The organism is Lentzea sp. NBRC 102530 (assembly GCF_030269365.1).
GTDB lineage: Bacteria > Actinomycetota > Actinomycetes > Mycobacteriales > Pseudonocardiaceae > Lentzea.
In genome coordinates, this window is the sequence record NZ_BSTF01000024.1 from 1 (window position 1) to 57,671 (window position 57,671).

42 protein-coding genes and 2 pseudogenes (1 of these 44 running past the window's edge) are annotated in these 57,671 nt (G+C 67.9%); 27 read left to right on the top strand and 17 right to left on the bottom strand.

Features of this window, described 5'->3' with window-relative positions:
* The 6 genes from QSK25_RS40650 to QSK25_RS40675 form a co-directional block, all read right to left on the bottom strand.
* A partial coding sequence (locus QSK25_RS40650) for a DUF6355 family natural product biosynthesis protein (RefSeq protein ID WP_285646557.1) occupies positions 1-277 on the bottom strand: 277 nt, incomplete at its 3' end.
* Between the two features lie 180 nt (positions 278-457).
* Complete coding sequence (locus QSK25_RS40655; protein ID WP_285646558.1) at positions 458-1,120, bottom strand: SAM-dependent methyltransferase; 663 nt, start codon at positions 1,118-1,120, stop codon at positions 458-460.
* A gap of 234 nt (positions 1,121-1,354) precedes the next feature.
* Positions 1,355-1,927, bottom strand: a complete 573-nt coding sequence (locus tag QSK25_RS40660) for a DUF4232 domain-containing protein (RefSeq protein WP_285646560.1) — start codon at positions 1,925-1,927, stop codon at positions 1,355-1,357.
* A 276-nt stretch (positions 1,928-2,203) separates the two neighbouring features.
* Positions 2,204-3,340, bottom strand: a complete 1,137-nt coding sequence (locus QSK25_RS40665; RefSeq protein ID WP_285646562.1) for a GDSL-type esterase/lipase family protein — start codon at positions 3,338-3,340, stop codon at positions 2,204-2,206.
* Positions 3,337-3,921, bottom strand: coding sequence for a TetR-like C-terminal domain-containing protein (locus tag QSK25_RS40670; RefSeq protein ID WP_285646564.1), 585 nt, complete (start codon positions 3,919-3,921; stop codon positions 3,337-3,339). The genes QSK25_RS40665 and QSK25_RS40670 overlap by 4 nt, the downstream gene beginning before the upstream one ends.
* 99 nt (positions 3,922-4,020) lie before the next feature.
* Entirely contained in the window at positions 4,021-4,593 is a 573-nt protein-coding gene (locus tag QSK25_RS40675; protein ID WP_285646565.1) for a hypothetical protein, read from the bottom strand.
* Between the two features lie 343 nt (positions 4,594-4,936).
* Between QSK25_RS40675 and QSK25_RS40680 the strand changes: the two genes are divergently transcribed.
* The 9 genes from QSK25_RS40680 to QSK25_RS40720 all read left to right on the top strand — a co-directional run bounded on the left by QSK25_RS40680 (position 4,937) and on the right by QSK25_RS40720 (position 17,917).
* Positions 4,937-6,043, top strand: a complete 1,107-nt coding sequence (locus QSK25_RS40680) for a radical SAM protein (protein ID WP_285646567.1) — start codon at positions 4,937-4,939, stop codon at positions 6,041-6,043.
* A 136-nt stretch (positions 6,044-6,179) separates the two neighbouring features.
* Entirely contained in the window at positions 6,180-7,481 is a 1,302-nt protein-coding gene (locus QSK25_RS40685; RefSeq protein WP_285646569.1) for a M16 family metallopeptidase, read from the top strand.
* The gene (locus QSK25_RS40690; protein WP_285646572.1) at positions 7,478-8,806 is read left to right on the top strand and encodes a M16 family metallopeptidase; all 1,329 of its coding nucleotides are present in this window, start codon (positions 7,478-7,480) and stop codon (positions 8,804-8,806) included. Before QSK25_RS40685 ends, QSK25_RS40690 begins: the two co-directional genes overlap by 4 nt.
* Positions 8,807-8,989: 183 nt before the next feature.
* Complete coding sequence (locus QSK25_RS40695) at positions 8,990-9,958, top strand: hypothetical protein (RefSeq protein WP_285646574.1); 969 nt, start codon at positions 8,990-8,992, stop codon at positions 9,956-9,958.
* Positions 9,959-10,335: 377 nt separating this feature from the next.
* Entirely contained in the window at positions 10,336-12,831 is a 2,496-nt protein-coding gene (lanKC, locus tag QSK25_RS40700) for a class III lanthionine synthetase LanKC (protein WP_285646576.1), read from the top strand.
* A 416-nt stretch (positions 12,832-13,247) separates the two neighbouring features.
* Entirely contained in the window at positions 13,248-14,492 is a 1,245-nt protein-coding gene (locus QSK25_RS40705; RefSeq protein WP_285646578.1) for an MFS transporter, read from the top strand.
* Entirely contained in the window at positions 14,489-16,165 is a 1,677-nt protein-coding gene (locus tag QSK25_RS40710) for an FAD/NAD(P)-binding protein (protein ID WP_285646580.1), read from the top strand. The genes QSK25_RS40705 and QSK25_RS40710 overlap by 4 nt, the downstream gene beginning before the upstream one ends.
* A 181-nt stretch (positions 16,166-16,346) precedes the next feature.
* Complete coding sequence (locus QSK25_RS40715) at positions 16,347-17,390, top strand: DUF1996 domain-containing protein (protein WP_285646585.1); 1,044 nt, start codon at positions 16,347-16,349, stop codon at positions 17,388-17,390.
* Positions 17,390-17,917 (top strand): DUF305 domain-containing protein, encoded by a 528-nt coding sequence (locus QSK25_RS40720; RefSeq protein WP_285646587.1) that lies wholly within the window; start codon positions 17,390-17,392, stop codon positions 17,915-17,917. Before QSK25_RS40715 ends, QSK25_RS40720 begins: the two co-directional genes overlap by 1 nt.
* Positions 17,918-17,993: 76 nt before the next feature.
* On the opposite strand, the gene QSK25_RS40725 is transcribed toward QSK25_RS40720, so the two are convergent.
* Positions 17,994-18,161 carry a hypothetical protein gene (locus tag QSK25_RS40725; RefSeq protein ID WP_285646589.1) on the bottom strand — a complete coding sequence of 56 codons (168 nt, stop codon included), beginning with the start codon at positions 18,159-18,161 and terminating at the stop codon, positions 17,994-17,996.
* Between the two features lie 342 nt (positions 18,162-18,503).
* On the opposite strand from QSK25_RS40725, the gene QSK25_RS40730 reads away from it, so the two are divergent.
* From QSK25_RS40730 to QSK25_RS40740, 3 genes are read left to right on the top strand one after another with little or no spacing between them, the layout of a single operon-like run.
* Positions 18,504-19,094: a Panacea domain-containing protein gene (locus tag QSK25_RS40730; protein ID WP_285646590.1), complete on the top strand. Its 591-nt coding sequence runs from the start codon at positions 18,504-18,506 to the stop codon at positions 19,092-19,094.
* Complete coding sequence (locus tag QSK25_RS40735) at positions 19,091-19,669, top strand: Fic/DOC family protein (RefSeq protein WP_285646591.1); 579 nt, start codon at positions 19,091-19,093, stop codon at positions 19,667-19,669. Before QSK25_RS40730 ends, QSK25_RS40735 begins: the two co-directional genes overlap by 4 nt.
* Before the next feature lie 39 nt (positions 19,670-19,708).
* Positions 19,709-19,843, top strand: a complete 135-nt coding sequence (locus QSK25_RS40740; protein WP_285646593.1) for a hypothetical protein — start codon at positions 19,709-19,711, stop codon at positions 19,841-19,843.
* Positions 19,844-20,253: 410 nt separating this feature from the next.
* Here the strand turns inward: QSK25_RS40740 and QSK25_RS40745 are convergent, their stop codons facing one another.
* The gene (locus QSK25_RS40745) at positions 20,254-21,063 is read right to left on the bottom strand and encodes an SDR family NAD(P)-dependent oxidoreductase (protein ID WP_285646595.1); all 810 of its coding nucleotides are present in this window, start codon (positions 21,061-21,063) and stop codon (positions 20,254-20,256) included.
* A 77-nt stretch (positions 21,064-21,140) separates the two neighbouring features.
* Here QSK25_RS40745 and QSK25_RS40750 point away from each other — a divergent pair, with 77 nt between their 5' ends.
* The 3 genes from QSK25_RS40750 to QSK25_RS40760 all read left to right on the top strand — a co-directional run bounded on the left by QSK25_RS40750 (position 21,141) and on the right by QSK25_RS40760 (position 22,669).
* Positions 21,141-21,560, top strand: coding sequence for a MarR family winged helix-turn-helix transcriptional regulator (locus QSK25_RS40750; RefSeq protein ID WP_285646596.1), 420 nt, complete (start codon positions 21,141-21,143; stop codon positions 21,558-21,560).
* Between the two features lie 180 nt (positions 21,561-21,740).
* On the top strand, positions 21,741-22,397 hold the full coding sequence (locus QSK25_RS40755) for a helix-turn-helix transcriptional regulator (RefSeq protein ID WP_285646597.1): 657 nt from the start codon (positions 21,741-21,743) through the stop codon (positions 22,395-22,397).
* Positions 22,394-22,669, top strand: a complete 276-nt coding sequence (locus QSK25_RS40760) for a hypothetical protein (protein WP_285646598.1) — start codon at positions 22,394-22,396, stop codon at positions 22,667-22,669. The genes QSK25_RS40755 and QSK25_RS40760 overlap by 4 nt, the downstream gene beginning before the upstream one ends.
* Positions 22,670-23,268: 599 nt before the next feature.
* Here QSK25_RS40760 and QSK25_RS40765 read toward each other — a convergent pair.
* Together QSK25_RS40765 and QSK25_RS45515 are read right to left on the bottom strand one after the other, a co-directional pair.
* Positions 23,269-23,529 carry a hypothetical protein gene (locus QSK25_RS40765; RefSeq protein ID WP_285646599.1) on the bottom strand — a complete coding sequence of 87 codons (261 nt, stop codon included), beginning with the start codon at positions 23,527-23,529 and terminating at the stop codon, positions 23,269-23,271.
* Positions 23,530-24,251: 722 nt separating this feature from the next.
* Positions 24,252-24,860: a DUF6283 family protein gene (locus QSK25_RS45515; RefSeq protein ID WP_352236967.1), complete on the bottom strand. Its 609-nt coding sequence runs from the start codon at positions 24,858-24,860 to the stop codon at positions 24,252-24,254.
* A gap of 2,727 nt (positions 24,861-27,587) precedes the next feature.
* On the opposite strand from QSK25_RS45515, the pseudogene QSK25_RS40770 reads away from it, so the two are divergent.
* The 3 genes and pseudogenes from QSK25_RS40770 to QSK25_RS40780 all read left to right on the top strand — a co-directional run bounded on the left by QSK25_RS40770 (position 27,588) and on the right by QSK25_RS40780 (position 32,860).
* Positions 27,588-28,330 (top strand): annotated as a pseudogene (locus QSK25_RS40770) (transposase).
* 572 nt (positions 28,331-28,902) lie between these two features.
* Entirely contained in the window at positions 28,903-29,304 is a 402-nt protein-coding gene (locus QSK25_RS40775; RefSeq protein ID WP_285646600.1) for an SsgA family sporulation/cell division regulator, read from the top strand.
* A gap of 301 nt (positions 29,305-29,605) precedes the next feature.
* Positions 29,606-32,860, top strand: coding sequence for an ATP-binding protein (locus QSK25_RS40780; protein WP_285646601.1), 3,255 nt, complete (start codon positions 29,606-29,608; stop codon positions 32,858-32,860).
* A 9-nt stretch (positions 32,861-32,869) separates the two neighbouring features.
* Here QSK25_RS40780 and QSK25_RS40785 read toward each other — a convergent pair whose 3' ends face one another.
* Positions 32,870-36,295: an ATP-binding protein gene (locus tag QSK25_RS40785; protein WP_502881948.1), complete on the bottom strand. Its 3,426-nt coding sequence runs from the start codon at positions 36,293-36,295 to the stop codon at positions 32,870-32,872.
* Positions 36,296-36,882: 587 nt separating this feature from the next.
* Positions 36,883-37,512 (bottom strand): helix-turn-helix transcriptional regulator, encoded by a 630-nt coding sequence (locus tag QSK25_RS40790; RefSeq protein WP_285646602.1) that lies wholly within the window; start codon positions 37,510-37,512, stop codon positions 36,883-36,885.
* A 746-nt stretch (positions 37,513-38,258) separates the two neighbouring features.
* On the opposite strand from QSK25_RS40790, the gene QSK25_RS40795 reads away from it, so the two are divergent.
* From QSK25_RS40795 to QSK25_RS40805, 3 genes are all read left to right on the top strand, one after another.
* The gene (locus QSK25_RS40795; protein ID WP_285646604.1) at positions 38,259-39,149 is read left to right on the top strand and encodes an aromatic prenyltransferase; all 891 of its coding nucleotides are present in this window, start codon (positions 38,259-38,261) and stop codon (positions 39,147-39,149) included.
* 34 nt (positions 39,150-39,183) lie between these two features.
* A complete protein-coding gene (locus tag QSK25_RS40800; RefSeq protein WP_285646605.1) occupies positions 39,184-39,972 on the top strand; it encodes a class II aldolase/adducin family protein in 789 nt (262 codons plus the stop codon).
* Positions 39,973-40,088: 116 nt separating this feature from the next.
* Positions 40,089-41,201 carry a cytochrome P450 gene (locus tag QSK25_RS40805; RefSeq protein ID WP_285646606.1) on the top strand — a complete coding sequence of 371 codons (1,113 nt, stop codon included), beginning with the start codon at positions 40,089-40,091 and terminating at the stop codon, positions 41,199-41,201.
* 2 nt (positions 41,202-41,203) lie between these two features.
* On the opposite strand, the gene QSK25_RS40810 is transcribed toward QSK25_RS40805, so the two are convergent.
* Complete coding sequence (locus QSK25_RS40810; RefSeq protein ID WP_285646613.1) at positions 41,204-42,367, bottom strand: FAD-dependent monooxygenase; 1,164 nt, start codon at positions 42,365-42,367, stop codon at positions 41,204-41,206.
* Positions 42,368-42,893: 526 nt separating this feature from the next.
* Between QSK25_RS40810 and QSK25_RS40815 the strand changes: the two genes are divergently transcribed.
* From QSK25_RS40815 to QSK25_RS40835, 6 genes and pseudogenes are all read left to right on the top strand, one after another.
* Positions 42,894-43,751: a carbohydrate ABC transporter permease gene (locus tag QSK25_RS40815; protein WP_285646614.1), complete on the top strand. Its 858-nt coding sequence runs from the start codon at positions 42,894-42,896 to the stop codon at positions 43,749-43,751.
* A 2-nt stretch (positions 43,752-43,753) separates the two neighbouring features.
* Positions 43,754-44,575: a carbohydrate ABC transporter permease gene (locus tag QSK25_RS40820; protein ID WP_285646616.1), complete on the top strand. Its 822-nt coding sequence runs from the start codon at positions 43,754-43,756 to the stop codon at positions 44,573-44,575.
* A 544-nt stretch (positions 44,576-45,119) separates the two neighbouring features.
* The gene (locus QSK25_RS40825; RefSeq protein ID WP_285646618.1) at positions 45,120-45,494 is read left to right on the top strand and encodes a hypothetical protein; all 375 of its coding nucleotides are present in this window, start codon (positions 45,120-45,122) and stop codon (positions 45,492-45,494) included.
* A 229-nt stretch (positions 45,495-45,723) separates the two neighbouring features.
* Positions 45,724-45,942, top strand: a pseudogene (locus tag QSK25_RS45520) (helix-turn-helix domain-containing protein); the annotation flags it as partial.
* 69 nt (positions 45,943-46,011) lie between these two features.
* Positions 46,012-47,988, top strand: a complete 1,977-nt coding sequence (locus tag QSK25_RS40830; protein WP_285646619.1) for an NB-ARC domain-containing protein — start codon at positions 46,012-46,014, stop codon at positions 47,986-47,988.
* A 332-nt stretch (positions 47,989-48,320) separates the two neighbouring features.
* A complete protein-coding gene (locus QSK25_RS40835; protein WP_285646620.1) occupies positions 48,321-48,878 on the top strand; it encodes an RICIN domain-containing protein in 558 nt (185 codons plus the stop codon).
* A 172-nt stretch (positions 48,879-49,050) separates the two neighbouring features.
* Here the strand turns inward: QSK25_RS40835 and QSK25_RS40840 are convergent, their stop codons facing one another.
* The 4 genes in view from QSK25_RS40840 to eccD are tightly spaced (at most 6 nt apart) and all read right to left on the bottom strand, a layout consistent with a single transcriptional unit that may run on beyond the window.
* Positions 49,051-52,383 carry a right-handed parallel beta-helix repeat-containing protein gene (locus QSK25_RS40840; protein ID WP_285646622.1) on the bottom strand — a complete coding sequence of 1,111 codons (3,333 nt, stop codon included), beginning with the start codon at positions 52,381-52,383 and terminating at the stop codon, positions 49,051-49,053.
* On the bottom strand, positions 52,380-54,983 hold the full coding sequence (locus tag QSK25_RS40845; protein ID WP_285646624.1) for a hypothetical protein: 2,604 nt from the start codon (positions 54,981-54,983) through the stop codon (positions 52,380-52,382). The genes QSK25_RS40840 and QSK25_RS40845 overlap by 4 nt, the downstream gene beginning before the upstream one ends.
* Positions 54,976-56,337, bottom strand: a complete 1,362-nt coding sequence (gene eccB, locus QSK25_RS40850; RefSeq protein WP_285646625.1) for a type VII secretion protein EccB — start codon at positions 56,335-56,337, stop codon at positions 54,976-54,978. Before eccB ends, QSK25_RS40845 begins: the two co-directional genes overlap by 8 nt.
* A 6-nt stretch (positions 56,338-56,343) precedes the next feature.
* Positions 56,344-57,671: the 3' portion of a type VII secretion integral membrane protein EccD gene (gene eccD, locus QSK25_RS40855; RefSeq protein ID WP_285646626.1), read on the bottom strand. Its footprint extends 88 nt past the window's final position; only the last 1,328 of its 1,416 coding nucleotides appear in the window; the start codon falls outside the window, past its right edge — the gene reads right to left on this strand; its stop codon occupies positions 56,344-56,346.

The window sequence follows — 57,671 nt, forward strand, 5'->3', positions numbered from 1 at the left end:
CGTCTTTGTAGAAGGGGATCTGGCCGTGCGGTGGCACGCACGCGGTTCCGGTGGTGCCGGTGCTCCAGTGGAACTTGATGAGGATGAAGCTGTTGCCGCAGTGGAAGTAGCGGGCCGTGAGCTCACCCGCCGCTTGCGGCAGGGCGATGAACCCGCACCTCGGCGGCGGCATGATCTTGGCTGACCGCGTGTCTTGATCGTCGATCATGCCCAACGCGGTGGTGGCGAGCAGCATGCCCGCCGCGCTGATCGTTCGCGCGACATTGCTCTTCTGCATGAGCCAAGACGGACTCTAGTTCTGATCTGCCTGGGAAACCGCGTTTCTGACCTAACGCGCGCCGAACCGTGGACGAACGTCCGGTAGCACTTCCAGGTCCGGACGCCGGTTCCTGCTCCAGCGTCGTCGAGAAGCCGGCCCGGTCACGTCGCGGGACTCATCGCGGGAGTCGCGGCCGACTCACCCCATCGCGGATCGGACGACGCGCGGCCTACCTGGTTTGAACGCGATCCCCGCCAGCACTCCCTGACCGCGCGCCGTGTCGCCGGCACGGTTCCGGCTGCTGGATCCCGGCCAGAAGTGCGGTAGCCGCACCAGTCCCGGCTTCACCAGGACGAGTCCGTCGAACATCTCCGACAGCTCCTCGACGACGGTGGGGCCGGCAGCACCCGTTCCCGGAAGGCCGGGCACGCGACGGGTCACCGCGACCATGCTGTCGGCACGCAGCAAAGCGTTGCAGCGGGCCATCATCGACGCCGGAGAGCACCACGGGTCGTTCCTGTCGGCCGCTCCCACGGCGACCACGCCCACCGGTCGTTCCCGATCCAGCAGACGGGCCGCGAAGCACTCCGCGAGCACTTCGTCCACTTCGGTCTCATCTGCGCGCGGCAGGCGCGCGGTGCTGTCGCGCTCGTCCTGCGGCTCCCCGCTCCTGCCACCGGGGACCAGGTCGTCGCCGACGCGGACGACCACCGAACCGGGGTGGAGGTACGAGGCGAGGCCGTGCACGTCGTTCTCCCCCGGCGAGCGGGGCCCCACGTCGACGAACTGGCGAATTCCTCGCCGGAGCATCATCAGCACCGCGTTCTCGATGAAATCGACCTCGAGTGACGAGAGAGGCACAGCGACCGAACTCCCCGGCATCCTCCGTGATGAAACGCCCATTCCCTCTCCGCCCTCCGATTCCTCCCGGGCACGACCACTTCCCACCGCGTCCGAAAGCGAACGTACGACGGCAAATGAGCCGCATCCAGCAAGATGCGCGTTCGGTCAACGACATCGGCACGGATCAGCCCGAGCAGGCCGTCTGAGCGGCGAGAGCCACCTGCGCGATCCTCGCGCGGCGGCGAAGTCCTGTCACAGGCCCGCGAACACGCCTCGCTCCGTCCGTTGCAGCGTGCCGATCCTGGCCTCACGCGTCTTGAGCCTGCTCGTGTCCGCGAGCGGCTCCCCGGTGGTGGCGACGATCGTGGCAGGCACCGCGAGGTCGTCACCGAAGCGGACGTCGACCGACCTGATCGCAACGATGCGTTCCCTGTCGTCCAGCAGGAGCCTCACGCCCGCGTAGGCCGTCTGACCAGGTGGCAACTCGACCGGGCGCGGCGCCTGGGGCAGCGGCATCTGCTGAACGACCACTTCCGCCACGGCACCGGTCGTGGTGGCGAAGCTCAGCCTCGGCCAGGCGGGCAGGATGACCGAGGCGTGACCGGAGTTGGTGGCGGCCAGCAACGCGAGCCCGGGCCTGCCGGGTTGCAGGCGCAGGGCGACCGTCAGCTGTGCCCCTGCCGTTCGCAGCGACGTCGTGCCGCCCACCCCTGAGGACACCGCAGCGCTGCCGGATGGCGTACCCACCACCGGTTCCGGAGTGCCCGCGCAGGCGGAACCGAGCAGCAGCAGAGCCAGGCAGGCGGACGTCCGTCCAGCAGGCACGGGCTGTCCTCCGTTCGCTCGAAACGGCCGCAGCTCAGGAAACCAGCAAAGCTCAGCGACAGACCCGTCAGCAGGACAACGCGGTTCGATCAGGAAGATTCGTCTGCACTTCGGTCCGCGACGACGGCGGCGGCGTCATGGACACGGCCTCACGCGGTGACGGCTCCGGTGACGGAGCACGTCGTCGGAGCGTAGACGCCTTTCCATTGTGGACAGCGCGGAGTCCGCCCGGTCCTCCGTGTGCCGCGATCGCCGACAGGACTTCCGGCCAAGGGCCTAGTGCGCGAACGGGCCGCCCGCTGCGAAGGCGTATCGGGCGAAGCGCTCACCGATCACCGCGTGCGTGGCCGTGTCCGGGTGCAGTGCGTCCGGCAACGGATGCGTGACGGCATCCTGTTCCCCGTACAGCAGGGTGCCGTCGAGGTGGTGCAGGTTCGGGTCGTCCTGCCGCCGTTCCGCGAGCGATGCCAACGCCTCGCGGATGATCCGCAGTGTCAGCTGGGGTGCCGGTCCGTGCGGACCGGTGGCCGCGAAGGTGACGCCTCCCCTCTCGTCGGTGCGCATCTCCCCCGGCCCCGGGGTGTCCTCGTGGATTCCGCAGAACAGGGGCGACACCAGCACCAGCGGCGTGTTCGGGAGACCGTCGCGGATCGTGTCCAGGAAGCCGTGGACGGCCGGCACGAAGGCGCGCAACCTCATCGCGTCGAAGTTCACCACGTTGATGCCGAGCTTCACGCTGATGAGGTCGGCGGGCCGGTCGCGGATCACGCGGGCGACGAACTGGTCCGCGTGCGCGCTGCCGCTGAAGCCGAGGTTGTGCAGGTCGACGCCGCCCAGGCGAGCGGCGACGGCGGGCCAGGTCGCGGTCGGCGTGGCCGCGTTCGAGCCGTGGCTGATCGAACTGCCGTGGTGCAGCCAGAGCCGCCGCCCGGTGCTCGCCGGACGCACCGGCGCGTCCGTGCGCAGCGCGACGATCTCCAGCCCTTCGTTGTGGGGCAACCAGATCTCGACCAGCTTGGCACCGCCGCCGAGACCGTCGAACCGGATCGTGCTCGCCGGTCCTGTGTGGACCTGCGAGGCACCCGTGGCCAGGTCGACCTCGACGCGGTCGCCGCCGTCGAGCTGGGCGGTGGCGACCACCTCGCCGTCGACGGACAGGTCGACGCTGCCGCGGGGCCTCTCGATGCCGCGGTAGGCGACGCGGGTGGGGTGCAGGACCAGTTCGATGACGCGTGCGGCGGTTTCCACCACCACGCGCACGCCGGAGGGCTGGCTCTGCGCGCCCATCAGCTGCGGGTCGGGAAACCGGTCGCGCACCCACGCGGGCAGGCGGTGCGGCCGCACGCCGCGCCCGGTCTCCTCCAGCTCGGCGACGCCGTGCACGAGCGCGCCGGTCAACGGTGTGGTGATCATGCCTCGTCCCCTCGGGAGTTCTCGGGCCAGGCCCGCAGGAGCGCGTCGAGAGCGACCACGGTCCGGTCCCAGCTCACCTCGGGGGCCGGGGAGCTGTGGTCGAAGTTGCCGGTGCGTTCGAGCGCCAGGAAACCGTTGATCGTGCTGCCCAGCAGCCGCACCGCGTGCACGTGCTCCTCCTGCGGCACCGGATACCCCCTGAGCACCGCGCCCGCCTGCGCGCTGACGGCCCGCGCGGCCGCCGAGCGGACGACGGCCTCACCCGCCCGGCGCTGCAACGACTGCCAGCGCCCCGGCCACCGGCGCGCGAAGGTCCGGTGAGCCGCGCTGTAGGCCTGCAGGGCGGGCAGGCCGGCCCGCCCCGCGATGCCCGCCGCGACGAGGTCCGCCAACTCGCCGAGCGCGAGCGCCGTGATGCCGTCCCGCACCGCCTCCAGGTCGCGGACGTGCGAGTACAGGCTGGGCGCCTGCACGCCGAGGCGCCGGGCGACGGCGGACAGGGACACGCTCTCGAAGCCCGCCTCGTCCGCGAGGGCCGCCGCGTCGGCGATGACGGCCTCGGCGCTCAGGGGAACACGCATGAACCCGAGCCTACAGGTAGTAGGCGAGTACCTATTGACCATAGGGCACGGCGAGGAGTCAGGACGAGCTGCCGTCTCACGCCGCCGGACGCGAAGGCCTCACCGGATGCCGGTGCGGTTCTGCAACGCCCCGACCTTCGTGCCGTAGAGGAAGAACACCGCCATGAACACCTCGATCCGCTGCTGCGAGGTCAGTTCGTGGACGTCCACCGCGATCTCCGCGGCACTCACGTCCGCCATCCGCGCGAGTCGCCGGTTGAACACCGCCCGGGCGATGTCCTGGCTCCGTTCGTCGACGTCGGCGTGGAACAACCGGCGGAGGTCGCAGTCGCTCGGCAACGGGCGGTGCACCGGCTCGGCGGGGTACCGGGCGTTCATGACGCGGGCGGCGGTGTTGAGGGTGTGGGCGATGAGTGCCGGGCCCTGCTCGAAGTGGTCGACCAGCGCGACCAGTTCCTCGATGGACGCGACGTCCTCGTCGATGCTGACCGGTGTGCTGGTGTCGAGGTCGAGTCGCTCCATCGCCAGGGCGACGTTCGCGAGGACCTGGTCCGGGTCGACGATCAGCTGGTCGCCGACGTGAATGCTCGCGCGGTGGTGGTGCGGGTCGAGTAACTCCCGCGTGTCACGGTCGAGGTCCGCGTGCCTCGTCCCATCGTGGTCGATCGTCACCCGCGTCAGATTCCCACTCGCGGGTGAGCGCAACCGTCCGTTCACGAACGGGGGACGGCGGCCAGGTCACCAACCTGCCATCCCCAGGTCCCCTACCTGACGTGTGACTCGCTGTCGCCCGCCTCCGCGCCGGGCGAGAGTTGAGTCATTCACGAGCGGAAGGAGGTGGATCAGATGCTCAAGACTCCGGACTTCGGTGACGAGTACGGCGACCAGGACGTGCGTTGCGTCGGCACCAGTGGCTACCACGACCTCGGCGACTACTACGGGATCTGATTCACCGCTGGCGGCCTGGCCCACTGCCCAGGCCGCTCACCGGAGACCGCGGCGGGAGGTGCGGGACGTGCGACTGGTGCGAGGCGAGCACGGCTGGTGGTGCATCGGCCGGACGGCCACGGCGTTGCTGCCGGACGGGCTGGTCGTGGACGGTGCGCTCACGGCGGAGGGCCGCAGGCAGGTGCGCGCGGCCGGGGTCGACGGCGTGCCGGAGCCCGACCACTACAGCCTGACCGTCGTGACGGCCACGGGCTGCAACCTCGGGTGCTCCTACTGCTTCCAGAACACCCCGGACGGCAGGCGGCGCATCTCGCCCGCCCGGCTCGACGCGGCGAACATCGCCAGGTGCCGGGAGTTCGTCGAGCAGCGCATGGCCGCGCTGGGCGTGGACCGGCTCGAACTGGTGTTGTTCGGCGGTGAACCCCTGCTCAACCCCGCCGGGTGTCTGCAGGTGCTGCGGGCGTTCGGTGCGCGGACGCGGGTCACCGCCGGCCTGGTCAGCAACGGGGTGCTGCTCACGCGGCGCACGGCTGTCAGGCTCGCCGAGGCGGGGCTCGGGCACGTCCAGGTCACGCTGGACGGGCCGCGGGCACGGCACGACGCGTCCCGGATCCCGCTCAACGGGCGGCCCACGTTCGACCTCATCCTGGCCAACGTGGCGGCCGCGCAGGAACACACCGCGATCCGCTTCACCTTGCGCCTCAACGTGACCCCGGACGTGCTGCCGCGCCTCACCGAACTCCTCGACCAGGTGGCCGGCGTGCTCGACGCGCGCCGGACGAGCCTCGCGATCGCACCCGTGCTCGACTACGGCGCCGGCGTCCCGGCACCGCGGGCACGGGCCGCGCGGCGGGCGCTCGACGCGTGCGCGAAGGCCGTCGAGATGGGCTTCCGGCTCGTGCGGCCGCGCGACGAGCACTGCGACTTCTGCTCCGAGGCCGACGGACGGCTGGGCGCGGTGGTCAGCGCGGACGGCACGTTGTTCAGCTGCTGGGACGCGGTCGGCGAGGAGGACCTCGCGGTGGGCGGGCTCGACTCCGGCTACCACGGGCGGTCCCGCGAACGGTGGCGGCGCTGCGGCGGCGAGACGCCTGGCGCCCAGGCGTTCTCCGACGCACTCGACGCCGGGGTGCTCGACCTCATCCGGGCCGGCGCGCGCAAGGAGGTGACATGACCGCTCCCGAACCGCAGGACGACGAGACGCCCTCGGCGCCCAACTTCATCGAACTGCTCGAAGCCGACGAGGACCTGACCACTCCGGGCCTCTGCGTTCCGTTCCGCTAGAAACCGTGCACCGGAAGGAGACGGCCGTGCATCGACCTCATCACCTGGTCCGCACCCGGCTGGCCAACGGGTTGCGAGTGCTGCTCGCACCCGATCGCACCGTGCCGGTGGTCGCCGTCGCGGTGCACTACGACGTGGGCATGCGTTCCGAACCCGAGGGGCGCACGGGGTTCGCGCACCTCTTCGAGCACCTGATGTTCCAGGGTTCGGAGCTGCTGCCGAAACTCGAGCACGCGCACTACGTCCAGGCGTCGGGCGGGGTGTTCAACGGCAGCACCCACCTCGACTACACGCAGTACCACAACGTGTTGCCCAGCAACGCCTTGGAGCGCGCGCTGTTCCTCGAAGCCGACCGCATGCGGGCGCCCGACCTGAACGCGGAGAACCTGCGCGTGCAGATCGACGTCGTCAAGGAGGAGATCCGCGTCAACGTCACCAACAAGCCGTACGGCTGCTTCCCGTGGGTGACGCTGCCGGGGGTGTTGTTCGACAGCTTCGCGAACTCGCACGACGGGTACGGGTCGTTCGACGACCTGGACTCGGCGACGGTCGAGGACGCGCGGCAGTTCTTCGACCGGTACTACGCGCCGGCGAACGCGTTGCTGACCTTGTGCGGCGACTTCGACGCGGACGAGGCGCTCACGATGGTCGAACGCCACTTCGGGCCGATCCCGTTCCGCCCCAGGCCTTCACGGCCGGACTTCGCGGAACCGGAGTTCGTCGGCGAGCGACGTGCCGTCCGCTACGACCCGCACGCACCGCTGCCCGCCGTGGCCGCGGGGTGGCGGGTGCCCGACCCGGTCGCCGAGTTCGACGCGTACCTGCCGCACCTGCTGCTCGCCGACGTGATGTCGGACGACGGTCCCGCGTGCAGGCTGCACCGCAGGCTGGTGCGCCAGGACGGCCTCGCCACGAGCCACCGCTGCTACCTCGGCATGCTCGGCGACCCGCTCGACACCGGCCACCCGACCGCACTGGTGTCCAGCGCCCGGCTTACTCCCGGCGCGAGCGCCCAGCAGGTGCTGGACGCGATCGCCGAGGAGTTCGCGGTGGTCGCACGGGAAGGTCCTGCCGAACGGGAGCTGAGCAGGATCGCGACGAGGCTGAGCACGCGGCTGCTGGTCGAGACGGACGGGGTGCTGGCGCGCACGCAGGCACTGGCGTCGCTGGAGCTCCGGCACGGCCGTGCCGAACTGCTCGGTGAACTGCCCGGCCTGCTCACCGCCGTCACGGCCGAGCAGGTGGCCGCGGCGGCCGCGCGGATCACCCCGGACCGCCGGGCAGTGGTGGAGCTGCTGCCCGCCTCGTACCAGGAGAAGGCGGCATGACGGCGAGCGTGGTGCCGGGGTTGCGGCCGTGGCAGGAGATCGTCTCCCCGGACGTCACGGAACAGCGCTGCGCCAACGGGTTGCGGCTGCTCGCGTTGCACCGTCCGGGGGCGCCGCTGACCGAGATCCGGCTGAGCATCCCGTTCGGGTCGATGGCGCCGGGGCACCTGGCCCGCGCATGGCTGCTCTCGGAGACGGTGCTGGCGGGCACCAGGGCGACCGGCCGGATCGGGCTCGCCGAGCGCATCGGCGAGCTGGGAGCGAGCCTGCGCGCCGAGGTCGACCACGACCGGTTGCTGTTCAGCGGCACGGTCCTGGCAGACCGGTACGAGGACCTCCTGGCCGTGCTGGCCGAGCTCGTGCGGGACGCGACGTTCCCGGACCGCGAGGTGCTGGCCGAACGCAAGCGGCTCGCGTCGCGGCTGACGGCGGCACGGTCGCAGGCCGCCGTGCGGGCACGGGAGATCCTGCACCGGCACCTGTACGGCGACCACCCGTACGGCGCGAGCATGCCGACGGGTGCCGAGGTCGACGCGATCTCCGCCGAGCAGTTGCGCGCGCTGCACGCCGAACGGGTCGTGCCGGACCACGCGGTGCTGGTCGTCGTGGGCCTGATCGACCCCGATCAGGCGGTCGGGGCGATGCACCGGCACTTCGCGGACTGGCGGCCGGGCGGGCTGCCGGTGCCGGACCTGCCGCCGTTGCCCGACGAGGCCCCCGCGGGCGCGTCGAGGCTCTTCCACCGGCCCGGTTCGGTGCAGTCGTCGATCCGGATCGGCGGACCGGCCCTGCGCCGCGACGACCCGCTGTTCCCCGCGTTGCACCTCGCGAACCTCATCTACGGCGGGTACTTCTCGTCTCGACTGGTGGCGAACATCCGCGAGGACAAGGGGTACACCTACACCCCGCGCAGCCGGATCATGCACAGCGCCGCCGGGTCGACGCTCGTGATCGAGGCGGACGTCGCCACCGACGTGACCGCGCCCGCGTTGCTGGAGATGTGGTACGAGCTGGGCAGGCTGTCGACGTTGCGGCCGAGCGTCCAGGAACTGCGGGACGTGCGCCAGTACGCGGCGGGCAACCTCGCGATGTCGATCGCCACCCGCTCCGGCCTCGCCACGACCCTGGTGACGCTGCTGGGGGTAGGCCTCGACCTCGACTGGATACGACGCAGCCCCGACCTGCTGGCAGAGGTGACCGCGTCCGACATCTACCACGTGGGGGTGCACCTGCTGGCCCCCAAACTGCTCGCCGCCGTCGTCATCGGTGACGCGACGCGGTGCGAGGAACCGTTGCAGGCCTTCGGTCCCTGGGTCGTCGAGTAGTCCACCACGCGTGGAGAAGCCCGGTCCCGCGCACGTGCGGGGCCGGGCTTTCGCGCGTGCACCCCCACCCCCCACCCCCACCCGCACACCCGGACGCGAATATGGGGACCCACTACCCATGTGAGGACGCAACCAGGTGGCGCAGAGTCTCTGGCAGCGACGGAAACTGATCGGGGTGGTGACATGTCGCTGAGTGACCTCGGCTTCGACGCGGTCCAGGAGAGCGTTTACCGCAGCCTGCTCGCCGACCCCTCGCGGGACACGGGCACCCTCGCCTCGCTCACCCTCACCGACACCGGGACCGTCCGGGACGCGCTGGCCGGGCTGCTCGCCCTGGGCGTGCTGGAGCTGGCCGCGGACGCGCCGTGCGGGTACGCCCCCGGCGACCCCCAGGTCGTGATCGGGGACCTGATCGAACGGCTGGAGCAGGAGACGTTGCGCCGCCAGCAGAGGATCGGCGGCACGCGGGCGGAGCTGGCGGGACTCGCGGCGGGGTTCCGGCACGACGCCCGCACCGTCGAGGTCGAGCACATCACGGAGCCGGAACGGATCCGCGAGCGGCTGGCCGAGCTGTGCTTCTTCACCCGCTCCAGCGTGTTCGCGGTGCAGCCGGCGCGGGCGTCGAGCGAGGCGGCCCGCGCGGAGGCGTCGCGGCTCGACAACCGCAGCCTGGGGCGCGGGGTGATGATGAGGATCATCTACGACGAGCGGGTGCTGCGCGGCGAACGCACGCGCGCCCGGCTCGGCGAGCGTTCGGCGTCCGGTGCGCAGATCCGCTTCCTGCCTGGCCCGCTCACCCGGCTGATCGTGCTGGACGAGCGGATCGCGATCGTCGCGTCCGACCCGGCCGACACCAGCTCGGGCGCGCTGGTGGTGCACCAGCCGGGGATCGTGAACGAGCTCGTCGCCCGGTTCCGGCAGCTCTGGGACGGCGCCAGGGACTTCGTCGCCGAACCCGCCGACGTGGTGTCCGACGACGACCGGTCCGTGCTGCGGATGCTCGCCTCGGGGCTCACCGACGAGCTGGTCGCCCGGCAGACCGGTGTGTCCGTGCGGCACCTGCGTCGCCGGATCGCGCGGCTGATGGACTCCCTCGGCGCCGACAGCCGGTTCCAGGCCGGCATGGCGGCCGCCCGGCGCGGCTGGATCTGAGACTTCCCCGGCACTGAGACTCACCCGGACCTGACCACAGCAGGTGACACTGTTCAGGAGGAATGATGTTTCGCAAGGGCGGCAACGGAATCGAAGAGGACGACGTGATCGGCGCGTTCGGCTGGGACTAGTGGCTTGATGGTGTCGCCCGGAACGTGACCGCCACGTTCCAGACCACACCACCAGGCGGCGGACGGAAAGGGCGGGCACCTGCGCGGGTGCCCGCCCTTTTCGTTACCCCGCAACGGGGTCATCTTGTTGCCCGCGCGCCGTCCGGAAGCTGACGCTCGACGCGCTTCCGGACGGCGTTGCGGAACAGCAGAATTGTTTCCAGAGCAAGGGAAAAGCCCAATAGACTCCGGAAAGGGGATCGAGGAATGAGCATCTCACTCGTGCACGCCGATCCGGACTTCTACGCACCGCTGGGCCGCACCACCCGGCGCGGCACCGAGTACGCGGCATCGGGCCTGCCCTCCGACTGGACCGAGCACCACCAGGACGTGTGGACGGCCTGGTACCCGCCGCAGAAGCTGGGCGGCGTCACCGACGGCTGGAAGATCCACCTGTCGGCCCGCGCCGACCGCGCGCAACACGTGCTGGACGTCGCCGCGCCGATCTTCGCGGCGCACGGCGTGGGGTTCAAGCACCTGAGCTGCTCGCTGTACTTCGTGGTCACGCACCACAAGCACGCCGAACGCAGCCAGTCGGGCAAGTTCTGCGCCGCCTACCCGCCGGACGCCGCGACCGCCGAGGCGCTGATGCGCGACCTCGCCGCCGCGTTCGACGGCGAGGAGGGCCCGTTCGTGCTGAGCGACCGCAGGTTCGGCGACTCGCGGGTCGTGCACTACCGCTACGGCGCGTTCGTCGCCCGGCGCAGGCTCACCGCGCAGGGCGGGCACGAGCTGCTGGTGCTGGACGCCGCCGGCCGGAGCGTGCCGGACGTGCGCGGCACGAGGTTCAGCACGCCGGAGGGGATCACCGACCCGTTCCTCGTGTCCTCTGTGGACGCACCGGCTCGTTCCGGTGCGCCGGAGTTCGGCGGGGTGCGGTTCGACAAGGCGTTGCGCCACAGCAACGGCGGGGGTGCCTACCGGGGCACCGACGTCGAGACCGGGCGCACGGTGTTCGTCAAGGAGAGCCGGGGCCACCACGGCCTGGTGAGCCCCACCAGCGCGAGCCAGGACCGGCTGCGCAACGAGTACCAGGTGCTGCGGGAGTTGCACCGCGTCGGTTCCGGCTTCGCCCCCGAGCCGCTGCGGTACTTCCGCCACCTGGAGAACGAGTTCCTGGTCACCGAGTTCGTGCCGGGACGCTCGCTGCGCTCGTGGTGGGTCGAGCACAACCCGATCATCTGGTCCACGGCGTCCGACGCCGACTTCGAGTCCTACTACGCACGGGCCCTGAAGATCGTCGACGAGCTGACCGCGCAGCTGGAACGCTTGCACGGCTTCGGCTACGCGTTCATCGACCTGAGCCCGGACAACGTGCTCGTCGACTTCGACGACAGCGTCAGGCTCATCGACTTCGAGACCGCCGCGCGGCTGGGCGGGCCGCTGACGCCCATCGGCACGCCGGGGTTCTTCCCCGCCGAGCCGCTGGCGTTCGCCGACGACCCGGTGCGCTACGACGACTACGCGCTCTCCTCGATCGCGCTGGCGTTGATCGCGCCGATCAACACGACGGCCGACCTGAACCACGGTGTGCTCACGCACCTCAAGGCGCAGCTCGACCCCCGCGGCCTGGTGCCGCAACGGTTGTGGGAGCTGGCGACGCGGGTGCGCCGTGCCACCGGCGAGACTTCCGCTTGCCTGCAAGGGTTGTACGACGGCCTCGTCGCAGGCCTGCGCTCCACCGAGCACCCCGACGGTGTCGTGCCGCTGGGCCCGCGCTCCTACGCCACCAACGAGCTCGGCTTCGGTCACGGCCTGGCCGGTGTCGTGCACGCCCTGCACGTCGCCGGCGCGCCGTCCGGCGAGCTGCTGGACCGCCTGCGCACCCGTGCTCTCGCGAAAGCCGACGACCTGCCTCCCGGCCTGCTCGCGGGCCAGGCGGGAATCGCCCGGGTCCTCGCGGAACACGGCGAGATCGCCGCGGCCCAGGAGCTGCTGGCACGGGCGGACGACCACCCGCTGCTGCACGGGTCCGCGACGCTCGGCTTCGGTTCGGCCGGTGTCGGACTCGCCCACCTCGCGCTGCACCGGCACACCGGCGACAGCGCGCACCTCGACCGGGCGCGCCGTCACGCGGAGGGCATCCCGCACGGCGCCGCGCTGATCGAACGACTCGGCTGGAGCAACGCCGTCGGCCTCGTCGACGGACGGGCAGGGCTCGCCCTGTTCCTGCACGAACTGGGCGACCACGACCGGGGCCTGGACCTGCTGACGGCCGAACTGGACCGCGCCGAGCTGTCCGAGGGCGGGCTGCTGTTCCCCGTCTCGGACCGCGACCGCCGGCTGATGCCGTACCTGAGCACCGGCACCGCGGGCGTGCTGGTGGTGGCGAGCCGTTACCTGGCCACCACCGGTGACGACCGCGTCGCCGCCGCGATCCCCGGTCTGCTGACGGGCCTCCACTGCTCGTTCACCCACTACGGCGGCCTGTTAGACGGCATGGCGGGGATCAGCCTCGCCCTGCACGACCACGGCCGCAGGCACGGCGACCAGGCCTCCCTGGACCGCGCGAAGACGTTGGCACAGCGGCTGTTCCTCTACGCCGTGCCGCACCGGACCGGGACGTACGTGCCCGGCGAGCACGCCCTGAGGCTCAGCGGCGACCTGTGGTTCGGGTCCGCCGGGGTGCTGACGGCGCTCGCCGCTGTGCTCGGCGACCACCCGGACCCCCTGTTCGCCCTCGGCCACCCGGCCGAGCGGTAAGCACGACCGAAGGAGACAGCAATGTCGGACATCAACGAGCTCCAGAACCTCGCGGACGACGAGAACACCGAGGCCGGCTTCACCAACCCGGTCGAGATCGCGCCGGACAAGAGCACCGCCAGCATCGTCTGCTGATCTCGCTCCACCAGCTCTTACTCCAGCACACCAGGCACTTCCCGACACCGAAGGAGACCGTCATGTCTGACGTCAACGAGCTGCAGAACCTCGCCGACGACGAGAAGTCGGAGCCGGGCTACACCGAGCACGGCGTCGTCGCCCCCGACAAGAGCACCGCCAGCATCGTCTGCTGATCCGGCCCTCACGGGTCACGCCATGCCACGGGGCGGGAGCGGGGATTTCCCCGCTCTCCGCCCCGATGCCTTTTCCGCACTGGACCTTCCTGCAGGGGGTGCCGCATGAGCCGCGATTTCCGCTACTACTGGTCGGCCGAGGTCAGTTCGACGTTCGGGTCGACGTTCACCACGATGGCGATCGCCACGATGGGCGTCATCGTGTTCAACGCGTCGCCGAGCGAGCTCGGCTTCGTCAGCGCGGCCGCGGTGCTGCCCGCCTGCGTGTTCGGCCTGCTGGCCGGCGTCATCGGCGACCGCCTGCGCAGGCCCCGCCGCGTGCTGATCGGCTGCAACGCCGCAGCCGCCGCGCTGGTGCTGTGCGTGGCGCTGGGCGTCGGGACCGGTGTCGCGACGATCTGGTGGCTCGCCGGGCTGTGCTTCGTGCTCGGCTGCATCGCCACCGTCGTCGAGACCGTCTACTTCACGCACCTGCGCAGCCTCGTCCCGCCCGACCGGTTGACCTCCGGCCGCGCCCGTCTGCAGACGGGCGAGTACGGCGCCCGCACGGCCGGGCAGGCGCTCGCGGGCGTGCTGATCGCCGTGCTGGGCGGTGCCGTCGCGCTGGTGGTCGACGCGATGACCTACCTCGTGAGTCTGGTGCTGCTGACCAGGATCACCGCGCCCGACCAGGGCGCGCCGCCCCCGCCCGCGGACGCACCGCGCTCGGTGCGGCGCGAGATCGGCGAGGGCTTCCGCCAGGTGGCGAAGTACCCGTTCCTGCGGACGTTCGGCGTGTTCACGGCCGTGCGGTCGATGAGCGTCGGCGCGCTCGCGACCGTCGCGGCACCGTTCCTGCTCCGCGAACTCTCGGTGCCGCTGGGGCTTTACGGCGCGTTGTTCGCGATCAGCGGTCTGGCCGGACTCGCCGGGTCGCTCGCGGCGGGACGGCTGGCGGAGCGGATGAGCCTGGACTCCCTGGCCGTGCTGGGCAGTGTGGGCACGGTCTGCGCCGCGTTCGTGCTGCCGTCGGCGAGCGGCCCGTTGCCCGTCGCGCTCGCGATCGCCGTGCTGGGCCTCGCGCTGCCGACCGTGTTCGGCGCGATCGCCAACGTCGGCCTGAGCGGCGCGCTGACCGAACTGGTGCCCGAGAACGCGCTGGGCCGTGCCATCGCGAGCCTGCGCACGATCGCCACGGCGGCGCAGATCCTCGGCGCGCTCGGAGGTGGCGTCGTCGCCGACGCGATCGGTCTGCGTCCGACCGTGTGGGCGTGTGCGGGTCTGGCGCTGGTCGGCTGCGTGCCGTTGCTGCGCGCGGTGACGACCACCCGCCGGCCGGTCCCCGCGGAGGAGCCGGCGGTGCTCGTATGACGGCCGTGCTCGCCATCATCGGCGCCGGGCCGCGGGGCACGGGGTTGCTGGAACGCCTGTCCGCCAACGCCGGCCTGCTCCCGTCCGGGTTCGAGGTCCACGTGATCGACCCGCACCCCGCCGGGGCGGGCCGGGTGTGGCGGCCGGAGCAGTCGCCGTTGATGCTGATGAACTCGCGCGCGGGCGACGTCACGATGTTCCCCGACTCGAGCGTGCGCTGCGCCGGTCCGATCACGCCGGGCCCGACGCTCGCGGAGTGGGCAGGCCTGCACGGGGACGACTTCCCGACGCGCCGGCTGGGCGGCGCCTACCTGAGCTGGTGCTTCGACCGGGCGGTGCGCGCTTTTCCCTCCCACGCCAAGGTTGTCGTGCACCGGACGAGTGCGGTGGAGCTCTCCGGCGACACCGTGGCGCTGGCCGACGGCTCACGCGTGGTCGCCGATGTGGTCGTGATGGCGCAAGGGAACGTGGGCGGTCATCGCACCGAGGAACAGCGGGCGCACGAGGAGTTCGCCGCCCGCATCGGTGGCACGTACCTGGGCCCGGCGTGCCCCGGCGACGAGGACCTGGACGTGCTTCCCGCGGGCGAGCCGGTGCTGGTGTCCGGTCTGGGCCTGGCGTTCGTCGACCTCGCCGTGCTCCTCACCGAGGGCCGCGGCGGGCGGTTCACCCGCGAGGACGGCACGCTGACCTACCACCCGAGCGGCCGGGAACCGGTGCTGCACGCGGGTTCCCGCCGCGGTGTGCCCTATCTGCCGAAGCCGCTGCTCCCCCCGCTGGCGGACCCGGCACCCAGGTTCTTCACGCCGGACCTGCTCGCGCGGTCCGACCGTGCGGGCGAACTGGTCGGCGCCGCGTGCCAGGAGATGCTGTGGGCGCACTACCGCGAGTTGTTCGCCGCCCACCCCGGCCGCACCCGCCTGCCCTGGGCCGACTTCGCGCCCCGGTTCGCCTCGCTGCCGGTGACCGACCCGGCCCTGGAAGACCTCGTCTCCCAGGCCGTGCCGGCCGAGGAGGACCGCGCGGACCTGAGCTTCCTGCGCGCTCCCCTGACGGCCGGGTTCGCCGGCCAGCACGCACTGGACACGTGGATGCTCGACCACCTCGGCCGAGCCGTGGCCCGCGCGACCAGCCCCCGGCACAGCGCGCACGCCGCGGTGCTGCACGGCCTGCTGACCGTGAGCGACGTGCTCGCACAGGCACCCGCGACCCCGGCGACCGCGAGGACGTCCGCCGTGCTGTCGCGTTTCGCCGCCTACGTGGGCTCCGGTCCTCCCCCGCACCGCGTGGAGCAACTCCGAGCGCTGGCGCGAGCGGGCGTGCTGCACTTCCTGGGCGCCGGGATGCACGTCACCCGCACGTCCGACTCGTTCAGCGCGAGGACGGACTCGCTCCCGGCCGAGGTGACGGCACGCCACTTCGTCGAGGCCCGCCTGCCCGATCCCGACGCGCGGACCCACGCGTTGCTCACCCCGCTGGCGCAGGACCGTCCCCGCGTGCCCGTCGACCCGGACACCTTCCAGGTCCCCGGCCACCCGCGCCGGCTGGCGATGGGCCTGTTCGCGGACGGAGGGGCGTTGGGCGCGCTGTCCCGGCCGAACCGCAACGCCCCGTTCTTCCGCCAGAACGACGACACGGCCCGTCGCGTCCTCACCGAGCTCGCACCGCGGTGACGGGACCTCGCTGCGCTCCGAACTGCAGGCACAGCCGCTTTGGTCGTCGTCGGCGGCCAAGGAGGTGAAGGGCGTTCCGAAAAGTCGGGAAGTTTCCGTTATCCGCCGGTGACCTGGGCATCTCCTGAGCAGAAGACACCGGACCGGCCCGTGCCGGTCTCCCCTGCCCGGAAGGATGTCAATGCCCCTCGTCCCCAGTTCACGGGTGCGGCGTCGCGTGTGGATCGCCGCGCTCGCCGTGGCCGGTGTCGCGGCCTCCGCCGTGACCGCGAACGCGATGTTCTTCACCCCGCCCGCGATTCCGCACGCCGACCAGGCCCTCCCGACCACCGTTGTGCCGCCCTCGCTGGCGGGCACGACGACCACCACCAGCGCTGCGGCCGCGCCGGCCGTGACGTCCTCGGCGCCGGCCGAGACCACGAAGGCCGCCGTTCCGGTGAGGCCGCAGGAGCCGATTCCGCCGAACGCCGTGCGCGTGGCGGAGTTCATCGCGGAGTGTCCTTTCACGCACCGGCTCCCCGACGACCCGATCGTGCTGCCCAACCTTCCGGGCGCCTCGCACCTGCACAGCTTCTTCGGCAACGATTCGACGAACGCGCGTTCGGACGTCACGAGCCTGGAGAAGGGGCGCAGCAGCTGCAACCCGAAGATCGACCTCTCGTCGTACTGGGTGCCCACGCTGCTGGTCGACGGCCAGCCGGTCGAGCCGACGGGCACCACGTTCTACTACCTCGGCGAAGGTGTGCGCGATGACGTGACGGCGCGCATCCAGCCGTTGCCGCACGGGTTGCGCATCGTCGCGGGCAACGCCAAGGCGACCGCGCCGGACGGCTCGACGATGTCGCGGTGGTCGTGCCTGCACGCCGGTCACGTCGGTGCGTCGAAGGACTTCGTGAACTGCCCCGCCGGCACGATGATGGAGTCCTACTTGGACTTCCCGCAGTGCTGGAACGGCAAGGACCTCGACTCGGCCGACCACAAGAGCCACATGGCGTACCCGGTCAACGCCGAGTGCCCGGCCACGCACCCGGTGCCCGTGCCGAAGCTGCGGCAGGTGCTGCGGTACCCGGTCAACGGGGACCCGGCGCGGTTCAAGCTGTCGTCCGGGCCCGGGTTCACCATGCACGGCGACTTCTTCAACGTGTGGCCGGAAGCCGAGATGGCGCAACGGGTGCGCGACTGCATCAACCGGATCGTCAAGTGTGGGCCGGACGGGCGCCCGTAGTGCGAGCACTCCTCATCGCGGTGCTCCTCGCGGTGACGGCCTGTGGTGTCCCGGCCGAAGTTCCGGCCGGGACACCACAGGTCACGTTGTCCGCCACCGACCTGGCGTTCGCGGACCTGCTGATCCCGCAGAACGAGTCGGCGCTCGCCGCGCTCGCGCTCACCGCGAGCCGTCCGGACTCGGCGTTGCGGCCGTTGGCGGAGCAGGTCGAGGCCCGCTACCGGGACGAACTCGCGCAGGTGCGGGCGGTGCTCGCCGAGGCGGGCAAGCCGGAGAGCGACCAGCACGAGGGCCACGACATGCCCGGCATGATCACGGCCGCCGAACTGGCCGCCGCCGCGCACGCGGACCCGGCCGCTTTCGACGGGCAGCTCGCGACGTTGCTGCGCGGCCAGTTCGAGGAGGCCCGCACGGTGGCCCGTGCGGAACGGGAGGCGGGCACGAGTGCGGCGTTGCTGGAACTGAGCACGCGCATCGACAGCACTCGGGCGGAGTTCCTGGCCCTGTTGAAAGACGCACAGCGGTAGAGCAGCCGTGAGGGCCGCGAGTCGCAGGTGCGACGCGGTCGACCTGGTCCAGCTGCGCGGCGGTACGTCGTGGTTCTCAGCTGCGTACCGCCACAAAGTTGTCGTCGACCTTCCTCTTGACGGGTGAGGGATCGTTTCGCTGCGCGAGAAGGTCGCCGATGAATCGGCCGAGCAGGTCGGGCGTCATGAACTCGACGAACTTCACCGAGCGCGGTATCGCGAGCTTCATGGTGTGCCGCCCCATGCCCTGGACTGCGCGAACAACTCGGCGGAGACCTCGACGAGGCAGCGCGGTCCTGCGCGGGAGGCGTCGCCCGGAACAGCTGGTGTGAGGCCGACGCTCTGGGGCTGGTTCTGCACAAAGAGCCAACGACTCGCGGAGCCGCCGCGACCGACTGCCGGGACACTCAAAGTTTTGGTGAACTCCGGCAGAACCAAGCACGGTAGGCCAGATTGCACTCTGCGCAAGACGCACAGCACCCAGCACTCGAAGATCGCTGCTCAGGGTGTGCCGATACCGGTAACGTCAGCTGGAGGCGGTATTGTTACAGGACGGCGAAGCTCGGGCGAGAGGAGTGGTGTGGCTGTGGCCAAAGTACACGATGTGGCGGCTGCACTACTGGCCGAGGTTGGCCCGGTGACGACGATGAAGCTGCAGAAGCTGGTCTACTACTCGCAGGCGTGGCACCTGGTTTTCCACGACACCGTGTTGTTCGGTGATGCGATCGAGGCGTGGCCACAAGGACCGGTGACACCGTCGCTATATGACAAGCACCGCAGACAACGCCAGGTCACGCAGTGGCCTTACGGCGACAAGTCAGTTCTGACCGCTGCTGAAAAGCAGACCGTTCGATGGGTCGCAGAGAAGTACGGATCGTTCTCCGCAGAGTCGCTGTCGCAGATGACGCACATGGAGGCTCCTTGGCGGATTGCCCGAGGGCTTCTCGATCCCGACGAACGTTGCACCACGCCGATCGATCGGCAGCAGATGAAGCACTTCTACGCTCGTCAGCGTGCCGCCGTCGATGTCGCGGTTTCTCAGGCGGCAGCGAGCGCGGCGATCGAGGGTGTCGAACTCGACGACGAGTGGCAGGAGACCCTGAGGTCTGTTGCAAGTGGAACGCGGTCTGCCGATGAAGTGGTGGCGGAGGAGATCCGGCGGGCCACTCGCACGTGAGCGATCCATACCTCATTCCAGGCACGGACTGTCTTGCCAACAAGCTCGGACTTGCTGATCCTGACAAGCTTCGCGAAATCGAGGCGCGGCTTGTAAGTATTCGTGATGTGCAGCTGGCTCGAGAGACACTGCCGGGCGAATACAACCTGACCCACTTGCAAGCCTTTCACAGGGCCCTGTTTCAAGACGTGTACCACTGGGCTGGCGAGATCCGCACGGTCAACATCAGCAAACAAAGATCGATGTTCGCGGCATGGCAGTTCGTCGAAGACCAGACGTCGGCGGTCCTGGCCAGACTGGAAGACGACAACTGGCTGATAGGTGCGAGCCGGGAGCACTTCATCGAGCGGCTGGCCTACTACTACGGCGAGCTGAACGTGTGCCACCCGTTCAGGGAGGGCAACGGCCGCGCTCAGCGCGCGTTTCTCAGGCAGTTGTCAGCTGCTGCAGGCTGGCGACTGGATTGGTCTGCGCTGAACAAGGCCGGCAACGTTGCCGCATCAGAACAAGCACTGCTGGCAGCGGATTTCGCGCTCATGCAGCACGTGCTGGAGCCCGTAGTGGTCCGCATGTAGATCATCGCGTGGCCGTACGGATGTCTCCATGGTGACACCGTGGTGCGACCGCACGAGTGCGGGCAGGCTTTGGAGTTCGCGGCAACCATCAACCCTCGCGCGGTCGCAACGCTGCCCGCCGAACGTCAGGTCACCTACCTGATCGGCGTCACCAAAGCTCGGGCAGGTAGGTGACTACCGCCAGGCGGTGCGGCCCCTCAAGCGCGCCTAAACGGCCGCGCCCGAAGAGGTTCGCTGCCGCCCTTGACTGATGGCCTGCTGCGGTCGCCACTGAACAACACCACGAGCAAAACTGGACGGCTTGTCCATCAAGTGGCCGTACGAGCGGAGAATCTCGAGGTGAACGCACCCGCTCCGTACTTGATCGGCTGTGGGGCAGGGCCCACGGATCACATCAGTCGCTTGGTGAGGCTCCCGGCAGGTGTTCAGGCACGGATGGCGAGCAACACGAACCGCCCCGGGGAGGCGGGACTCAGCAAGTTCGAGAACAACGCCGCGTCGTTGACCAACGTCAATGCGGAAGCGGCGACCCCTGATCACCCTTACCAAGGACGATCCTGGACTTCGGCTACCAGGACGGTCGCTCACGGCAGGTCGGTGACCGCGTCGAGGCCGAGCTTGCGGTTCAGGGCGGCCACCGCGCCGGTGACCGCGCGCCGCGGCATCACCCGCGCCACGAGCGTGGCCAGGCGGTTCGCCGGGCGGCCGGGATAGGAGGCGACCCGGCCGCGAGCGAAGTCGTCGAGCGTGCGGACGGCGACCGACTCCGGTGAGTCCGTGGCGCGCGGGTCCATCGTGGCCGTGGTGCCGTCGAAGAAGCCGGTGTCGGTCGCGCCGGGGTGCGCGGCCATGACGTGGACTCCGGTGCCGCGTTGCTCTTCCGCCACGGCCTCGGTGAACGACAGGACGAACGCTTTCGTCGCCGCGTAGCTCGCCTGGTACGGCATCGGCTGGAACGCCGCGGTCGAGCCGACGTTGATGATGCCGCCCGCTCCCCTGGCCGCCATCTCGCGGCCGAACAGGTAGGTGAGCTCCATCAGCGCGCCGACGTTGAGCGCGACCGAGCGGGTGCTCTGCCCGAACGGCCGCTCGAAGAACCTGCCCGCCGAGCCGGATCCGGCGTTGTTCACCAGCAGGTCGACCTGGAGACCGCGCTCGGCGACGGTCGCGAGGAGGAACTCGGGGCCGGCCGGGTCCGCCAGGTCGACGCCGATGACCTCGGCGCGCACCCCGTGCGCGGTCCGCACCTCGGCCGCCAGCTCCTCCAGGGCGGCGGTGGTGCGCGCGACGAGCACCAGGTCCGCGCCTCGGCGGGCCAGTTCCCGTGCGTAGGCACGGCCCAGTCCCTTGGACGCCCCGGTGACGAGCGCGGTGATGCCGGCGAAGGAGTGCATGGCCTGCTCCAGTGTTTCGATTCTCGAAGTATCTCCAGCATAACCAGTTCGAGCCTCGAAGCAACTAGACTGCGATCATGGACGAACGGGTGGCGGCGATCGAGGCGGTCCACGAGGTCTTCATGCGCACCGAGGCGGCGATCACCGGTCCGCTCGCGGAGCTGGGCCTGACCACCGCCACCGCCCAGGCGCTGTGGGCGTTGTCGCCCGACGAGGAGCCGCCGTCGATGAAGACGGTGGCCGCGCGCCTGCACTGCAACGCCCCGAACCTCTCGTTCGTCGCGGGCCAGCTCGCCGCGCGCGGGCTCGTCGACCGGGTCCCCGACCCGCGGGACGGACGCTCGCGCGCGCTCGTCCTCACCGAGCAGGGCAAGCAGGTGCGCTCGCAGGTCCTGCGCATCACGGCCGACAGCAGCCCCCTGGCCGGCCTGGCGCCGGACGACGTGACGACCCTTCTGTCCATTTTGGAGCGCGCACTGTCGGCCGGATCTCCGTGACCGGACGATCGCGAACCGGCTGAGACCGACCTGATCGCGGAACGGGCCGCCGATCTGGTCGGCGGAGCCGGCACCACTGCGTGACCGCACCCCGGTGGCGAGGGCCACATCGCCCCAGACCCGCCTCCCGTGTGACACTCTGTTCAGCAATTGACATTTTGTCCACGCGGAGGGTTCGCCGTGCCCCACTCCAGCAACACCGCTGGCGCGGTGTTCGCCGCCCTCACCCCCGTGGTCGAGGCCATCGCGGCGACGTTCGGCCGCAGTTGCGAGGTCGCGCTGCACGACTACCGCGATCAGGAACGGTCGGTCGTCGCGGTCGCCGGCTCCGTCACGGGGCGGCAGGCCGGGGACGCGATGAGCGAGATCGGGCTGCGCGTCCTCGCCGCCGGGGACGACGCCCGCACCGAGGTCGGGTACGTGACGCGGGCGCAGGACGGACGGGTGCTGAGGTGCACGACCGTGCCGTTGCGGGACGCCGACGGGTCGTTGATCGGCGCTCTGTGCATCAACATCGACGTGTCCGCCATCGACCGGGCCACCGGGGTGCTCGCGGACCTGCTCGGGCTGGCGCCGGTGGAGAAGCCCGTCGCTTCCACCAACTTCTCCGGCGATCTGGACCAGGTCGTCGACTCGCTGGTCGAACGGGCTGAGCGCGCGCACGCGGTGCCGGTGGCGTCGCTGGGACGGGAGGAGCGGTTGCGGCTCGTCCGGGAGTTGAACGACGCCGGGGTGTTCGCGTTGCGCGGGGCGCCGAGGCGGGTAGCCCAGCGGCTGGGCATCTCGCGCACCGGGCTGTACAACGACCTCGCCGAGCTCAGGAAGGACGTGTCATGACCACCTTTCTGACGGAGGCCGAGACGGCCGCGCTCGTTGACGACAACCTCGCGTTCGATGCCGCACGAGAGGCTTTTCTGGCCGCTGCCACGGGGTCCACGTTCCCGGTCGCGATCGGGAGTTCGTCCACACCGGACACCCGGTTCACGCTCAAGTCCGGGTCGGCGGGTGAGCTCGTGGGTGTGAAGATCGGCAGCTTCTGGCCAGGCAACGTCGAGGTGCCCCGGCACAGCTCGACGATCGTGCTGCTCGACCCGCCACCGGACGGCTGAGCGCGGTGGTCGAAGCCACGACAAGGATGTTCGGTCTTGCCTCGAACTGGGCGTGCACCTCGTCCCAAGAAAACATCGTCAATGAGCATGTCGATTTCACCCGCGACCGAGGTGCCGGCCACGGGACCGGTACGGATGGTCTGCGCGGAGATGTGCACGTGCTGGTTGAGCTTCGACATAGCCTGACAATTCCTGCGGGTGTACGTACGCTGCCGATACGGCCGTCTGGAACGTCGCGACAACGACCTGTCACGAGACGGGCAACGCTCCCGCACTATTGGAGTAGCCCCGACCAAGTGCATCCCACGCCACCCACTTTCCTTGCAGGGTACAAACGCTGGCCACGGTGGACGGCGTGCAGGCACGTACCGAACAGCAGTTCGCTCCGGCCGAGCGTGTCCACGTCACGCTCCTAAACGCGGACGCCTCGACGATGGCGCGCACCCTCATGCCTTCGATGACAACCCGCCCTCGCCACGACGGTGGGCGTCGTCAGCGCTGCCGTCCTTCGTGCGATGACCACGCCGCCGATTGTTTGAAGGAGGAGTCGATCGGCGGGCACTCGCGCACCCTCGCCCACGACGGTGACGGCTTGTACTTCACCGCTGACGAACTACCCCTGCTGCGGCCACCCGTTCCGGTGCCGAACGGGGCGTTCTCGATCTGGACGTGGCCGCCGCGTCGGCCCAGATGCTCACGCCGGCCGCCACGACCACCCAGCCCACGCCGACTCCCACGGGCCACAGCACAGCCTCGGTCGCGGCGATCAGCACGTTGACCACCCCGGCCGCCAGCAGCGCGGCCACCGCCAGCACAAGAACGGTCCGCGCCCAAGCGCTCGACGCGCCCCCTTCCCGCATCCCATACCCCCTCCGATACCCGCCGTTATGCGGGTGTATCGCCTGATGAGCGGCACGGGTTACGCAAAGAACCTTGCCCATTGCTGCTTCCGCACATCGTCCGTTCGTCTGTCCTCTGGCATCGACATGCGCGCATGCCAAAACCTTGACCGCTTTGTTCTGCGGCCCGGGCGCACCCACCGCGACGCGCGAGGAGCGGGCGATGCGTCACTCGCCCAACGACGGCCTGCCTGCAATTGAGTGCGGCCCAACAGTCGAGCAATTACCCGGAAGCCATCTTTGGTGTCGCCATCCTCGCCGAGCGCGGATGGCCAACACTGCCAGCCGCTTCGATCAGCGCCGCGTCGGCTTTCAAGCGAGTTAGGCACCTATACGACAGAGCGGCGGCGAGTTCTTGCCTTTGCGCCAGCCTCGGGGTTCGGTCCTAGCTGCTTCGTTGAGATGATCTGCCTTACCGAAGTTCTCGCCGTGCCCATACGATGTCACGGACGCGCTCATCTTGATGACCAAGCTACCGCGGACAAACTTAGTCGAACCTCTGGACGTCAGGCAATTTCGCCAGTCTTTATCAAAGCAGGCGATTCGGGACTTCTTGCAATCAAGAAGACACCGGCGGATCTACCAAGAGCAATGGACGATCCGTTAGATAATCTCATATCGTCGCTTACGGGCTGGACCTTCACCATGGCCACCGCCGCACGGCGACTGAGACGCTCGATCTCTCACATCCCACGGTTGACAGCTGCTTGACCAGACGCGAACAAAGGAACAGGCGAGTGATTTTGAACAGTGGCCTGAGCCGTTTCCGTAGTGATCCAGCCCTCCTTTTTCGCCACCCGAAGGGCTAGAAGTTCATCACCGTCATGACACCCCGCCCAGCCAGCGCAGATACGGCGCAGCGCATGGATGGTGTCCGTTTGATGACACTGGAACAAGGCTGCAGGCCGCGCGACTGTGCGAGCGTCGCAACGAGGCAGCTTCGCGTACTCTACAGGTGCCAGATTCCAGAGGGCACGTCCCGCCGGTACTGAGCTGGCAGCTCGACTTTCTCGTTGACGTAGCATCAGCAGGTCGCAACCGAGGCCGCGAGCCCGGCGCCAACGTCGGCTGCAGGAAACTACGATCCGCCGCCGACCGCCTGGCGGCGACGAACAGGACCATTCTCGGATCGGGCATGACAAACCGAAATTCCTGACAGATAGACGCTTTGATCGTATCCGATCTGCCAGGAGCTCCGGCCTGAGCAAAAGTTCACCGACTTTGTTCATGCTGCGAACACAGAAGGCAGGCTCACGGATTGCGCACAAGCCATCTCTGACTTCCGCTACCATCACACCACCAAGCTACCGCGTTAGACCTTGAGTAAGCGTGAAGGCAGGTGTCACCCCGACCGTTGGTAGAATCCACGTTGGACTGCCTGATAGCTACGTTGGCCCAACTCGATCCAACTCCGTCCAACTTGGAGTCGTTGTTGGAGCCAGCAGTGGGTGCCGTCTCAAGAACTGGACCAGCCCCCAGCCAATGCATCACGAGAAATCTATTCGTGGCTTGGTTCTTAAATCTTTTCTGATCACTCCCGTCATAGGCATTGGTACCCGTATCCGTCACCAACCATCGCTGATAGGTGTTGCCGGATTGACACGGCAACAGATACGCTTGACCGTTGCTGTTGGAGTCGAGGCAGTAACCAGGATAAGCGATGCTTTCGATTTGCCAGAGGTTGTATGCGTGCGCCGCGGGCGTTGCCAGGGCCAAGGCCATAACAGGCGCAGCGATAACAGCGAGGGCTCGAAGAAGGAGTCTGCGCAGGGGTCGTGCGCGGTGCATCAGTACCTCCCGTTAGACATGTCAAGCCATTTGATTGTAAATCTCGTTGCTCTCCCTTAAGGGCGCGTAAAGACAGTAACTCCGTCGCTGCGTGGCCGTGAGGGGTGGATGAACCCTCGCGCTGGAGGGGCATGACTGACTGCCCGATCGACCTTCGGCTCTAGGTGCCTTCGGTTCCTCGTGAGATACGTCGCGTCAGACGGCGAGTGCAATCGAGCGACCACGGAAGGTGAGTGCTGAACCACCTCCTGCGGAAGACAGATCTAGTTTGGCGGCGTGGTCTACGGGCACTACCTGCGCCTCGGCACCGGCAGAGTCCTTGTTGCCAGGAGCGCCCGACTCGTCCCGGACTCAAGGCCGCGCCAGCACGTGCAGTCAAGGGCGCAACCCTCTTTCATTGGCGACATCTCAAGGCCGACTCGAAAACCAACACGGAGGAGGCCAATCGCCCAGCGCCCAGTGGTGCCTCGTAAAGCGCGTGATGCAGCTGACCAACTGCTTGATCAAGTCCTGGCGTGACGACGTAAGAGCACCCGACCTCTACGCGCACGACTTGACATGCGCCTTCGCCGCTTCCTCGACAAGCAGCCGCGCTGATTCGGGCGCGGATCACCGTCGCGCCGGTCGATCTCCCTGGCGAAGCGCTGACCGCGAAAGACGCCCTGTTCCGAACTCTCCGTCAGAGGAAGCCGGCGATGTGCGCCGTTACGGCGACTGGCGACGGCTGCGTAGAATGCATACCTACGCGGCGACATGGCGATCGGTGGTGATCGTGTAAGTAGCTTGACACTGTCGGGAATCTTGTTCGCGTCGAGATCAGCTGCTGGTGGCTCACCAGGACTTCAATCGAAGGCCCCTCTGCTGGTCCAGAAAATCCTGGAAAGCGGTCACCAGCCGGGGCGAGGTTGTCCCGGTGGATGGGGTAGGCCGCGGAGGCGTTCGATGTTCACGGCGATCGCGGTAAAGATATATTATAGGTGAGCCTTGGAGTGTCCCCGATAGTGGCATCGCGGATGTCATGTCCGTGGGCGAACTCGTAATGGTGCTTTTCACTCCGGATAGGACCGCGTATCGGATGTGCCAGTCGGGGTGACCGCCGCTCGGCGCGGACGCGGAGTTGCAGGTCGCGGAGTTCCCGTGGGGGAACCCACGTTCTGGGCGCTGTCGCGGGAGGTGGTGTGCTGGCTGCGGACCAGGCAGGGTTTGCAATAACTCTCGGCGAATCGCGCGACGATCAGCGGGGCGGCGACGGGCGAGGAAGTTGAGCAGGGCCCATGCCAGCCCTTGCGGCGCTAATCTTCTGCGCGCCGGCTACTTGCATACCATTGCGCACGGGATAACTTATTCAACAGTCCCGGAATTCAGAGGACACATCTCATCCAAAAAGATAGTGCACTGACAGATTCCACACCAGGTTGACGCATACGTTGTACAGGTGTAAATCCGAACACAGGCTTCGCATGCCGATAAACCAAGCTTCGTAAGTCTGCACGCCACGACCGCACAGTCACCACGTCCACTGACCAGCCTCATCACCGCTGCAGTCGCCTCAGTGTCCAACTCATGATATTTTGGCGGCAACTTAACGAGCATCCGCCGGAGAATGCCAAGTTTTACGTTTCCTGCGGGAGCATTTACGAATGCGTGGGTTCCATATTGCGGCGGCTGCAGAGTTACGACACATCATTGACTGTTGCACCCCATGCCGATCATGGCACAAGCCACAGCAACCACATCTCTCAGTTCCCCCGTTGACGATCATTCCCGCGCTTGCAATGCCCCGCCCGACAGACCGTCGCATGGCTGACGGTTGCTCCGCACTCCGAGCCGCGTAGCGATCTGATCGTGTATAGGCGTACCGATCGACCGTTCACGACCTGACGAAACAGCGGACTCACCGGCACCAACGCTCAGAACAAGCTCGCCACTCAGTGTCACTTCGGTCTCCCGTGCACAATCTTCGCCTTAATCATGAGCAGCGTGCAGTCTAGATCACTCAGTCGATATTGCAAGTTATTGATCCTGCGTTCACTCTCGCAGACGCCGCCACGTGCTTCAACACCAAATGAGCCACTCGATCGAGGTACCCGCGGCCTTGCGGAGCAGTTCTGGATGTGGCTGATAGCTGAGAACCAACACATCAGCGTTGAACGTGCACCCGCCATCAGGAACCTCCAGTTGTCCCTCTGGTTGTTCTGAAACGGTGTGTTGCCGCGATCGATGATCTTGGTGTGGAGCAGGTGATCAGTGCGGACCGGCCGGAGTGGGTGCCGGTGTTCCGCAAGCCCGTACGGGTCGTGGCCCGCCGGGGTGGTGAGCAGACCGGCAGCGGCCGGCGCTGGCGCCCATCGCTGGTGGATCGGGTGTTGCCGGCGGCGGTGTACTACCGGACGAATCTGACATTCCGGCAGGTAGCGCTACTTCCGGGATCTCGAAATCCGCAGCGAACCGCGTGGTGGACCACCTGGCACCGCCGCTGGCGCTCGTACCAGTGCCCGCAAGCACCGCCCGGACACCGTGCTGATCGTGGACGGCACCCTGGTGCCCACCCACGACCGCACCATCTCCGCCTCCAGCAAGAACTACCGCTACTCGGTGAACATGCAGGTCGTCATCGACGCCGGCACCCGCCTGGTCGTCGCGATCGGCGACCCCCACCCCAGGCGACCGCAACGACTGCCGCCTACACCGACTCGCGCGTTGACCAGCAGCGCCGGGGCGCGAACGTGATGGCAGACGGCGGCTACCAGGGCAACCCCGAGGTGATCATGCCCTACCGCAAACCCGCAAGGACCAACCGCCACTGCCACAATGGAAAGAAGACCTCAACACCGTCCACAAGAGCGTTCGCGCCCGCGCCGAGCACGCCCTGGCGCACATGAAGTCCTGGAACATCCTACGCAACTGCCGCCGCAAACGCGACGGCGTCTGGCACGCCACCCGAGGCGTCGCCCAGATACGCAACTCGCCATGACCGGCTGAACGGTCAATCACCAACGGCCGCTGTCACCCCTGCCCACCAACAACCTTGATCATTACAGCACAACCTCTATCAGACGTCGTCGAACGTTTCGTTGCCAACCAACGACGCCTGATCGGCGACAAGCCGCTGGCTGTGAAGAAACCCCTGAGCCAGGCAACAGCAGCACGGCTGACAGCCCGCAAGCTCGGCTCCTCTCGCACACCCTCGATAGCCTGAACCCCCTCTCACCTGCCCGAACGCCTAAGTTTCGGATTTTAGAAACTCTGGAGACCCAAGGCGCATGGTGACGGGGTGAACGTCACCACCAGTGCGGAACCCGACTGGCCAGCAACCTCGCCGAGCCAGTTCCGCCGATCCGGAAGGTGTGAGCACGATGCGCTATCCGTCTTCTGACAACGGCTGGGAAGCTCTAATCGCCCGTTGGCGCGAAACCGCCGCGGCCACGATGGCCGACCACTGCTGCCTTCCCGCATGCGACGTCTGCGACGGGTGCGGAGCCACATGGCCCTGCTCTCCGGCCCGAGCTGCCGAACTGGTACTCGAACTCTGACGAACGGCATCTCATGGACAACACTTGCACCCACCGCGCGGAGTTCACGCTCCTGGACGAATACGGTGGCGCCAGATCGATCGCCGCCGACATGACCTACCGGGCGAGCGACCCCTTCGCGGTCGAGCTCACGCTGACGCTTCAGCGGCTGCGACCCGTGAAGTGGCTGGTCGCACGGTCATTGCTGACTGAAGGCGTGCTCGAACCCTCAGGAGCCGGTGACATACGGCTGCAACCGCTATCGCGTGGGATCGTCTCCATCGAGCTGCTACCGCCCAGCGGATACGCTTTGCTTCACGCGCGAGCCGAGGATCTTCTTGTGTTCCTGGCCAAGACCTACGCCGTGGTCCGCCCCGGCTCCGAACAGGTAGACATCGACGAACTAATCATCAACCTAGTGAACAGCCAACAATAGTTTCGGCACGAGAGAACCGGCTATGTCCATTTCTGACTGTTCGGGCAATGTTCGTGTTCATCTGATCACGGGCACCTGATTCGCTCAGAACAACGGTCTAGCGTCTCAACACGTGGTTATCTCCAGTGGGCGTCACTGGAGGCGCTGCTTCAGGTGAGGCGCAGGTGTCGGGCCAGACAGGTCTGGACGCCAAGCTCGCCCCGGCGAGGTGTTGACACGCGTGGCACATCTGTCGATCAGGCTACTCGGGCTAGTGCGAGCATTCAGGGACAACGAGGCAGTCGACCTCGGCACCCCTCGGATGCGCGCGATGCTCTCACTGCTTGCAGCACGCGCGGAGCAGGTGGTGTCACGCAACGAGATCATTGACGGGTTGTGGGGCGACACCGCTCCTGCCAGTGTCGACAGCGCGATCTACACCTACGTGTCGTCGCTGCGCAGAGTGCTCGAACCGGACCGCACCCGGCGTTCCGACCCAACTGTGCTGGCTTCTGTCGGTTCGGGCTATTCCCTCCGAATCGATCGAGACGATATCGACGCGCATCGATTCGAAACTTCCGTCGACAGCGCGTACCGCATGGAGGCGAACGGCGCGCTCACCGAACTGGACAGGGCTTTGGCCTTGTGGGAAGGCGAACCGCTCGACGGCATCGCGTGCCCGTTCGCCGACGCCTACCGTCTCCATCTGCTCGACCTGCGGCTAGCGGCCCAGCAGAAGCGGGCTGAGCTCATGCTCGACGCGGGGTTGGCCGAGCAGGCCGTGCCCGACCTCGACAAGCTCGTGCGCGAACACCCGGCGCGCGAGGACATCAGGGCGCTGTTCATGACCGCCCTGTACCAACTGGACAGGCGTGACGAGGCGTTGGCGACGTTCGCGCAAGCACGATCACACCTCGTGGAAGAGCTCGGCATCGAGCCGGGGGCGGGACTCACCAGCCTCTACGAGCGGATTCGTTCCGACGACGGTCTTCCACCGCCACGGCAGTCCACCGAAGTCACTGTGGCGAGGCCGATGCTCGTCGGCAGGGCCACCGAGACCCGGCCGGTGCTGGACGCGATGGAGAGATTGCGCGGCGGACGGGGTGGATGCGTCTGGCTCGATGGGGAACCCGGCATCGGCAAGACGGCTCTCCTTACCTCCGCCACCGACGTCGCCGGGATTCGTGTGCTGTCGGCGACCGGCGACGAACTGGGGCACCGCTTCGCGTTCCGCTTGATCCTGCGGTGTCTCGGGGTGAGCGCCACGGCGACCGATCCACGGTGCGTCGCGGTGGCACGGGACCTGGACGCCCTCCACAACGTTCCTTCTCCCGGCAGTGCCTCCGATGCGGAACTCGTTGCGGTCGATCGTCTTGTCGACCTCGTCGACCAGCTCTGCGCGGATCAGCCACTCGCCTTGGTGATCGATGACGTGCACTGGGCCGACGAGGCCAGTGTGCTGGTGTTGCACCGCCTTGTGCGGCTGACCGGGCAACGGCCGCTGCTGCTGTTGTGCGCCTCAAGGCTCGTTCACGGGGAGCGGCTGTGCATCCGGCTGCGCCGTGCGTTCACCGCCGCCGGTGGCGACCACATCACTCTCGGCCCGCTCTCCCCCGACGACGCCGCCGAACTCGCGAGCGGAATCGCGGGAACAGAAGGCATGGGGCTGGGCAGAGCCATCACCCTCGCCGGAGGCAACCCGTACTACCTCGAAGAGGTGGTCCGGTGTCTGCTTGACGATCCCACCTGGGCGGGAGTTCCCGGCGAGAAGATCGCCCGCGATACTCCAGTCCGGCTGCCCCAGTCGTTGACGAGCTCCCTCACCAGACACCTCGACACGCTCTCACCGGGCACCGTCGAGGTTCTCCGCCACGCGTCTCTTCTGGGGGCCGAGTTTTCCATCAAGGAAGCGGCCCTGGTGATGAGCCGCCCGATGAGCACCCTGATGGAGGCGATCGAGGAGGCCTGCGCTGTCGGTCTGCTGACGAGCGCGGGCGTCAACCTCGCCTTCCGGCATCCGATCATCCAGCTATGCCTGCGCGAGTCGACGCCGTCGTCGGTGCGGGAGGCGATGCACCACGACGCGGCGACTGTCCTGCTGCGGATGGGCGCACCGCCTCACAAGATCGCCAGCCACCTCGTCGCGACCACCACGGTGCCGGACGTGACGGTGGTCCCATGGCTTATGGAGAACGCGGAGAAGCTGCTCGAAAGCTCAGCCGAGCTGCTCTCCGAACTGCTCACGAGGCTGCTGGCCAGCGCGACTCTCGACGGTGGCGAGCGGGAGAGCTTCACGCTGGTGCTCGCGCGAGCCTTGTTCCAGCTGGGCCGTCCCGCGGGAGATGCCGCCCAGCAGGTGCTCGCACGCACTCATGACGCCGGCCTTACGGTCGAGATGCTGTGGGTGCTCGCCCAGGAACGTCACCACGACGGCGACCTCGACGCCGCGACCGGTATCATCGCGGAGGCCTTCGACGAGGCGGATAAGTCACCCTTCTGGCAGGCGTTGCTCCATGCCAAGAAGGCCACGATCGCGGCCGACGCCGGTGATCTTCTTTCCGCGCTCGACTCGGCCGCCTCCGCGCTCCAGCACGCCGCCGACGACCGTGCGACCGTCTTCGCCGAGCACGCGATGTGGCGTGTCCGCACCGTCCAGCGCGACCACCTCGCGTCGCTGTCCCACATCGAACGGGCATTCGCCGCGGCGGATCGGCTCGGCGACGCGAACCACCTGAGGGCCGGCCTCGTGGAGAGTCACCGATTCTCCCTGCTCAATCTTGAACGTGATCCTGGTGCGGCGGACGTCGTGCACGACTACCGGACTGGTCGCTGGCGGCGCGTGCTCGACTTCGCAGACACCCCGTCCGGTTCACTCGAACTGAGGTCGCCCGGATTCGCACTGACACCGCACGCGGTAGCGTCCATCATTTCCGCGCGTAGCAACGATCACGCCGCCGCCTCGCGCCATCTGACCATCGCGACCACGCGGGGACAGGACGCGGCGGCCCGGATGGAACACCACGGCATCCCGACGGTGGCACTGGCCCTGGTGCACGAGCTCGGGGGCGACAAGGACGAGGCGCTCACCACCCTGCGCTCCCTTCTCCACCAGGAGGAGACGCCGGTCGCCCGCGCGCAGTGGCTACCGCTCGTTCTCCGGCTCGCGCTCGAACTCGGCGCCGCCGACGTGAGCCGCCGTGTCCTGGAACTGTGTGACCTGGAGGCCTCGAAGGAAGTCCTTCCCGCCGGAGCGTTCGTAGCTCGCGCGCGGTGCCGCGGTCTTGTCAACCGTGACGCCGCGCTGCTCCGTACCGCGATCGACCACTGCCAAGACGCCGGTCTGTGGCTCGAGGCGGCCGAGGCAACGGAGGACATCGCGGTCGTCCTGGCTGAGATCGACGAGCCGCGAATGGCGATGGCCGCGCTCCACCAGGCGATTTCCGCCTACGAGAAGCTTGGCGCGACGTGGGATGTCAGCCGGGCGCGTGCACGGGTTCAGAAAGCGGCGGCAGGCCCGGCGGGTGCCGGCCCCCACACCGCCGGCACCCCCACCGATGACAGTTCCCCGGCGAGGTGACGACCGGGCTCATGCCGTCGTCACACCGTGAAGCCTGGTCCGCATACGTTCGAGATCCCAGTGGGCACGCAGCTCGCCGTAGAGGACGGCGGCCTGCTGGGCGGAGGCCCGGCATTCGTCCGCGTTCCCCATCGCCTGGTGAACCACCGCGAGATCCTCCAGCGTGTACCCCAGCTCCACCCTCCTGCCCACCTGCCGGTAGTGCTCCGCGACGGACGCGAGTTCCCGCGCGTCGGACTCCACCAGCGCGCGGCAACGCCGTGCGGCGGCGGAGGCACGTGCCGGAGTCGGTTCCATCGTCGCCTCCGCCTCGCAGGCCTCCACTGCCGCCAGCGCGGTCCGCGTGTCGCCGACTTCGAGCGAAAGCCGGACTAGGTCGGGCAACCACTGATGCCTCAGCATCATCTGCGCGTACCTGGTGTCGAGGATCGTCGCCAGCATGGCGATCCCGGCGTGCGGATCGCCGGACCGCACGGCAGCCAGCGCGCGAGCGGCCATCAGGAAGTCGCAGTTCTCGCGATCGGCTGCCGTCACCAGTGGCAAGTTCAGACCGGCTTCGAGGTGCTCGTTCAGCGCGGCGTCGTCGTCCTGGTGCACCGCGATCAACGCTCCCACGCCGTGCATGAGGAGCACGGGTCCGCCTTCTCGCAGCCCGAACCCGGTGAAGGTGGAACCGCCGATGACCTTGCCCAGCCTGGCCGCGCACTCGCTCCAGTCGCCGAGCCAGAAGTGGTGCACCGCCGCGGCGACGTGCAGTCCCGCGTCGGGAGCACCCCTCTGGGCGGCGATCTCGAACGCGAGGCGCAGCGTCTCGCTGGCGTCGTCCAGCCGGTCGAGACACTGCAACGTGAACAGGCGGTTGTCCAGCACGACGAGGCGAAGATCGGTCAAGTTCACGTCGGTCCCGATCACCGCCAGCGCCCGGTCGAGGTGTCCCACGGCGCGACCGTAGTCACGGCGTACCGCGTCGACCTGCCAGAGCACCTCCAAGGACTGCCCGATCGAGAACGGATCGTCCGCTCGTTCGCCCTCGGAGATGCCCTCCCGCGCGCTGATGACCGACTTGTCCAGATCGCCGAGTCCTGCCCGCTGCACCAAGGAAAGCAGGGACAGCAGCCTTCCTCTCCAGGGATCGGGCAGTGTCTGCTCCGCGAGCGCGGTTTCGATCTCCATGATCGCTTCCGCCGCTCTAGACGCGCGGTAGGGCACATAGGCGAGAATCCAGCGCATCTCAGCCGCCTGGTGCGGGTCGTCCAGCAGGTCAAGTGCCAGGCGTGCGCGTTGCTCGGCCTCGGTGTCGCGGCCGACGCGGAACAGCGCGCTGCTCAGCTGTGCGGCCAGCACGCCACGGTGGACCTCGGAGGTGTCGTCCGCGTCCAGGGCGCGGTGCAGCAACTCGATGCAGACCACGGGTGCCTGGTAGGTCAGGGCGGGTGCGGCTCCGGAGAGCCATTCGACCACCCACTCGCTCGTCTCGCCGGACGCGAGCACCTGCTCCGCCACGAAGCCCGAGGTGGCACCGGACCTGGCGAGCATCTCGGCTGCCTGGTGGTGTAGCCCGATCCGCAGCCCCAGCGGCATCCGCTCGTAGATCGCCTGCCTGATGAGCGGGTGCCGGAAGGCGAGCCGGTTTCCCGCCTCGCGCAGCACGCTGCCCGCGAACGCCTCCTCGATGGCGGGCAGCAGCGCGGACACCCCGCGCTCGCTGACCGTCGCGAGATCGGTGACGCTGAACTCGGTTCCCAGCAACGCGGCCCAGCTCAGCACGTCACGGGTCCGAGACGACAGGAAGTCGAGGCGCATGGAGACGGCGGCGACCAACGAGACCGGCACGTGTTCGAAGGTCGCCGAACTCACCTCCGCGGTGCCCGACTCGATCCGCACGGCCTCCTCACGCAGCAGGATGTCCGCCATCTCCCGCAGGAACAGCGGGTTGCCCGCCGCGCGTTCGACGATTCTGCTGAGCTCCACGCCAGGGCGCGCGCCGACGAGATCACCGATCATGGTGTCGACGGCCTGTTCGGTCAGCGGCGCGAGGTCGAGCACCGTGCCGCCCACCGACGTCACCGCCAGGCGCAGCTGAGTCACCTCGGCCCTGGCGGGAAGCGGGCGGGCGGCGCAGATCACCAGCAGTGGCAGATGTGTGGTCAGCGAGCACAGGCGATGCGCCACCTCCAGACTCGCCTCGTCCGCCCACTGGACGTCGTCCAGGACGATCACGAGCGGGCCTTTGGCGCAGAGGTTCTCGGCCAAGCCGATGATCTTGTCGATGGTGCCGAAGATCGGGAGCCCGCCGCCGAGGGACACGCTCAGCGCGTCGTCGTGCACCGACCGCCAGATGGCGAGCTTGTGCTCGTTCGAGGTATGCGCGTCGATCCCGAAGCAGTCGAACGCGAGATTCAGCGGAAACCGTTGTCCCAGCTCGTCCGCGACGGCATGCGCGCGTTCGCACGACCTCGCCGCGGAGAGTGAGAGTGCCGCGCTCAGCAGCGCGGACTTGCCGATCCCCATCTCGCCCTCTACCCAGACGGCCGATCCGGTGCCTTCCGCGACGTCCCGCACCGCCGCTCTCACGGCCGCGAGTTCCTCCACGCGACCGAACAACGCGAGAGACTCGTCGTCGTCCTCCGCCTTCGACGGCGCGTGCGGGATCGCGAGATCGCGGTCGTCGGACAGGATGCGCTCGTGAAGCTCGCGCAACGAAGCGTCCGGTTCGACGCCCAGCTCACTGATGTAGAAGGCGCGCGTGGAGCGGAAGAACTCCAGTGCCTCCGCGATCCTTCCGCCCTCGTACAACGCCCGCAGCAGCATCTCCCGCGGCTTGTCGCGGAACGGATTCGCCGTGACGAACGCGGTGAGTTCGTGTACCGCCTGATCCCACCAGCCGATGGCCAGCAGCGCCTCCGCGCGGTGCTCCACCATCGAACGATGCGCCTCGACCAGCCTGCCGCGCTCGTGCTCAGCCCAGGGGCCGGGGACACCGGACAACGGCTCGCCCTTCCACAAGGCCAGCGCCGCGTCCACTGTCTCCAGAGCCGCCGCCGGCGACTCGTTCGCGAGCTGGCTCCTGACGAGATCCTCGGCGTCCCCGAACCGGAAAGCGTCGACCTGATCGTGGTTCAGGCGCAGCAGATAGCCCGCGCCCTCCGACAGCAGCAGAGTCGACGCGTTGCGATCGCGCTGCGGCTCCAGCGCCCGCCTCAACGCCGAGATGTGGGTGTGCAGAATGCCCCGCCCCGACACCGGCGCCGCGTCTCCCCAGAGCCCGGCGACGAGTTCGTCGGTCTGCACGACTCTGCCCGCGCGGAGCGCGAGCATGGCGAAGATCGCCTGGGCCTGACCGGAACCGAGCGCGACCTCCTGACTTCCCCGCCACGCACGCACCGGTCCGAACACCTGTACCTGCGACAACAACCCACGCTTCACGGCGCGCACGGACATAAGCGTCCTCACGTTTCTGCTCCACTGGACACTACCGATCCAGTGCCTCGTTATCGAGGATCACGAGCAGAGTGTTTCCAACGCCGGGGACGGCAGCGCCGCCCATCACCGAGCGCGCACGGGCCATCACCGTCGCCGCCGGACGAACCGCCGACGCAGACCGTCCACGCGGCCGTACGACCGGCGCGGTTCATCGTGGGAGCACACCAGCGCGCCGCCGCGTCCGCCCCTTTCAGGCCGAGCGCGGCGGCGTATCACTTCACCCTGATGACCAATTCGCCTTCGTCACTTTCTCTCTCCCGCAGCCACCTCATTTCTCGATCACCCACGAAAATCGGAAGCCGACGCGCATCGTTCGACCGGCATGCGCCCACTAGCACCACTGCGCCTGGCCGCGGCGCCGGTACACCCTGTCACTCCTGGGAGACCGGCTCCTGCTCGGCGCCATCCCAGCCCACTAGCACACCAAGATCAGCCAAGAACCAAGAGTCGATCAGGCCGTCATTCCCGCTTTCGCACGCTTCACCCATGTCACGAACCTCTCGCCGCAGCAGTATCCGACCGACCGAACCGCACATGACTCAGATGAGTCCCGCTCGCATCGCGTACGCCACCGCGTGAGCGCGGTTACGCAGTTTGAGCCTGCTGGTCACTCCGTGAACCACGTTCTTCATCGTCCGCTCCGAATAGCAGAGCTTGTCGGCGATCTCTTCGGTGGTCAGGCCATCCGCCATCAGTCGAAGCACGTCGATCTCCCGTGGCGTGAGCCCGGCCGAGTTGAGGCCCAGCGGAGCAAGAACCTCCCGCTGCAGCTTCCCGAGGTGCTTGATCAACGCACCCTGCAGTCGCGAGGGAAGGGCGCCGGCCCCGCCCACCGCGGCCCTCACTGCGTCGCCCAGCCGCTCACCCGTCACGGTCTGGCAGGGCACGATCGCCATCACCCCGCACTCGACGACGGTGAACAGCTCCTCCTGCGTGATCTCCTTGATCACCAACACCACCGGTGTACCACCGGCATGGGCCGCACGCCTCAGCGACAGCACCAGGTCCGGCTTCAGGCGATCTGCCGAAAGCACCAGCACATCGGCGGCTTCGTCACCCGGCCGATCGGTTTCCAGCACGTGGATCGCCTGTTGGGTCCGCAACATGCTGGCCAGACCGGCTTCACTGACCGGATCGGCTGCGCGAACTCTGACGCGGACTTCCTTCACGGCCGCCTCCCTCACCCTGGTTGAGCTTCGCCTGTCTGGCCTGGCTGACAGGTCCAAGACTGCGATCAGGTTCTCCAGACCTTCTTAAGACGCGGACCGGAGGACTCAACGCGCTGATCAGGCGGCTCTTCCGGGCTCAAGTCCCGTCAGCTCGGGCACGCAGGTCCACGTCAGCGGGGCGCGACACCAGCTCCCCGTTTCAAAGGCCCGACGCAGCCTCACGCTGCCCTACCCCAGCAATCCCAACCCGACCTGGGTGGGCTCTCCGCCGGGGAATCCTCCGGACCACACAAGCTCAGCAGGCAGCACAACGCGTTGCTCCACGGCTTCGCTCAGCAATGACATCGCCGCCATCGGCGGACAACAAAGGCAACACCGCGAACAATTCGGGCACACTTCGAACAGCTCGTGAGCCCCCTCGCGCCCTCTCAAACGAGATACGTCGTAAGCACAGCATGCGTAAGCTCGCTGTCCGCCTCCGCACCTCAAGCCCATCGGAGCAGGCACTTCTGCCTCCACCGCAACACATCGACGAAATCGTTCGCACTCAACAGACCTTCTGATGTCCTGCTGAGGTTTGGTTAATGCAGCCTTGATTCTCCGGGAGCATGGGCGTAGGTACTTGTCTGTCTGCACGCGAATGTCGCACTCCCGAACATCCGACGTGCCGGCGTCTCCGTTCTCCCTTCCCGCTTGGTGATCGCCGCTTCAGCGCGCGCTGAAGCACGTACGTCGACAGGAGCCGCATGTCCGATCTTCACGACTTCACCGCCGAGGACTTCCAGCGGGACGTCAGCAGGACCGCCGCCGCGATCGGCGCTCCCTGCGACCCGCACACGGCGTCGGACGTCTTCACCGCGTTCCCCGAGCCGTTCCTCTCCGGTTCGGTTCTGTGGCGCAGCACCGATCAGGCTCAGGCCCCGCTGTCCTACCGGATCTTTCCCATGTCACCGATCGACACCACCGAACGCGCCCTCGCCGCAGGCCTTCTGCCCGCTGATCACTCCCTGCTCCCACTCGCACGGGCGTGGGGCGGGTTGTACGAGGGCAGGACACGCCACTCGTGCTCGTTCGACTCGGACTTCGGCCTGACGAAGACCTGGTTCTACTTCGGCACCAAACGGCCGCACGACGAGATCCTCGGTGCCCCTGGTGTCCCGGCCGTGCTCGCGGACCGCATCGGCGAGTTCGCCGAGCTGAACCTGCGACGGATCAGCTTCGCCGCGGTCGACTGGCGACAAGGATCGGTGGTGCTGGACTTCGACATCGAAGGACCACTGTCCCGTTCGGACCTTGATCGCCACGTCACGCTGGCAGGAGCCGCGCCCGTCGATCCGGCCACTGCCGACACCGTCGTCCAGCACATCTCGCGTGACTACTGCGTCGCGCTCGGGGTCAACGCCACCACCGGCAAGGCGTTCGACGTCGGGGTCTCCGTCCTCGACGTACCCGTCGAGGCGTTGCCGCCGCTGCCGACACGGCTCACCGGCTTCTTCGGCGACATTCCGGTCAGTCGCAACGAGTTCACCGTGTTCGGCTGGTCGTTCGGCCGCCACGGCACCTACCTCAAGTCGGAACGGCAGTACGCGGGAGACATCCGCGCCGTGCTCGACACGTGGGCCAAAGAGACCAACTGACGAACCGAGATCCGGTTTCATCGAGGAGAAGACCGTGACGAAATCCGCTCAGGCCGCAGACAACCAGTTTCTGCCAGAGGCGACCTTCGACAACACCGCCGAGGAGCGTACGTACCTCAAGTCGCGCCTGTGCGCGGCGTTCTGGCATTTCGCGAGCCTTGGTTTCGACGAGGGCATCGCCGGGATCATCACGGTGCGGGACCCGGAGGACACCGGGACGTTCTGGACCAATCCGATCACGGTGCCGTTCGCGCACATGACGCCCGACCAGCTCATCCGCGTCGACGGGGCGACCGGACTCACCGTGGAGGGAGAGGGCGTCGTCAACCTTCCTGCCTTCTCCATCCACGCCGAGATCCACGCGGCGCGCCCGGACACCCAGGCGGCGATTCACCTGCACACCACCTACGGTCGCGCCTATTCGAGCCTCGGCAAGCTTCTGGAACCCATCACCCAGGACCACACGGCGTTCTACGAGGACCACGCGATCTTCGACGACTTCACCGGCATCGTGTTCGACCGCATGGAAGGCAAGCAGATCGCTGCCGCGCTCGGTAACGCCAAGGGCGTGATCCTGCGCAACCACGGTCTCGTCGCCGTCGCGGAGACGCTCGACGCCGCCGTGTGGTGGTTCACCATCTTCGACACCTGTTGCCACATCAGCCTTCTCGCCGAGGCCGCGGGTGACCCGATCGCGCTCGACGACGAGGTCGCCCGGCTCACCGCCCAGCAGATCGGCAACCACCAGGTCGGCTACGCCAGTGCGCAGCGGCTGCTCGCCCGCGCCATCGATGCCAGAACTCAGGTGGGAGGTCGTTCGTGACCGCTGGGAGTACGCTGGGGACCGACCTGTTCTCTCTGAGCAATCTGGAGCTAGTACCTGATCCGTACCCCACCTACTCCGGTCTGCGTCGCACGGACCCCGTTCACCACTCGTCCATGTACGGCGGTTCCTGGGTCATCTTCTCCTACGAAGATGTCGTCGCACTGCTCAAAGATCCGCGCTTGACCAACAACCGTGCAACGCTTCCCATCAAAGCTCTCCCGCCGGAGCAACGCCAGGAGTTCGCGGACATCGTTCCTGTTCTGTCCCGATGGGTTGCCTTCTTCGACGGTCACGAGCACCAGATGCGCCGGCGCCACATGAACGCGGTGTGCGACCTGTTCTCCAGAGAGGTCCTGGTGCCGGTCATCCAGAACGCGATCGACACTCTCCTGTCGGGATGGTCCCGTCGGCACGACCTGATCGAGGAGTTCGCGCGCCCGCTGCCGTCGATGGTCATCACCGAGTTGCTCGGTGCTCCTCGGCAAGACCACGAACAACTGGCGAAGTGGTCCGACGACATCGCTTATCTCTTCGGTGCCAGCGCTCTCGTCGCGGACGACCTGCGCCGGGGCCGGCGTGCGATCCACGATTTCGCCGACTACCTCGGAGAACACGCCCGCAACGCGATCCGCGGCCATCGTCCGACGATGATCACGAAGCTGGCCGAGGAGAAGACAGACGGTTTCGAGTTCCTTCTCAACGAGGCCTGCGCGCAGGGAATGCTGCTCATGTTCGCCGGCCTGGAACCGACCCGCTACCTCATCGGCAACGCGATGTGGTCGTTGGAAGACCACCCGGAGCAGCGGCATCTGCTGACGGAGAGCGACAGAAGCCTGCACTACGCCGTCGAGGAGTTCCTCCGCTACGACAGCCCGGTCCAGTACATCGGCCGCATGGCGGCGGAAGATTTCATCTACAAAGGACACAAGATCGAAGCGGGACAGCCGGTGCTGCTGTACATCGGTGCCGCGAACCGTGACGAGAACGCGTTCCGCGATCCCGAGAAGCTGGATCTCACTCGCCAGCCCAACGCGCACCTGTCGTTCGGCCGCGGCGCGCACAACTGCATCGGAGCCACTCTGGTCCGAGTGCAGACCGGGATGGCGCTGCGCGCGCTCGCCACCCGCTTCCCCTCGTTACGGGTGGTACCCGAGGTACCGCCCGTGTACAACACCAACCTGGGATTCCGCGGGTTCAGCTCGCTGACAGTCCATACCGGACTCTGATCTCAACCGAGCACCTCGTCGGCGTCGTAACCAAAGATCCAGTCGAAGTCGTCGGCCAGCGAGCCCTCGCGCAACGCGGCGTCGCGGGCACGCTGGTCCACTCCGTCAGCAAACCGGAAGGTGGCTCCACGAGCGGAAGTCAGCCGGTGTACCGCGGCGACCCGCTCTGCCCGAACGGTCTCGTACCGCCGCAACGCCGATGCTAGATCGCCGCCGGATCTGTCGAGACAGGACACGAGAACGGCCGCGTCCTCCATCGCCAGGTTCGCACCCTGTGCCAGGAAAGGAGGCATCGCGTGCGCCGCGTCCCCCACCAGGGTGATGCGTTGTCCCGGCCACCGCTCCAGCAGCGGTCGGTCGAACAACGCCCATTTCGTCATACCGGGCGCGGCGGAGATCAGTCTCCCGATGTTGTCGTGCCAGCCCTCGTAGGGCTCGCGCACCACGGCGGGATCGGCGAGCCTGGACCAGTCGACGTCCTCCCACCGCTGTCCGTCGGCACTCGCGCTGATGTAGAACGCCTCGCCGCCACTGATCGGGTAGGCGACGAAGTGACTGCCGGGACCGGCCCAGATCGTCGCGTGATCGTCACGCAGCACACTCGTCGCCGGACCGGCCGGCACGATTCCCCGGTACATCACGTTCTCGGTGTAGACTGGGCCGTCACCACACAGGAGCGTGCGCACGGTGGAGTGGATTCCATCCGCTCCGACAAGCACGTCACCGTCCCAGGACGATCCGTCCGCCAGCGACACGGTCACCCCGGACTCGTTCTCAGCGACTTCCGTCACCTGGGCTCCGAAGCGGACCACACCGTCCGGCAGCCGGTCCAGCAACGCCCGGTGCAGATCCGCGCGGTGCATCGTGTAGTAGGCGGCATCGCCGTTGCCCGCCACCGGCAGCAGCCCCAGCACCTCGTCGCTGTCCCAGCGGCGCACCGCGATGGCGTCGACAGCGCAGGCCGCCGGTCTGAGCTCCACGCCCAGCCTGGAGAGGACGCGCGCGCCGTTGGGAGCGACGTGCAGCCCCGCTCCCTCCGGATGCGGAGCGTCGGCGGACTCGAACATCACGCACTTCCAGCCGGACCGCACCAGGTGCAGCGCGGTGACCAGCCCCGCGATTCCGGCTCCCGCGACGAGAACCGTCCCTCGACCACCTGGCGACATCTGAATCTCCGTTCCTTTGAGGACCAGACTGAAACTACACCTCGACGACGATAAGAAGCCATACGCGCCAAGGAGATCCGATGATCAGCGCAGATCCGGTGCCGCCGCCACGGTTGTGGTGGGCTGACGAGCCCCGCTCGTTGTTTACTGGAGAGCCCGGTCTCCCGCCCCGCGCCGAGCGGAGGCTGGCCAAGCGCTACCGAAGGGCCGACGACATGCCTCCTCGACAGTTCATCGAGCGTTTCACACCATCGGCGTCGGCTGTCGTCATCCCGTCCGTTCGTGGCGGAGCTGCGGGCGAACGCGACGGCAGCACGCTCGCCATCGCCCGGACCCACCACAGAGGACTCGTTCCAGCGCCGCAACCGGTCGCGTGAAGCGCCGTACAGGGTCGAGAAGGGCGAATACCGTGTCCAGTACGTGTGAAGTGTCGCGGTCACCGAGGCGATGGATGCGACCAGGCGGCTCCTTCCCCGCGCGAACCGGTCGGGGCGACTGGTTCGACCGCAGGATCAGCCCCTACCTGATGATCGCGCCGTTCTACGTCGTCTTCGGCGTGTTCGGACTGTTCCCGCTGCTGTACACGGCCTGGGTCTCCCTGCACGACTGGCATCTCATCAACGGCGACGAGGGTTTCGTCGGACCGGCCAACTTCGCCGAACTGTTCAGCGACCGCTACTTCTACAACGCCCTGTTCAACACGGTCAGCATCTTCCTGTTGTCCACCGTGCCACAGCTTCTCGCCGCGCTCGGCCTCGCGGCGCTGCTGAGCCGCCCGCTACGCGCACGCACCGCGTGGCGAGCGGCGGTCCTGGTGCCCAACGTCGTGTCGGTCGCAGCGGTGGCGCTGGTGTTCAGCCAGCTCTTCGGCAGAGACTACGGCGTGATCAACACGATGCTCGGCGTCGTCGGCATCGACCCCGTCAACTGGCAGTCGAACCGATTGACCGCGCACATCGCCGTGTCCGTGATGGTCATGTGGCGCTGGACCGGTTACAACGCGTTGCTGTACCTGGCCGCGATGCAGAGCATTCCCAGGGAGCTGTACGAGGCGTCCACTTTGGATGGCGCATCGCGCTGGCGTACCTTCTGGTCGATCACGGTGCCCGGCATTCGTCCCACGATCATCTTCACCGTGGTGACCGCGACCATCGGAGGCCTGCAACTCTTCGCGGAGCCCCAGTTGTTCGACGCGTCCGGTGTCAACGGCACCGGCGGAAGCGGAAGGGAGTTCCAGACGTTGACGATGTATCTGTACGAGCACGGCTTCTCCCTCTTCGACGCGGGATACTCCGCCGCGATCGCCTGGGTGCTGTTCGGTGTCTCGCTGCTGTTCGCCCTGGTCAACTTCGCGCTGGTGCGCAGGATCGCGAGCGGGGACTGAGAATGCGCGGACAGCCCAGATTCATCACCTACGGCCTTCTGATCTCCGTCGGTGCGGCGTCGATCTTCCCCCTGTACTGGTCGTTCGTCATCGCGTCGCGGGACAACTCGGCGATCGCGGAGAAAACGCCCGTGCTGGTACCGGGAGGCAATCTCCTCGCCAACATCGGCAGGGTGTTCGACACCGTCGACTTCTGGCTCGCGTTGCGGAACTCGCTCATCGTCTCCGGGACAGTGACGCTGTCGAACGTGATCCTCGCCAGCATCGCGGGCTTCGCCTTCGCCCGACTGCGGTTTCCAGGCCGCAACGGGCTGTTCCTGGTCGTCGTGGGCACGGCCCTGGTACCAGGGCACCTCGGCGTGATCCCGCTATACCTGCTGGTGAGCGACTTCGGCTGGTACGGCAGGCTCGAAGCGGTGATCGTGCCCGCTCTCGTCGGCGCGTTCAGCGTGTTCTGGATGCGACAGGCGTGCGAGGAGGCTGTCCCGCGCGACCTCGTCGACGCCGCACGGGTCGACGGGTGCTCTCTCTGGCGGGCGTTCTGGCACGCCGCGCTTCCAGCGATCCGGCCACAGGTGGCGGTGCTGGCGATGCTGACGTTCATGGCGACGTGGAACGACTTCTTCTGGCCTCTCGTCGTGCTCGACCCGAATGACAGCCCGACCGTCCAAGTCGCCCTGTCCCGTCTGGCCAGCGGCTACTTCACCGACTACTCCCTGATGCTCACCGGGGCCACGATCGCTGTGCTCCCCGTACTTGTCGCGTTCGTGCTGTTCGCCAGGAGGATCATCGACGGGATCATGCGGGGCGCAATCAACGGCTGACGCCATCTGTTACCAGGCATCTGCTGTTCGCTTTCAGCGGTGACGCGCGAAACAACGGACCGAGAAAAGCTCGTCACCGCTTCTGTCAGCGCCGCTCGTCGGTGTTTCTACAGTTGAACAAAACAGCGACAGACGGCTGGATGGCGCGGGCGCAGAGATCGCCCTGACCGCCTCGGAATCGAAGTGCGAAGCCCGCAGCCTGACGTCGGACCAACCTGGTCCCGACGCCGTCCACGACGGCCCTAGGCGTACATCAAGGTAACGTCAAGAAAATGGGCCCAAACAGACTCCCGACCTTCCCCAGGTTCACCGGTACGACCAGAAGGGCCGCCAGCATTGCCCGCCCCTGAGACATCAATCCTGTTCGACGTCGGTCCGCTGTCTGAGCTGTCCGAAATCACGCAGTCGGCGACTCGTCCGTTCCCAAGGACTCCGATATTGTTCACGGACAGCTCACGGCACCGTCAGGAACAATCGGGCACACACTGTGCGCGTCACCCCCGGAACTCGCCTCGATGCCAACCGCACTGCTTAGCGTCGCGGCATGAAGCCCTTCACGACGACTTTCAAGCGCACCGCCGCGGCCGCCGCGGCGGCCGTCTCGCTGTCGCTGCTGTCCGCAGGCACCGCCCAAGCGGTCACCCCTGGCAAGATCAAACTGTGCAACAGCCGCGACGCCGGCATCTCCGTCCAATTCCTCGATCGCGGCGGCCTGACGCTCACCCCGGTCAGGTACAACTACGCCAACTGCGTGTTGCAGCCGATGTCCAGTCGCGGCCCGGAGAACGTCGCGGTCTCCGCCATCATTCCCGGCTCAGGCGCGCGGCACATCGGCACCACGCGGGTCGACATCCGAAAGGGCGTCCAGATCAACCTGACCGCAGGCCGCAACCCCGGCTTCCTGGTCAGCCAGTCCTGATGCGGCACGGCGCGAAGCCAGAAGGCCATCGCGTCACAGGACCGAACAGGTTGGTCCACCACGTGCCATCGTCACGTCACTGATCGTGGAGGCTCGGCCTCCTTCTCGGTCGGCGGCCCGCGCGGTCCCACCCTCCCGACATGCGCGGGCCGCCGACCTCACGGCTCGGTCGTGAAATCGGCGGCACACCATTCCGTAATGGTCGCCCCACACCGGTCCGGCAGGTTGAATGCCTGTCGTGAACACACACCCTGACTCGGCTCTCACGCGGTCCTTCGGCGAGAGTCTGTTGCGCTACCGCAGAGCGGCGGGCCTCTCCCAAGCGGATCTCGCCCACACCTCGGGTATGAGTGTGCGAGCGTTGAGAGAGCTGGAACGAGGCAGAGCCGCCGCCGCTCAGGAACGGTCCGCCGAGCTTCTGGCAACCGCGCTCGGACTTACCGGTGGCGAGCGCGAGTCGTTCATCATGCTCGCCAGAGAAGGCCGCCGCCGCTCCACTCGCTCCAGACAAAGGACGATGTTGTACTCGCTCCCGTCGACCCCCAGGCTGGTGGGCAGGAGGCCAGAGCTCGATCGGCTCTTCGAACTGGCGGTGTTGGGAGGCGGCGTCGTCATCGTGGGGGCTCCGGGTGTCGGCAAAACAACACTCGCCGTGTCCGCGACCAACCACTTGGCGGACCGCTTCCCCGACGGGTGCATCGCGCTGGACCTTCGCGGCATCGACGATCAGCCTATCGCCCCGGCCGAGGCACTGGAGCGGATGCTGACCGCTCTGGAAGTACCGCCCAGCCGCGTCCCCGCCGAGGTGAGCGAGCGCAGTTCGCTGTTCAAGGCACTGACACGCGAGAGGAAGATGCTGGTCGTCCTCGACAACGTTCTCGACGAGAAACAGGTCGCTCCGCTGCTTCCCGCCTCGGACACCGCCTTCACGATCGTGACGAGCCGGCGTGTCCTCCCCGATCTGGACACGGCCGCGACGATGCCGCTGGACGTCCTGACGGCCGCCGACGCCATCGAGTTGCTCTCGGCCGTCGTCGGCGAGTCGGCGGTGCAACGTGAACTGGAGGCGGCGCACGAGGTCGTGGAGCTGTGCGGCAGACTCCCGCTCGCGGTGCGCATCGCGGCCAACCGTCTGGCCACCAGCAGGCAGCGGTCGATCGACGACCTCGCCCGGCAACTCGGCAACGAGCGCAGGCGCCTCGACTCGCTGGCAGCGGGAGACCTCAGCCTGCGTGCGGTGTTCGAGGTCTCGCTTCGGCGACTGACGCCGGAGGCACAAGCCCTGTTCCGCCGTCTGGCACTCATTCCGGGAGCGCATTTCGGCCCCGACCTCGCGGCGGTCGCGGCAGGCGTCCAGGAAGACGAGGTCGAACCGGCACTCCACGAACTGGTCGCCGCTTCGCTGCTCACCACCACCTCGGCGCCACCACGTCACCAGTTCCACGACCTGATCAGGCTGTTCGCTCGTGAACACCTGCTCGCCGACGAGCCGGAAGCGCACCGGCTCCTGCTTTACGACGACCTGTGCGCTCACGTGCTCACCAAGGGCGCGGTCGCGGGGCGGCTCTTCTTCCCCGACTCGAAAGGCGTGGAGGACGACTCTCCTTTCCGGTCCCAGGCGGAGGCCGCCGAGTGGCTGGAGCGGGAAGCGACCAACTGGAGGGCGGTCCAGCGCAGCGCTGCCGAGACCGGCCGGTTCCGGGAGGTGTTCGACTTCACCTGGGCGGTAAACCGTTATTCGCTCGGCAGGGAGATGCAGTACGGATGGGACGAGATCTTCGGCATCGGCCTCGCCGCCGCCAGGGAACTGGGCGACCGGACAGCGGAAGTCGACATGCTGACGCAGCTCGGCTCCGCCCTCACCTGGAGCCGGTCCGACTTCGACGGTGCCGTGAACATCCTGCGCGAAGCGCTCACTCTCTCGGAGGAAATCGGCTATCACCGGGGTACCACCGTCGTGAACGCGAGCCTCGGAATGGCGTTGATGCGCGTCGGTTGTCTCGACGAGGCGGTCGCGTACAACCAGCGTGCCTACGAGATGTCGGCGGGTTACGAGTTCTTCGATGTCAGGTTCTGGATGACGCTCGCGCTGAGCACGATCTTCGAAGCGCAGGGCCAGTTCGAGAAGGCGCTCGCCCTGCACCGCCCATTGCGGACTGAGACCGAGCACAGCTTCGGTAACACGAACGTCGAGACAGCCCGCCTGGTCACCATGCTCGTGACCACGCGTAGCGGGGCCTGCCTGGCCGGCTTGAGCAGGTGGGAGGAAGCAGCGAAGTCCTTCCACGAAGCCAGAAAGCTCGCGTTCGTCAGGGAGGCCGGGTACGGAGGGGAAGCGGAGCTCGCACTGCTGGAAGGCGCCGCGTGGAGGATGGCGGGAGAACACGAGCACGCGCGCACGTGCCTGCTGCTCGCACGCGACCTGCTCGACGGCCCTGTCTGGCAGGAGGACAGGACGCGAGTCGAGGCGGAGCTGGCCTTGCTGGAGAACTGACGGGGTTGGCGGTCGCGCACCGATCGGTCAGCCGAGCAGAGCGCGACCTGACTCACCGGCATCTGGCGACGATCTGCCCTCCTTCTCGGCCGACAGTGCGCGTCCTCACCACGGCTTCACCGAGAACGAACATTCTGCGAAAGCACGTCTCACGCGCCTTTCCAGCGACCCGCGAACCGAAAGCGGACATTCGGGCAAACCTGACGTGACGCGGTACCTCACGTACGCGAAAATATTGAGCACGGTCGCGCCTGCCCAGACAATCCAAGGAGATGCGATGGCTGTATCACGCATCAAGCTCATCGCGTTCCATGATTGGAAGGGGCACCCAAATGAAGCTCACTCTCACGAGTGCGGCTCGCATTACCAAACGCATTTCCGTCATATTTGCGCCGTTGCTCGCACTGTCTCTCGTCTCGGCGCCTGCCCAGGCCGCTCCGATGTACGGCCAGTTCCGCAACATCCAGACCGGCGGATGCCTTGACAGCAACCTCAGGGGCGAGGTCTACACGCTGTCGTGCAACAGCACCGTGCTGAACCAGTACTGGGAGGTCGAGTTGACAGGAACGCGAGCGCCCGACCGCTACTACCAGGTGAAGATCAAGAATGCGGCCACCAACCGCTACCTCAGCCAGTTCTGGTACCTCCCGACGAACCCCTTCGCCGTACCCAACGTCAGGCCCACGCTGGCAACACAGCCGAACTCCTCCGGCGACCAGGCCGTTTTCGACGGAGTAGGAGCCGGCTGGAACAACGTCTCACTGCGATCCACCAAGGGCAACAGGTTCGAACCGCTCTGCGTCGACACCGGCCGCGTCGGCGTCGCCTACGCGCACGCCTGCAACGGCGGAACCTGGCAGAAGTGGGAACTGATCAAGCGCAACCGCTGAACATCCTCACGAAGTGAGACATCCAGACAAGAAAAGAATGGCGTTCGATCCGGAAGGTTCCGGGTCGAACGCCATTCTCGTTTCCGTCGAATAATCGTCGGCTCCGGCGCGGTCTCCGAGCCACCGCGTTCCCGGAAATCGACGAAGACGGCCTTGCCTCAGTTCGGCGCGATCACCCCACCGCGGTGAGCCCCTCGATCCTCGACGCCACCGCGACCGGGACGATCGAGTGCAGGTCGGCAGCGGTCAGCGTGCGGGACGCCGCCGTGGTGGCCAATCTCTGCGCGAGCTGATGCGCATCCCATGCGGTGTGTTCGCCACCGGACACCAGTCCACGCAGCGCCTCCACCACCTCGTCGGGCACCCGGTGGCCGCGCCGGACCAGTTGCCGCACGGTAAGAGCGGTCAACTGGTCGGCGTCGTAGCCACCGAAGTCCCATCGCTGGGCGAAACACTCCGCCAGCCCTGGTGCGTACTGGCTGAGGCCCGCGAGCGCCGTCTCCTCGCCGGACAGTACGACCACGGGGCCTGCCTGGTTGGACCGGACGATCTCCACCAGCGCCTCGACGAGTTCCACGCGGAGATCACGCGAGTCGGTGGCCCAGTCGGCGTCCGCGTCCAGGAGGAGGACACCGCCGTTCGCCTCGTCGAACGCGGAGGCGACCAGGCTTGCGGCCTGCCCAGGCCAGCGCGGGCAGAGGTCCTGCCCGATCGTCAGCCTGACCAGCTGACCGCCTGGCACCAGCCGCAGTTCGGCGAGGCTCTGCGCGTACAGCGCGGCGATGGCGCGACGCCCCATCCCCCGCTGGCCGGCCAACACGGTGTTGGCCTGCCTGCCCAGTCCCTTGTTGCGGGTCTTGAGCACGCACAACCGCACCAGCACGCGCCCCACGGCCTCACGGACGTCGTGCAGACCGGTGAGGCCGGTGATCCGCTGCCATCCCAGGGTCGCCTCGACCGCCCCCGCCGGGTTCACGTCCGCGTCGGGCAGGTCGGCGCGTGGTTTCGCCTCGCCCAGCGCCGCCAGCTCGTTCGCCAGATCCAGCGCGGTCAGCCTGTTCAGCTCGGTGTCCTTCTCCGGCGGCTGAAGCGCGAGTCTGGACGCCTGGTTACTGACCATCGCCTCGAACAGCTTCCGCGCGACGCGACCGTTGCCGAACGTGTCGTTCTTCGGCACGCGCTCGTAGTAGTCGCTGAGCGCGCCGACCGCGTCGTCGGTCAACTCGTAGTAGTGCTTGCGGCACAGGTTGGTCGTGATGGTGACCAGCTCGTCGACGCTGTAGTTCGGGAACTCGACGGTTCTGGAGAACCTGGACGCCAGACCGGGGTTGGAGGACAGGAACTGTTCCATGAGCTCGGAGTACCCGGCGACGATCACCACGATGTCGTCGCGGTGGTCCTCCATCATCTTCATCAGGGTGTCGATGGCCTCCTGGCCGAAGTCGGGGCCACTTCCTCCCGACTGGCTCGACAGCGTGTACGCCTCGTCGATGAACAGCACGCCGCCCATCGCCTTCGTCACGACCTCGGCGGTCTTGATGGCGGTGGAACCGATGTACTGCCCGACGAGGTCGGCCCTGGCGACCTCGATCATGTGTCCGCGAGCGAGGATGCCCAGTTCCGCCAGCACTGCGCCGTAGAGCCGCGCGACCGTCGTCTTGCCGGTTCCCGGAGGTCCCGCGAACACCAGGTGACGGCTCATGGGCGGCATGGGCAGTCCCATCGCCTGCCTGCGCTGCGTCATCTTGATCAGGTTGATCAGCCCGAGCACCTCGTGCTTGACGCCGTCGAGGCCGATCAGCTCGTCGAGGTCGGCGAGTGGACCGTCGAGCGCGGCACCCATCGCGCCGCCGAGCGACTGGCTGCCCGGCGTCTCCTGTTCTTGTGCCGCCGACGGCGCGAGGCGCGGTCTGGGCTCCGGCTCGGCGGAACGCTGCCGTTGCTGCTCGCCAGTGGCGATGCCGGTCACGGACAGCCGCTCGTGCTCGACCGCTCTGCGCACGGGACTGCCACCGCTGCCCGTGATCGTGCATTCCGCGACGGTGGCGGGTTCCTCGGTGTCGAGCAGGACTCCGTCTCCCGCGCTGTCGACGATCTCGCATTCGCGGACATCGCCGCGCGATCCGCTCAAGAGCTGCACACCATGACGGCCTGCCGAGCGCACCCTGCACCGGATCACCTGCACCACGCCGCGCGCGCTCACGGTGATGCCGTCCTCCGACGCGCCGACGATCTCACTGTCCTTGATGGACAGACGCGCGTCCTCCGCGCGGATTCCGCCGCCCTGGAAGAAGGTCGACGCGAACTCGCCGTTCGCCCCGCCCACCAACGCCACGAGGTGCGTGGCCGTCCCCGTGACACGGGTGTCGGTGACGTCGCCTCTGGCCCCTTCCGCAAGTGACAGGCCGAGTGCGTCGCCGACGTCGATCCGCGCGTCGGCGAGCACGAGCCGCGACTTGCCCTTCACCAGCACCGCTGGTCCTGACTCCGGCTTGGCGCGCAACCCTTTCAGCCTCACCGAGGACTCCGCGTCGACCAGGACGGCACCCTCCGACGTGCCGTCGATCCGCAGCGCTCCGAACTGGGGCGCCGACGCGGCGTCCACCAGCACTCCGATCGGGCTGCCGTCGATCCGGCAGTCGTCCAGCCGGGGAGATGCCCCGCCGGTCACGTAGACAGCGGTGCGTCCCGCTCCGGAGATCCGGCAGCCACGCAACATCGGGGTGGCGCCATCGGCGATGTGGATCGACTGGGCACCGGCTCCCGTGAACTCCGAGTCGGTGATGACCACTTCTCCCGTGCTGCGGACGTACAGGTCGAGGCTCTCGCTTTCGCTCACCCTGACCTCACGGAGCTTCGCGTTGGACTCCTGCTCGACCACGAGTGCAGGCTTCGCGGAACCGACGACCTCGCAGTTCTCGACCAGCAGCCGGCCACGGCCGTTCACGCAGATTCCGTTGCCACGCGCCCCCCGCACGGTGACGTGCCGCAGTTCCAGGCACCCGTCTTCCGCCACGACGATGCCGGACGACGCCGCGTTGACGACCTCGCAGTACTCCGCCGTGCTCGGCAGCGACGAGGTGACGACGATGCCGACACCGCCGTCGCTCGTGACCGTGCAGCCACGCAGGACGGCGCATCCCTGTCCACGCGCGAGCACCGCGGCCCACGACGCCGCCGACACGCGGCAGTCGTCCAGGGCTACCTCGCCGTGGCGGATGTCGAGCGTCGCGTGGTCGCCGTCGTCGCCCGCCAGCACCAGCCCGGAGAACTGGGCCGCGGTCGCCGCGACGACGACAACGCTGCCGGTGCGGGCCACCACCTCGACGGTGCCTGGTCCCTCCTCCGCCGAGATCGTCACCATCCGGCTGACAACGAGGTTCTCCTCGTAACGGCCGGGCAGCACACTGATCGTCGCGCCGTCGCGGGCCTCCCGCAGCGCCGCGCCGATCGTCGGATAGCGTCCAGGCCGATCAGCGGAGACCACCAGCAACTGACGACTCATCGCCCCTCCTCCTGTCGGATGGTCCGGACGAGGCCCGGTAGCGTGCCGAACCTGGGCGCGGCCTGGAGCGGCACCCGCACTTCGCCTGCCGCGTTCGCGTGGGTGTCGATCTGCCGGCGAAGAGTGTTCACCGCGAGCTCGTCCAGCGAGGCCCGGTTGGTGTCGACCTGACCGTTCTCGTCGATCTCACCGGCCGCCAGTTCGCGCAGCAGCACGAGGCCGCGCTGTCCCGCCTTGGGTTCGACCAGGTCCAGCACCTTGAAGCTGGTCCCCGGCACGAAGAGCACCCTGTCGCTGACCGCGGGCGATTCGGGTTCGAGCAGCTTGGTGCGACGCGCGGTCATCGACCACAGCAGCACGTCCACGTCGTGCTCGGCCTGCTGGCGGGCGCACGGAGCCGTCAGCGCGTTGACGAAGCCCCACTCGGTGATGAACTGGCGGTCGCGATAGATCTCCCATTCCCTCGGGGTCGGCGACGCCGCGAACGTGGTGGCGCCTCGGTGCGAGGGAAGCCTGCTCAGGCCGGACACGACACAGCGCGCGAGAGGCACGTGGGGTCCGACCAGCCCGGTCCTCAACGGCAGATCGACGTTGTCGCCCTGCTCGGAGAGGTACAACCGGATCGCCACGGCGTCGGTCAGCACCTCACCACCCGAACGCTCGATCGCGCCCTGGAAGCCGGGGTGTTCGGACAACACACGCATGACCGAGTTGGACATCGCCGCGTACTCACGGCTCAGCGTGCGCCGCAGCCAGGCACGTTCCTCGTCCATGCCCCGCACGGTGATCAGGGCCGCAGCGCTCGTCGCCGGGGTCGGCTGCAGCGCGGAGACGAACGCCGCTTCGCGGGGTTCCGCGACCGTGTCGTCACCGATGACCGGCAACGGTGTGTGCCCGGTGACGTCGACCGGCTCGTACTTGACGGGCGCCGGCTCCTCGGTCACGACCGGGCTCGCCGCGGTCCCCGGCCTGTCCGACGCGACGACAGGAACCTCCGCCTCACGCTTCTCGACCAGGCGCGTGACGATCGGCGGCTCCACCGTCTCGAACGAGACGGTGGGTGCCGGAGTGTCGATCTCGGGGAGGGCGATCGGGAGACTCGGCATCTCGAACGGGTCGTAGGACGCCTCGTACTCCTCCGCTGCCGGCGACTCGGACTCGTTCATTTCGCCGAGCGCGGGCATCGGTGTGACCTGAGCGGGCATCACACCGTCGAATCGCATCGTCACGGTGTCGAGCGACAGCGCCTCTTCGCGCGCGACATGCCCGGGCGCGCTGTCCGGCGACATCGGCGGCGGCGCCTGTGCCACGTCCCTCGTTCGGTCCCTGATCTCGATCCGGTGCTCTGCCAGGGAATCCGCGCACACCAACCGGCTCAGGTGCCTCGTGGGATGGTCGAGGCGGCCGATCACGTCCTCGGCGAGTTCACGCAGGTGCGGCTCCCCCTCCTCGAAGAGAACCAGGTGGCGAGCGGCGTCAGGCTCGGCCGACCTGACCGCGGCAGCGTGCCCCACCTCGTGTGGCGGGCGCAGCCACAACCCGGACTGCACGACCTCCAGCACGACGTGAGGCGAGTACTGGTACACCGCGGGCCTGACCTCGTCGATGCCGATGAAAGGCCTGCGGTAGCGGGCCAGCACGGGAGGAGCAGCCTGCTGTCCCGGTTCGCCTGGGCGGTAGAGCACCTCCTCCGCCATCGACCTCCACCCCAGACCGCCGTCCAGCCGCACCGTATAGATGTCCGGCTCGAAGCGCGATCCGACGGGAACACCGGTGAGGCAGACGATCTCCTCCCCCAGCGCGTCGGCGATGGCCTGTCCGTGGGTGTCGCCGTCCGGCACCGTGATGGGTCCGAACTTCACGAACCGCAACTTGTCCCGCAGGCTGGGCGGCGTCCAGCCCCAGAACCGCAGCACGTCCTGCACCGTCACGGGCGGAGCGCCAGGGCACCCGATCACGACCACGCACACGCCCGGCTGGCACGGCACCGTCTCGATGAGCTGCCTGCGGTGTGGGCGCAGGATCTCCTCAGGGCCGCGTGGCCGCAGCCACACCCCGCCTGGCAGCGGTTCCGCGACTCCTCCCGCGCTGGTCGGCATCACGTCGACGAGAGCGGACACCTCTTCCCACTGCGGGCGGGGAAACCTCTTGCCGTCGAGCTTCGGCAGCTTGCCTGGCTGAAAGCGCATCCATCCCGTGCCCCAGCCGGAATCGACGAACAGCGTGCCACCGGCTCCAGGCAGGACGGAGCCGTCCGGCGCGATGATCGTCCGCCCCAGCCGTTCGGAGAGCCACTGTCCGGCGAGCGCGGTGGTCTCCCTCGGACGTCCGCCGACGATGAGCCGAAGCCCTCTGCGCTTGCGGGGCAGCAGTCTGGCCGCCTGTTCCCACACCACCATCGAGCTTTCCAGCGGCAGGTCCACGACGACCAGTTCGTGGTCGGGATCGGCGGCGAGGCCCAGTGCCAGGTCCCTCGTCTCGTTGCGCAGCGCGTTGCGCGGATGGACCACGAGCGCGTTGCCGATCTTGTGGCCGATCATTTCCCGATCGTCGTCACGATCGCGGTCCCGGCGCATCGTCACCAGACTCATCTCAGCCACGTCCTCTCTCCACGACAGCCGCCGCGCTCCGGCTCAGCACCGGACCGCTCGGAATCTGTGCCAGCACCTCCGCGGCCATCGGCCGGACGGCCGCGCCTCCGAATCCGAGCGCGGAGACAGCCTCGTCGTCCGCGAGCCGGTACTTGAACCCTCGATCAGTGATCAGAAACCGATCCGGCTTCGCACCGGTGCCGGTCTGCAGTGGCGACGACGCCACCAGCAGGCCGGAGCCAGGACCGAGGTAGGCGCCGGTCCGCGCGTTCATCCCCGCACCAGCGAACTCGCGTTCGGTGGTGACTGGAACGCTGGAGAACACGGTGCCCCGGCTTTCCTGACGAAGGCAGAACGCCCTGTCTCCCGCCGCAACCGACTTCGCCGTGACGAGATCGGGAATCCGCTTGGTCAGCGAGGTGTCCGCGGATCTGGGCGCGGCCGTCATGGCCGCCACGTCGAGGTCCACCGCTGTCTTTCCCTTGGCGACGGTGAGCAACACGGCCTCCGTGCGGGACAGCGGCGCGAGACCATCGGAACGGAGCACGACGAAGCTCTCGGTGCCGTTGCCGGCTGTCTGCCTGAACACGGTGCCCACCTGCCGTGCCTGACCGGCGATCTGCGCGGTACCGGAACTCTGCACGGGCGCCGGTCCGATCTCGGGACCGTCCGGCAGTGACGACAGCCAGGCCGCGGGAGCGGTCGGGGGCGTACCGGCTCCCGCCCCGAGCGCGATCGGCACCAAGGCGGACGCGAGCGGTAGCTTTCTGCCTGACCACACGAAGTACTGGCGGCCGGAGCCGTCCTCGACCCAGAGGTACTCGTCCTCTCCCAGCGCCGTGCTCGTGGCGCCAGGGTCGGCGTTGAGGCTCATCTCTCCCGCTCCGCCGATGCCGGCCGTCTGCGGGAGGCAGAGCAACCACGGGGTCGTGACCAGCGAGTTCGCCGGGGGCACCGGGTCTGGCGCGTTGGGAATGCCGATCGGGGCGCCCCGCCTCAGTCCGCTGAGCGACGCGCGCGAGATCGTCTCGACCGTCGCGCCCGAACCCTTGAGGAGCATCGCGGAAGCGTGGTTCGCCACCGGGAACAACGTGCCGTCGTTGTAGACGAAGCGCGTTCCGCTCTCCTTCTCCACCAGGATGGCGTTCGGCTTCTTCCACGCGGTGCTGCCACCGGGGCTGATGAGTCCGTACACCCAGAACCCCACGCCGACCAGCAGTGCCACCACCAGTCCGAACACCAGGCCGGACAGGGCTCTGCGGGCGGGCGCCTCACTGTAGTTGGTGTCGCCGAGCAACAGGGCGGCACTCATCCGGCCGACCAGAGTCTGATAGGCGTGGACGTGGTCCTTCTTCGTCTGCACGCCGCGTCACCCAGCCAGCCCGCGCGCCCAGGCGAACACACCGAGCAGGTGCAGGATCAGCGGCACCAGGGCGATGCAGGTCAGGTTCTCCACGACGTCGCCCATGTGCGGCCAGATCGGCAGCATCCGCCGATGGGCTGGGCGTAGAGCGGCCGACACCAGCAACAGCACCGCCGCCGCCATCCCGAGCACGCCGAGCAGCCGCGACATGTCGTTCATGCCGGACAGCATCGTAAGCGCGGGAAGAACCGCGCCCCACGTACCGGCGAGCGCGAACGCCGTGCGCTGACCAACGTTGAGGAACTCGCGTGAGCGCAGGAGAACCAGCGCCGCGAACAACGCGCCCACGGTGTGTGCGACCCACGTCTGCTCTGCCATCAGATACGGAAATCCGGCGGCGAACACGACGGACGAGCCGATGGCGAGAACGCTGAGGTAGCTGTCCGCGATTCCCGTCTGTTCGATGAGCTGCGCCGCGGGCATCGGCTCGACATCGACCTTCAACTCTTCCGCCGTGCGCGGCAATTGCGGCCCGCGAAGGCGCGCGGCTCTCGTCGCCAGCTTCGGGGAGAAGAGCAGCAGCACGTAGCACACGGACATGACGATGATGGCGGTCTGAGTACCTGACAGATCCGTGCCCAGGCTCAGCGTGACCGCCGCGATGACGGCAACCCCCGCCATCGCCGTCGCGCCGAAAGGCACGATGGGCAGAGTGCGGGCCACGAGCCGCTGGAGGGCCAGCAACGCGAAGGAAGCCCCGGCCAACACGCCGCCACCGACGAGAACTCCGCTTGGTTGCAAGGCGATCGCACCGACGACACCGGCTGCCAGGAACGTCCCCGCGAGGCCTGCGAAAATCGTTCCTCCCACGCCCAGCACGGCGGCGAGCGCGCGATCGCCGATCGTCCTGGCGACCAGAACCGCCGCCACCAGCAGGGTGATGCCGATGACCCCACTCGTGGCGGACGCGACGCTGGCGCTCTCGTTCTCGAACAACGACACCGCGATCGCGCCGAGCGCCGCGCTCGCCAGGCTCAGGAAGAGCCTGCGGTTGGCTTTCTCGTTCCACCTGTCGCCCTGCCGGTTGACCGCGGTCGCCATGCCTTCCGCGACATCGTCGAAATCCAGCTCCGGCAAGGGATCGGCGGCAGGCGACAGGTAGAGCAGCTCGCCGTCGAGCCAATCCAGCGTCTCAGGGGTGCCGTCCGCCGCGAACGGAGCGTCGCCGAGTCGCTGCAACACCCACGAGCCGTCGACCGAACCGCCCGCCGGACCGTCGCCGTCGCCGTCGCGCACCACATGACGCATCAGCGTGGGCAGCAGTGCGGACACCG

What these genes read in the sequence shown, in the direction of transcription:
- QSK25_RS40780 (WP_285646601.1), top strand. Translation starts at nt 29,606, where the DNA reads ATGCGCGCGATGCTCTCACTGCTTGCAGCACGCGCGGAGCAGGTGGTG.
- QSK25_RS40695 (WP_285646574.1), top strand. Translation starts at nt 8,990, where the DNA reads ATGTCGCTGAGTGACCTCGGCTTCGACGCGGTCCAGGAGAGCGTTTAC.
- QSK25_RS40750 (WP_285646596.1), top strand. Translation starts at nt 21,141, where the DNA reads ATGGACGAACGGGTGGCGGCGATCGAGGCGGTCCACGAGGTCTTCATG.
- QSK25_RS40840 (WP_285646622.1), bottom strand. Translation starts at nt 52,383, where the DNA reads ATGAGTCGTCAGTTGCTGGTGGTCTCCGCTGATCGGCCTGGACGCTAT.
- QSK25_RS40705 (WP_285646578.1), top strand. Translation starts at nt 13,248, where the DNA reads ATGAGCCGCGATTTCCGCTACTACTGGTCGGCCGAGGTCAGTTCGACG.
- QSK25_RS40835 (WP_285646620.1), top strand. Translation starts at nt 48,321, where the DNA reads ATGAAGCTCACTCTCACGAGTGCGGCTCGCATTACCAAACGCATTTCC.
- QSK25_RS40715 (WP_285646585.1), top strand. Translation starts at nt 16,347, where the DNA reads ATGCCCCTCGTCCCCAGTTCACGGGTGCGGCGTCGCGTGTGGATCGCC.
- QSK25_RS45515 (WP_352236967.1), bottom strand. Translation starts at nt 24,860, where the DNA reads ATGGTAGCGGAAGTCAGAGATGGCTTGTGCGCAATCCGTGAGCCTGCC.
- QSK25_RS40690 (WP_285646572.1), top strand. Translation starts at nt 7,478, where the DNA reads ATGACGGCGAGCGTGGTGCCGGGGTTGCGGCCGTGGCAGGAGATCGTC.
- QSK25_RS40820 (WP_285646616.1), top strand. Translation starts at nt 43,754, where the DNA reads ATGCGCGGACAGCCCAGATTCATCACCTACGGCCTTCTGATCTCCGTC.
- QSK25_RS40665 (WP_285646562.1), bottom strand. Translation starts at nt 3,340, where the DNA reads ATGATCACCACACCGTTGACCGGCGCGCTCGTGCACGGCGTCGCCGAG.
- QSK25_RS40760 (WP_285646598.1), top strand. Translation starts at nt 22,394, where the DNA reads ATGACCACCTTTCTGACGGAGGCCGAGACGGCCGCGCTCGTTGACGAC.
- QSK25_RS40815 (WP_285646614.1), top strand. Translation starts at nt 42,894, where the DNA reads ATGATCGCGCCGTTCTACGTCGTCTTCGGCGTGTTCGGACTGTTCCCG.
- lanKC (WP_285646576.1), top strand. Translation starts at nt 10,336, where the DNA reads ATGAGCATCTCACTCGTGCACGCCGATCCGGACTTCTACGCACCGCTG.
- QSK25_RS40775 (WP_285646600.1), top strand. Translation starts at nt 28,903, where the DNA reads ATGGACAACACTTGCACCCACCGCGCGGAGTTCACGCTCCTGGACGAA.
- QSK25_RS40795 (WP_285646604.1), top strand. Translation starts at nt 38,259, where the DNA reads ATGTCCGATCTTCACGACTTCACCGCCGAGGACTTCCAGCGGGACGTC.
- QSK25_RS40725 (WP_285646589.1), bottom strand. Translation starts at nt 18,161, where the DNA reads ATGGGGCGGCACACCATGAAGCTCGCGATACCGCGCTCGGTGAAGTTC.
- QSK25_RS40710 (WP_285646580.1), top strand. Translation starts at nt 14,489, where the DNA reads ATGACGGCCGTGCTCGCCATCATCGGCGCCGGGCCGCGGGGCACGGGG.
- QSK25_RS40745 (WP_285646595.1), bottom strand. Translation starts at nt 21,063, where the DNA reads ATGCACTCCTTCGCCGGCATCACCGCGCTCGTCACCGGGGCGTCCAAG.
- QSK25_RS40670 (WP_285646564.1), bottom strand. Translation starts at nt 3,921, where the DNA reads ATGCGTGTTCCCCTGAGCGCCGAGGCCGTCATCGCCGACGCGGCGGCC.
- QSK25_RS40825 (WP_285646618.1), top strand. Translation starts at nt 45,120, where the DNA reads ATGAAGCCCTTCACGACGACTTTCAAGCGCACCGCCGCGGCCGCCGCG.
- QSK25_RS40765 (WP_285646599.1), bottom strand. Translation starts at nt 23,529, where the DNA reads ATGCGGGAAGGGGGCGCGTCGAGCGCTTGGGCGCGGACCGTTCTTGTG.
- QSK25_RS40830 (WP_285646619.1), top strand. Translation starts at nt 46,012, where the DNA reads ATGTTGTACTCGCTCCCGTCGACCCCCAGGCTGGTGGGCAGGAGGCCA.
- QSK25_RS40805 (WP_285646606.1), top strand. Translation starts at nt 40,089, where the DNA reads ATGTACGGCGGTTCCTGGGTCATCTTCTCCTACGAAGATGTCGTCGCA.
- QSK25_RS40810 (WP_285646613.1), bottom strand. Translation starts at nt 42,367, where the DNA reads ATGTCGCCAGGTGGTCGAGGGACGGTTCTCGTCGCGGGAGCCGGAATC.